Source organism: Billgrantia desiderata (assembly GCF_900108215.1).
In the GTDB taxonomy this organism is placed as follows: domain Bacteria; phylum Pseudomonadota; class Gammaproteobacteria; order Pseudomonadales; family Halomonadaceae; genus Halomonas; species Halomonas desiderata.
The window spans coordinates 54,184-109,001 of the sequence record NZ_FNVC01000013.1; the positions used below are offsets into that span (position 1 = coordinate 54,184).

56 protein-coding genes and 2 pseudogenes (2 of these 58 only partly in view) are annotated in these 54,818 nt (G+C 64.3%); 23 read left to right on the forward strand and 35 right to left on the reverse strand.

The window, feature by feature from the left end; translation table 11 throughout:
* The 4 genes from C4S71_RS12900 to C4S71_RS12915 form a co-directional block, all read left to right on the forward strand.
* A protein-coding gene (locus C4S71_RS12900; protein ID WP_010629922.1) for a DUF3008 family protein crosses the window boundary here: on the forward strand, positions 1–91 show its end. 98 nt of this gene lie to the left of the window's left edge; 91 of the gene's 189 nt are visible here — the last part of the coding sequence; its start codon lies beyond the left edge, outside the window; the stop codon is at positions 89–91.
* A 76-nt stretch (positions 92–167) separates the two neighbouring features.
* A complete protein-coding gene (locus C4S71_RS12905; RefSeq protein WP_103969398.1) occupies positions 168–1,631 on the forward strand; it encodes a dihydrolipoyl dehydrogenase in 1,464 nt (487 codons plus the stop codon).
* Positions 1,632–1,825: 194 nt separating this feature from the next.
* The gene (locus tag C4S71_RS12910) at positions 1,826–2,773 is read left to right on the forward strand and encodes a patatin-like phospholipase family protein (protein ID WP_200825291.1); all 948 of its coding nucleotides are present in this window, start codon (positions 1,826–1,828) and stop codon (positions 2,771–2,773) included.
* A 32-nt stretch (positions 2,774–2,805) separates the two neighbouring features.
* Entirely contained in the window at positions 2,806–3,147 is a 342-nt protein-coding gene (locus C4S71_RS12915) for a hypothetical protein (RefSeq protein ID WP_086511260.1), read from the forward strand.
* Positions 3,148–3,157: 10 nt separating this feature from the next.
* Here C4S71_RS12915 and C4S71_RS12920 read toward each other — a convergent pair whose 3' ends face one another.
* Positions 3,158–6,439 (reverse strand): AsmA family protein, encoded by a 3,282-nt coding sequence (locus C4S71_RS12920; RefSeq protein WP_160113389.1) that lies wholly within the window; start codon positions 6,437–6,439, stop codon positions 3,158–3,160.
* Positions 6,440–6,669: 230 nt separating this feature from the next.
* Here C4S71_RS12920 and C4S71_RS12925 point away from each other — a divergent pair, with 230 nt between their 5' ends.
* Positions 6,670–6,984 (forward strand): hypothetical protein, encoded by a 315-nt coding sequence (locus C4S71_RS12925; RefSeq protein ID WP_086511258.1) that lies wholly within the window; start codon positions 6,670–6,672, stop codon positions 6,982–6,984.
* A gap of 224 nt (positions 6,985–7,208) precedes the next feature.
* Positions 7,209–8,198, forward strand: a complete 990-nt coding sequence (locus tag C4S71_RS12930; protein ID WP_086511257.1) for a glycosyltransferase family 2 protein — start codon at positions 7,209–7,211, stop codon at positions 8,196–8,198.
* Between the two features lie 5 nt (positions 8,199–8,203).
* Here the strand turns inward: C4S71_RS12930 and C4S71_RS12935 are convergent, their stop codons facing one another.
* Positions 8,204–10,093, reverse strand: a complete 1,890-nt coding sequence (locus tag C4S71_RS12935; RefSeq protein ID WP_103969401.1) for a beta-N-acetylhexosaminidase — start codon at positions 10,091–10,093, stop codon at positions 8,204–8,206.
* A gap of 157 nt (positions 10,094–10,250) precedes the next feature.
* On the opposite strand from C4S71_RS12935, the gene nagB reads away from it, so the two are divergent.
* The 8 genes from nagB to C4S71_RS12970 all read left to right on the forward strand — a co-directional run bounded on the left by nagB (position 10,251) and on the right by C4S71_RS12970 (position 16,938).
* Positions 10,251–11,027, forward strand: a complete 777-nt coding sequence (gene nagB / locus C4S71_RS12940; protein WP_086511255.1) for a glucosamine-6-phosphate deaminase — start codon at positions 10,251–10,253, stop codon at positions 11,025–11,027.
* A complete protein-coding gene (locus tag C4S71_RS12945; RefSeq protein WP_103969402.1) occupies positions 11,024–11,938 on the forward strand; it encodes a glucosamine kinase nucleotide-binding domain-containing protein in 915 nt (304 codons plus the stop codon). Before nagB ends, C4S71_RS12945 begins: the two co-directional genes overlap by 4 nt.
* Positions 11,935–13,080 (forward strand): N-acetylglucosamine-6-phosphate deacetylase, encoded by a 1,146-nt coding sequence (gene nagA / locus C4S71_RS12950; RefSeq protein WP_234238685.1) that lies wholly within the window; start codon positions 11,935–11,937, stop codon positions 13,078–13,080. Before C4S71_RS12945 ends, nagA begins: the two co-directional genes overlap by 4 nt.
* A gap of 231 nt (positions 13,081–13,311) precedes the next feature.
* Positions 13,312–13,623 carry a hypothetical protein gene (locus C4S71_RS12955; protein ID WP_086511252.1) on the forward strand — a complete coding sequence of 104 codons (312 nt, stop codon included), beginning with the start codon at positions 13,312–13,314 and terminating at the stop codon, positions 13,621–13,623.
* A 173-nt stretch (positions 13,624–13,796) separates the two neighbouring features.
* Positions 13,797–13,949 (forward strand): hypothetical protein, encoded by a 153-nt coding sequence (locus tag C4S71_RS22500; protein WP_160113390.1) that lies wholly within the window; start codon positions 13,797–13,799, stop codon positions 13,947–13,949.
* A gap of 154 nt (positions 13,950–14,103) precedes the next feature.
* Positions 14,104–14,856, forward strand: coding sequence for an AraC family transcriptional regulator (locus C4S71_RS12960; protein ID WP_103969403.1), 753 nt, complete (start codon positions 14,104–14,106; stop codon positions 14,854–14,856).
* A 73-nt stretch (positions 14,857–14,929) separates the two neighbouring features.
* A complete protein-coding gene (locus C4S71_RS12965) occupies positions 14,930–15,538 on the forward strand; it encodes a LysE family translocator (protein ID WP_103969404.1) in 609 nt (202 codons plus the stop codon).
* A gap of 86 nt (positions 15,539–15,624) precedes the next feature.
* Positions 15,625–16,938 carry a glycerophosphodiester phosphodiesterase family protein gene (locus tag C4S71_RS12970; protein ID WP_103969405.1) on the forward strand — a complete coding sequence of 438 codons (1,314 nt, stop codon included), beginning with the start codon at positions 15,625–15,627 and terminating at the stop codon, positions 16,936–16,938.
* 54 nt (positions 16,939–16,992) lie between these two features.
* Here the strand turns inward: C4S71_RS12970 and C4S71_RS12975 are convergent, their stop codons facing one another.
* Both C4S71_RS12975 and C4S71_RS12980 read right to left on the reverse strand, forming a co-directional pair.
* A complete protein-coding gene (locus C4S71_RS12975; protein ID WP_160113391.1) occupies positions 16,993–17,376 on the reverse strand; it encodes a nuclear transport factor 2 family protein in 384 nt (127 codons plus the stop codon).
* A 168-nt stretch (positions 17,377–17,544) separates the two neighbouring features.
* The gene (locus tag C4S71_RS12980; protein WP_103969407.1) at positions 17,545–17,937 is read right to left on the reverse strand and encodes an HIT family protein; all 393 of its coding nucleotides are present in this window, start codon (positions 17,935–17,937) and stop codon (positions 17,545–17,547) included.
* Positions 17,938–18,602: 665 nt separating this feature from the next.
* Here C4S71_RS12980 and C4S71_RS12985 point away from each other — a divergent pair.
* The 3 genes from C4S71_RS12985 (at position 18,603) to C4S71_RS12995 (ending at position 20,482) form a co-directional block, all read left to right on the forward strand.
* Complete coding sequence (locus C4S71_RS12985; protein ID WP_103969408.1) at positions 18,603–19,499, forward strand: diguanylate cyclase; 897 nt, start codon at positions 18,603–18,605, stop codon at positions 19,497–19,499.
* Between the two features lie 198 nt (positions 19,500–19,697).
* A complete protein-coding gene (locus C4S71_RS12990) occupies positions 19,698–20,078 on the forward strand; it encodes a septal ring lytic transglycosylase RlpA family protein (protein ID WP_176342918.1) in 381 nt (126 codons plus the stop codon).
* 164 nt (positions 20,079–20,242) lie between these two features.
* The gene (locus C4S71_RS12995) at positions 20,243–20,482 is read left to right on the forward strand and encodes a hypothetical protein (protein ID WP_103969409.1); all 240 of its coding nucleotides are present in this window, start codon (positions 20,243–20,245) and stop codon (positions 20,480–20,482) included.
* A 325-nt stretch (positions 20,483–20,807) separates the two neighbouring features.
* On the opposite strand, the gene C4S71_RS13005 is transcribed toward C4S71_RS12995, so the two are convergent.
* Positions 20,808–21,857 (reverse strand): AraC family transcriptional regulator, encoded by a 1,050-nt coding sequence (locus C4S71_RS13005; RefSeq protein ID WP_235014365.1) that lies wholly within the window; start codon positions 21,855–21,857, stop codon positions 20,808–20,810.
* 56 nt (positions 21,858–21,913) lie between these two features.
* Between C4S71_RS13005 and C4S71_RS13010 the strand changes: the two genes are divergently transcribed.
* A complete protein-coding gene (locus C4S71_RS13010; protein WP_235014367.1) occupies positions 21,914–23,257 on the forward strand; it encodes a tetratricopeptide repeat protein in 1,344 nt (447 codons plus the stop codon).
* A 36-nt stretch (positions 23,258–23,293) separates the two neighbouring features.
* Here C4S71_RS13010 and C4S71_RS13015 read toward each other — a convergent pair whose 3' ends face one another.
* The 9 genes from C4S71_RS13015 to C4S71_RS13055 form a co-directional block, all read right to left on the reverse strand.
* Positions 23,294–24,319, reverse strand: coding sequence for an MBL fold metallo-hydrolase (locus C4S71_RS13015; protein ID WP_103969412.1), 1,026 nt, complete (start codon positions 24,317–24,319; stop codon positions 23,294–23,296).
* Positions 24,316–25,362 (reverse strand): ABC transporter ATP-binding protein, encoded by a 1,047-nt coding sequence (locus C4S71_RS13020; RefSeq protein ID WP_103969413.1) that lies wholly within the window; start codon positions 25,360–25,362, stop codon positions 24,316–24,318. The genes C4S71_RS13015 and C4S71_RS13020 overlap by 4 nt, the downstream gene beginning before the upstream one ends.
* Positions 25,350–27,050: an ABC transporter permease gene (locus C4S71_RS13025; RefSeq protein WP_103969414.1), complete on the reverse strand. Its 1,701-nt coding sequence runs from the start codon at positions 27,048–27,050 to the stop codon at positions 25,350–25,352. The genes C4S71_RS13020 and C4S71_RS13025 overlap by 13 nt, the downstream gene beginning before the upstream one ends.
* A gap of 2 nt (positions 27,051–27,052) precedes the next feature.
* Positions 27,053–28,039 carry an ABC transporter substrate-binding protein gene (locus C4S71_RS13030; RefSeq protein ID WP_086511240.1) on the reverse strand — a complete coding sequence of 329 codons (987 nt, stop codon included), beginning with the start codon at positions 28,037–28,039 and terminating at the stop codon, positions 27,053–27,055.
* Between the two features lie 82 nt (positions 28,040–28,121).
* Entirely contained in the window at positions 28,122–28,463 is a 342-nt protein-coding gene (locus C4S71_RS13035; protein ID WP_103969415.1) for a zinc ribbon domain-containing protein YjdM, read from the reverse strand.
* A gap of 69 nt (positions 28,464–28,532) precedes the next feature.
* The gene (locus C4S71_RS13040) at positions 28,533–29,102 is read right to left on the reverse strand and encodes a GNAT family N-acetyltransferase (RefSeq protein WP_103969416.1); all 570 of its coding nucleotides are present in this window, start codon (positions 29,100–29,102) and stop codon (positions 28,533–28,535) included.
* 6 nt (positions 29,103–29,108) lie between these two features.
* Positions 29,109–29,558, reverse strand: coding sequence for a GNAT family N-acetyltransferase (locus tag C4S71_RS13045; protein WP_086511237.1), 450 nt, complete (start codon positions 29,556–29,558; stop codon positions 29,109–29,111).
* Between the two features lie 36 nt (positions 29,559–29,594).
* Positions 29,595–30,458 carry a glutathione-dependent disulfide-bond oxidoreductase gene (gene yghU / locus C4S71_RS13050; RefSeq protein WP_103969417.1) on the reverse strand — a complete coding sequence of 288 codons (864 nt, stop codon included), beginning with the start codon at positions 30,456–30,458 and terminating at the stop codon, positions 29,595–29,597.
* Between the two features lie 85 nt (positions 30,459–30,543).
* Complete coding sequence (locus C4S71_RS13055; RefSeq protein ID WP_103969418.1) at positions 30,544–32,517, reverse strand: sigma-54-dependent Fis family transcriptional regulator; 1,974 nt, start codon at positions 32,515–32,517, stop codon at positions 30,544–30,546.
* A 342-nt stretch (positions 32,518–32,859) separates the two neighbouring features.
* Here C4S71_RS13055 and C4S71_RS13060 point away from each other — a divergent pair, with 342 nt between their 5' ends.
* Positions 32,860–34,656 (forward strand): NAD(P)/FAD-dependent oxidoreductase, encoded by a 1,797-nt coding sequence (locus C4S71_RS13060; protein ID WP_103969419.1) that lies wholly within the window; start codon positions 32,860–32,862, stop codon positions 34,654–34,656.
* Positions 34,657–34,716: 60 nt separating this feature from the next.
* Here C4S71_RS13060 and C4S71_RS13065 read toward each other — a convergent pair whose 3' ends face one another.
* The 10 genes and pseudogenes from C4S71_RS13065 to C4S71_RS13110 form a co-directional block, all read right to left on the reverse strand.
* Positions 34,717–35,361, reverse strand: a complete 645-nt coding sequence (locus C4S71_RS13065; protein WP_103969420.1) for a Vat family streptogramin A O-acetyltransferase — start codon at positions 35,359–35,361, stop codon at positions 34,717–34,719.
* A gap of 52 nt (positions 35,362–35,413) precedes the next feature.
* Positions 35,414–36,169, reverse strand: coding sequence for a potassium channel family protein (locus C4S71_RS13070; RefSeq protein ID WP_103969421.1), 756 nt, complete (start codon positions 36,167–36,169; stop codon positions 35,414–35,416).
* Positions 36,170–36,180: 11 nt separating this feature from the next.
* On the reverse strand, positions 36,181–36,717 hold the full coding sequence (locus C4S71_RS13075; protein ID WP_103969422.1) for a GDYXXLXY domain-containing protein: 537 nt from the start codon (positions 36,715–36,717) through the stop codon (positions 36,181–36,183).
* Positions 36,714–37,808, reverse strand: coding sequence for a DUF4401 domain-containing protein (locus C4S71_RS13080; RefSeq protein WP_103969423.1), 1,095 nt, complete (start codon positions 37,806–37,808; stop codon positions 36,714–36,716). Before C4S71_RS13080 ends, C4S71_RS13075 begins: the two co-directional genes overlap by 4 nt.
* A complete protein-coding gene (locus C4S71_RS13085) occupies positions 37,805–38,785 on the reverse strand; it encodes a DUF2157 domain-containing protein (protein WP_103969424.1) in 981 nt (326 codons plus the stop codon). The genes C4S71_RS13080 and C4S71_RS13085 overlap by 4 nt, the downstream gene beginning before the upstream one ends.
* 37 nt (positions 38,786–38,822) lie before the next feature.
* Positions 38,823–39,518, reverse strand: coding sequence for an RsiV family protein (locus tag C4S71_RS13090; protein ID WP_235014369.1), 696 nt, complete (start codon positions 39,516–39,518; stop codon positions 38,823–38,825).
* Between the two features lie 108 nt (positions 39,519–39,626).
* Entirely contained in the window at positions 39,627–41,408 is a 1,782-nt protein-coding gene (locus C4S71_RS13095) for a mechanosensitive ion channel family protein (RefSeq protein WP_103969426.1), read from the reverse strand.
* A 161-nt stretch (positions 41,409–41,569) separates the two neighbouring features.
* Positions 41,570–42,094, reverse strand: a complete 525-nt coding sequence (gene luxS / locus C4S71_RS13100) for an S-ribosylhomocysteine lyase (protein ID WP_086511227.1) — start codon at positions 42,092–42,094, stop codon at positions 41,570–41,572.
* 90 nt (positions 42,095–42,184) lie between these two features.
* A pseudogene (locus C4S71_RS13105) lies at positions 42,185–42,331 on the reverse strand (GTP cyclohydrolase, FolE2/MptA family); the annotation flags it as partial.
* A gap of 12 nt (positions 42,332–42,343) precedes the next feature.
* Complete coding sequence (locus tag C4S71_RS13110) at positions 42,344–43,426, reverse strand: CobW family GTP-binding protein (RefSeq protein ID WP_103969427.1); 1,083 nt, start codon at positions 43,424–43,426, stop codon at positions 42,344–42,346.
* A gap of 362 nt (positions 43,427–43,788) precedes the next feature.
* Between C4S71_RS13110 and C4S71_RS13115 the strand changes: the two genes are divergently transcribed.
* Complete coding sequence (locus C4S71_RS13115; RefSeq protein ID WP_086511223.1) at positions 43,789–43,995, forward strand: cold-shock protein; 207 nt, start codon at positions 43,789–43,791, stop codon at positions 43,993–43,995.
* Between the two features lie 93 nt (positions 43,996–44,088).
* On the opposite strand, the gene C4S71_RS13120 is transcribed toward C4S71_RS13115, so the two are convergent.
* A complete protein-coding gene (locus C4S71_RS13120) occupies positions 44,089–44,700 on the reverse strand; it encodes an NAD(P)-dependent oxidoreductase (protein ID WP_103969428.1) in 612 nt (203 codons plus the stop codon).
* A 148-nt stretch (positions 44,701–44,848) separates the two neighbouring features.
* Between C4S71_RS13120 and C4S71_RS13125 the strand changes: the two genes are divergently transcribed.
* Positions 44,849–45,220, forward strand: a complete 372-nt coding sequence (locus C4S71_RS13125; RefSeq protein ID WP_086511221.1) for a winged helix-turn-helix transcriptional regulator — start codon at positions 44,849–44,851, stop codon at positions 45,218–45,220.
* Here C4S71_RS13125 and C4S71_RS13130 read toward each other — a convergent pair.
* From C4S71_RS13130 to C4S71_RS13155, 6 genes are all read right to left on the reverse strand, one after another.
* Entirely contained in the window at positions 45,217–45,645 is a 429-nt protein-coding gene (locus tag C4S71_RS13130; RefSeq protein WP_103969429.1) for a hypothetical protein, read from the reverse strand. The genes C4S71_RS13125 and C4S71_RS13130 overlap by 4 nt on opposite strands.
* Before the next feature lie 63 nt (positions 45,646–45,708).
* Positions 45,709–46,347, reverse strand: a complete 639-nt coding sequence (locus C4S71_RS13135) for a LysE family translocator (protein WP_103969430.1) — start codon at positions 46,345–46,347, stop codon at positions 45,709–45,711.
* A gap of 70 nt (positions 46,348–46,417) precedes the next feature.
* Complete coding sequence (locus tag C4S71_RS13140; RefSeq protein ID WP_103969431.1) at positions 46,418–47,779, reverse strand: sensor histidine kinase; 1,362 nt, start codon at positions 47,777–47,779, stop codon at positions 46,418–46,420.
* A 113-nt stretch (positions 47,780–47,892) separates the two neighbouring features.
* Positions 47,893–49,047: an alpha/beta hydrolase gene (locus C4S71_RS13145; RefSeq protein ID WP_103969432.1), complete on the reverse strand. Its 1,155-nt coding sequence runs from the start codon at positions 49,045–49,047 to the stop codon at positions 47,893–47,895.
* Between the two features lie 71 nt (positions 49,048–49,118).
* Positions 49,119–49,805 carry a response regulator transcription factor gene (locus C4S71_RS13150; protein ID WP_103969433.1) on the reverse strand — a complete coding sequence of 229 codons (687 nt, stop codon included), beginning with the start codon at positions 49,803–49,805 and terminating at the stop codon, positions 49,119–49,121.
* Positions 49,805–50,626 carry a MipA/OmpV family protein gene (locus tag C4S71_RS13155; protein WP_103969434.1) on the reverse strand — a complete coding sequence of 274 codons (822 nt, stop codon included), beginning with the start codon at positions 50,624–50,626 and terminating at the stop codon, positions 49,805–49,807. Before C4S71_RS13155 ends, C4S71_RS13150 begins: the two co-directional genes overlap by 1 nt.
* 317 nt (positions 50,627–50,943) lie before the next feature.
* Here C4S71_RS13155 and C4S71_RS22725 point away from each other — a divergent pair.
* Positions 50,944–51,024, forward strand: a pseudogene (locus tag C4S71_RS22725) (AraC family transcriptional regulator); the annotation flags it as partial.
* Positions 51,025–51,043: 19 nt separating this feature from the next.
* Here the strand turns inward: C4S71_RS22725 and C4S71_RS13165 are convergent.
* From C4S71_RS13165 to C4S71_RS13175, 3 genes are all read right to left on the reverse strand, one after another.
* A complete protein-coding gene (locus C4S71_RS13165) occupies positions 51,044–51,607 on the reverse strand; it encodes an alpha/beta hydrolase family protein (protein WP_235014372.1) in 564 nt (187 codons plus the stop codon).
* Between the two features lie 229 nt (positions 51,608–51,836).
* Positions 51,837–52,520, reverse strand: coding sequence for a type 1 glutamine amidotransferase domain-containing protein (locus C4S71_RS13170; protein WP_103969435.1), 684 nt, complete (start codon positions 52,518–52,520; stop codon positions 51,837–51,839).
* 104 nt (positions 52,521–52,624) lie between these two features.
* Positions 52,625–53,227 (reverse strand): TetR/AcrR family transcriptional regulator, encoded by a 603-nt coding sequence (locus C4S71_RS13175; protein ID WP_086511213.1) that lies wholly within the window; start codon positions 53,225–53,227, stop codon positions 52,625–52,627.
* 226 nt (positions 53,228–53,453) lie between these two features.
* Here C4S71_RS13175 and C4S71_RS13180 point away from each other — a divergent pair, with 226 nt between their 5' ends.
* The gene (locus C4S71_RS13180; RefSeq protein ID WP_103969436.1) at positions 53,454–54,023 is read left to right on the forward strand and encodes a tetratricopeptide repeat protein; all 570 of its coding nucleotides are present in this window, start codon (positions 53,454–53,456) and stop codon (positions 54,021–54,023) included.
* A gap of 18 nt (positions 54,024–54,041) precedes the next feature.
* Here C4S71_RS13180 and C4S71_RS13185 read toward each other — a convergent pair whose 3' ends face one another.
* A protein-coding gene (locus C4S71_RS13185) for a LysR family transcriptional regulator (RefSeq protein ID WP_103969437.1) crosses the window boundary here: on the reverse strand, positions 54,042–54,818 show its 3' portion. The gene runs 111 nt beyond the window's last position; the window shows 777 of its 888 coding nt (coding positions 112–888); its start codon lies off the right edge, out of view — the gene reads right to left on this strand; its stop codon occupies positions 54,042–54,044.

Consider the following 54,818-nt stretch of genomic DNA (forward strand, 5'->3'; position numbering starts at 1 on the left):
GCAGATGTACGAGTCCATGGACGAGGCGGAACTCGAGAAAATGGCTTCAACCAGTCAGAAGAACAAGCCCAGCCATAACCGCAAATCCTGAAAGCTCGAGCTGCATTGACCCTTGCCGGCACTCAGCGACTAGGCTTTGAGGTAGCCAGTGCCAGGGAGAAAAGGTCATGCAGGAGCGCAACGTCGAGGTTGCCATCATCGGAGCCGGCACCGCCGGCCTGAGCGCGTGGCAAGCCGCCCGTCAGTATCACGACGAGGTGGTGCTGATCGAAGACGGTAAGCCCGGCACCACTTGTGCCCGAGTGGGCTGCATGCCGTCGAAGCTGCTCATCGCGGCGGCGGAGAGCGCGCATCAGGTGGAGGACGCAGCCGGCTTCGGTATCCGGGTCGGCCGCGCCGATATCGACGACCGTGCCGTCATGGCGCGGGTCAGACGCGAGCGCGACGCCTTCGTCGACAGCGTGCTCAAGTCCATGCAACAAATCGAACCCGCCAACCTGCTCGCGGGAAGGGCCCGCTTCGAGGACGCTCACACGCTACGTGTCGGAGAGGAGCTGCTGCTGCGGGCGCGCACCGTCATCATCGCGACCGGCTCACGTCCCCAGGCCCCGCGTGCCTTCGCGCCGGCCGGCGACCGTCTGATCGACAGCGATGCGGTGTTCGAGTGGCAGACGCTGCCCGATTCGCTCGCCGTGTTCGGCGCCGGCATCGTCGGGCTGGAGCTGGGTCAGGCGCTGAGCCGCCTGGGCGTGCGGCTGCGCCTGTTCGGCAAGAGCGGCTCGCTCGGCCCCTTCCAGGACCCGGCCGTACGCGACTACGCCGAGCACACCTTCAATGCAGCGTTCTATCTCGACCCGGCGGCCGACGTCGACACCATCGAGCGCGACGGAGAGCAGGTGGCGATCACCTTCCGCGAGCGTGGCAGCGGCAAGCGCCTGACCGAAAGCTTCGACTACTTGCTGGCGGCCACCGGGCGGCGCCCCAACCTCGACACCCTCGCGTTGGAGAAGGCCGGGCTGGCGCTCAACGACGAGGGCGTGCCCCTCTACAACCGCTTCACCATGCAGTGCCAACGCGCCGACGGCGAGGCCAGCCATGTGTTCATCGCCGGTGACGCCAGCCAGGAGCTGCCGCTGCTGCACGAGGCCAATCAGCAGGGACGAATCGCCGGCCACAATGCCGGGCGCTATCCCGAGCGGCGCGCGGGCCGGCGCAGCACTCCCCTGTCGATCGCCTTCACCGACCCCCAGATGGCCACGGTGGGCCTGAGCCTTGAAGAGGCGCGGCAGCGCTTCGGCTGTGAGGGTATCGCCGAGGGCGGCGCCTCCTTCGAGGACCAGGGGCGAGCCGTGGTGATGCGCCAGAACCGCGGCCTGATGCGCCTGTACGCCGAGCACGGCTCGGGGCAGTTCCTCGGTGCCGAGCTGTTCGGCCCGCGCGTGGAGCATCTTGCCCATCTGCTCGCCTGGGCGCTGGAGCAGAAGATGGGGGTCGAGCGCATGCTCGAAATGCCCTATTACCATCCGGTGCTGGAGGAGGGGCTGCGCAGCGCGCTGCGTGATCTCAACAGGGCGCTGTTGCAAGGGCCGGCGATGGGGGAACGGTGTCTGGAGTACGGCCCCGGCGGCTAACGAATGGCTGCGCGGGTGAATCGCTGCGTGGCGCGGGTGAGTTCGTCGGCCCAACATGTCATATCGGCAAGTCCGGGTTATGCTGAAGAAACAGCACACCGACGCAGGTGATTCCGATGGTGGCTATGGCCTCACGACGGAGAGCGGTAACGGGCAGTATCGGGCCTCAGCGTCTGTTCGGATTTTCCGCCTGGATGGCACTGGCCGCCCTCCTGTTGCTGACGCTCCTGGCGGCATCTCCCGAACGGGCCACTGCCGAGCCAATTCCGCCCCCAGACGAAGCAAGCCGTCCGACCATCGGCCTGGCACTGGGTTCGGGTGGTGCCAATGGTTTGGCGCATATTGCCATGCTGCAGGTGTTCGATGAGCTCGGCATCGTGCCGGACCGGATTGCCGGCACCAGTATCGGCGCGATCATCGGCGGCCTCTATGCCGCAGGCTTGAGTGCTGATGAGATCCTCGACCTTTTCGATGACGTTGCCGGCTCACCGCTGGACGCCCTGACGGGGCTGACCAGTTCGGATCTAGACCTGGTCGACCTGCTGCAGATCGGCATCGGGGATGGCGGCTTGTTCAGTTCCATGGGGTTTCTCCGCTACCTGGCGCTGCATACCGAGGCGCGTGACTTCAGCGAGCTGCGCATCCCAATGCAGGTGGTGGCGACCGACTACTGGACGGGCGACAGCGTGGTGCTGGAGGAGGGCCCACTGTTCCCCGCCCTTGAAGGCAGCATGGCCGTCCCGGGACTGTTCGCCCCCGTGCCTCATCTCGACATGCTGCTGATTGATGGCGGCACCTCCAATCCCCTGCCATTCGATCTGCTGCAGGACGAGGTGGACATGGTGATTGCCGTCGATGTGTCGGGCAATCGGGACCCTTTTACCGGTCACTCACCGGGCCTGACCGAGATGCTCCTCCAGAGCTTCAAAATCATGCAGCAGTCCATTGCGCGACAACGGCTGAATCATCGCCCGCCGGACCTTTACCTCAAGCCTGAATCGCACGGCATCCGACTACTGCACTTCAACCGTATTCACGAGATCCTTCAGCAGGCCGAGCCGACCGCCACAGAGCTCCGCCAGCAGTTGATGACTTGGCAGGCGTCGCATGTCATATCGGCAAGTCCGGGTTATGCTGATTGAACAGGAACTGAATCGCGACGCAGGAGAGCCCAATGGCCGACATCGCACCACGCCTGACCGCCTTGAAGAGAGGCATCGAACGCTTGGCCGAGCTGGCCGCGCCTGCGCAGGCGGAAGAGGCTCAGCGCCTGGCGAAGACCCTGTACGCGGAGCTCGACGGCTTGCGCGATGCAGGCGCTCCGTCAGCGGAGCAGGCGCCGGACGACCTGCCCCGCCGTCTGCGCTACGAGGAGATCCGCTGCCCGGTCTGCTCGCTGCGCTCGTTCACCTACCAGAAAGGCACGCTGCGCCGCTCGGCAGATACCCGCAGCGGCTTCGAAGCGCTCTTCCACTGCCTGAGCTGCGGTCATGAGGCCTGGCACGAGGCGCAGTGAGGCGGCGGCTTCACTCATCGAACTCCGCCAGCGCCCGTTCACAGCCCATCCCGACCTGCTCGCCGCCGCCGGGGTCGACCCATGGCAGGATCGCCAGGGGGGGTGCCACCACGGCGCCCAGCAGCGACAGCGCCCCGCGGGCAATCAGCTCCTGGGTGATCACGTTCACTTCCGGATCGCGCAGCGCCCCCTGCAGCTCTACCGGTGAGTTGCCGGTGAACAGGGTGGGATCGATGTTGTGCCCCTGAAAGGCCAGATCCATGCGCTCCGTCTCCAGGTTGATGGCCCCCGCCCCTTCGAAGTGAGCGATCTCGGTGGCCATGAAGAATTCGTCCAGGTCGGCCAGGCCGCGGTCGACGACGAAGCTCACGTAGGTGCACTCCAGCTGCACCTGATCTTCGCCCGTCAGCGCCGCCACCAACGCATTGGCCACGTTGAGCGGCAGCAGCTCGGCGGCAATGATGTCGAGCCAGCCCTGGGACATGGCCAGCTCGAGTTCACCATCGAGCCCGGCCATGGCTTCGTGCATGGAGCGCCCGCGGTAGCGGAAATCGCCCCGCCCGCCGATCACGCCCAAGGTGTCGCGGGCCACTTCGGGCAGACCGGCTTCGTCCAACAGGGCACTCAGGTTGACCTGATCCAGTGCCAGTTGCAGGTTTCCCTCGATGGCGGCCTGACGCGCATCCAGCACCCAGGAAGCGCTGACCTGCCCGCCGCCAAGCCCGAACCGCAGCGGCTCGACCGTCATCACACCCTGCTCCAGCTCGAGTGCCAGGGCCAGGTACTCGAACGGCACGTGCTCCGCCTGCACGTCGACCGCCTCGTAGTCGAGCACGATATCGGTGTTGCGCAGCGCCTCCAGGTCCCACTCACGATCGGGAAACACCATCTCGGCGCGCTCCTCTTCCGCCGCCCACTGCTCCTGCTCTGGCGAGGCCGTCTCTTCCGGCCCCGTTTCCGGCGAGATACCCAGCATCGGCAGCAGATCGTCCGCCTCCAGCCGCTGGGAGACCAGCGTAGCCCACAACTGGGGGCGTTCGCCGAAGCGCAGGCGCACGTCGCCGGTCACGTCGCTGTCACCGAAGCCGCCATCGAGGCCATCGATATTGAGCAGATCGTCCTGATAACGCACGTAGCCGGACACCCGATAAGGTGGCAGCTCAGGCAGGTTGATGCCGGTGAGATCGGTGAGCTCCGCCGGGCTCGGCCCTTCCAGCCGGGCACTGCCCTCTACCGATGCCAGCGCGAAGGGCTGCACGGCACTGCCATCGATCCACAGCCGGGTGTCGCCGCTGGCCAGCTCGCCGGCAACGGGATAGGGCGTACCGGGGTCGGTGAGATCCAGCAGCGGCCCGATCAGCAGATCGAAGGCAAAGGGCTCCTCTTCGTAGCTGCCCTCGCCGACCAGATGCACCCGCTGCCCCTCGACCCCTTCCGTGCGGGTGTCGGCGCGAAACGAGAGCGCCAGCCCCCACTGCGGGGCCTGATAATCCAGGGCGGTGTTCTCGAGCAGCAGCCCGCCGTCGACGACCCGGGTGTTGAGGTTCCCGTCGAGCGTGCCCACCTCGCCGATACCGAACGGGGCAAGCGCCGCGGTCAGGTCGATTTGCTCCAGTTGGGCCTGTAGATCCGCCACCAGACGCTGCTCGTCGGCCTCGAGCCATCCCTGCACGTTGAGCGAGCGCGGCTGCCCGTCGCCAAGCTGTTGCTGCGTCTGCAGCCGGGCAATGGTGAGCCGCCCGTCTTCCAGCGCCACCTCGGCGGCCAGATCGTGCAGGGTCTGGCCGGCGTAGTGAAGCTGCCCGAGAGCCAGATCGAGTTCGGCTTCGAATTCGTCCAGCCCCGCCAAAGCCCGGGCGATTCCCTGGTCCCACTCGCCTTCTGTCGGCGGCGACGTCTCCTGAGGCGCCTCCTCCGGCGAGCGCTGCTCGAACAGACCCCAGCGATCCAGATCGAGCGCATCGCCTTCCAGTTCGGCCATCAGCCAGGGCGTCTCGCGCCCCACATCGAAGGCCAGGCTCCCCTCCAGGCGGCTCTCGGCGATGTTCGCTTCGAGGCCTTCGACCCCGCCGCGCAGCGCTTCGACGTCGAGGTACAGCAAGCCCGCGAAATCCACCGGGTCCTCCTGCAGCCGGCCTTCGCCGCGAACCTGGAGGCGCTGCCCTTCGCCGGGCTCATCGGGCGCCTCGAAAATCGCTTCCAGATCGACCTGCTGAGCCGTGTCCCGGTAATAGAGACGCCCTCGCTCCAGCAGCGCGGCCTGGGCATCGTCTTGCGCCTGCACCCGGCCTTGCAGTGCCAGCCGTCGTTCGTTGCCATCCCCCAGCGGTTCCATCGCCTGCAGCCGCTCGATGGCGAGTCGGCCATCCCGCAGCGCAGCTTCGAATGCGACGTCATGAAAACTACGCTCGGCGATCTGCAACCTGCCGATGGCCAGGTCGACCTCGGCCTCGAACGAGCGCAACACCTCCAGGCGCTGGGCAAGCGGCCGCCTCTGCTCGGTCGCCTCTCGCTCCGGGGGCCCTGCGTCAGCGTCCAATGCCTCGCTCCAGCGGTTCAGATCGAGCGTATCGGCCTCCAGATCAACCATCAGGCGCGGCACGTCACGACCCATATCCAGCGCCAGGGCACCGCGCAGACGACTGTCGCCGAGGCGGCCCTGGAACGCTTCAAGGCCGCCGCGGCGCTCCTCCAGTTCGAGATGCAGCAAGCCCTGGAAAAGGGCCGCCTCGCCCTGCACCCTACCTTCGCCGCGAACGTCCACGCTCAGGTGCTCGATGCTCTCACCGGGCGTATCGAACGCAACGTCGAGATCGATCCGCTGGCTCTCATCGCGATAGACCAAGCGGCCCTGGTCGATGCTGAACGTCTCGGGCCAGAGCGCAATTTCCTGCTCCTCGGTCGGCTCGTCTATCAGATCGTCGATGTTGGTGGTGCCATCTTCGCGACGCAGCAGCCGTACCTCGGGCCGTACCACGGCGAGCCGCTCCAGCACGATCTCGCCGCCCAGCAGGGCGCCCACGTCGAGGGTTACCGACAGCTCATCGAGGCTTGCCATGGGGGCCTCGGCCCAAGGTGCATTGGCCACGCGCACGTCATCGAGCCGCAGGGTCAGCGGCAACCCCCAGTCGATGCCATGGCCACCGATTTCCACATCGCGTCCCAGCTGTTCACTGGCCTGACTCTCCAGCCAGCCACGAAACCAGGCGGATTCGAGATACAGGACTGCCCCCAACAGCACCAGCAGCACAGCCCCTGTCGTAATGACGACACGCCGAGCTAACTTGTTCACGTTTCCATCCATGAAGTGTGAATTGGCCGATACTCTAACCATGGACAGAGAGACGCCATTGGTCCAATGCCCCTCCACAGCCTGGCTTGACGAGCCGATGCCCGTTCACACACTCGCTTACCTGCCCCAAGCGGATATAGCTTCTATGCTGAAGGTACGGGCGTCCCGACCGTCACGGACGGAAACAGGGAGAAACAGCGGGATGTTCCCAGCCGGAACGGGAGGTTCTCATGAAAATCTACAAACCGGAGTGGCACTGCAACTTCACCGTGAACGAAGCGCCTGGCGCGGCCTCGAGCTGGCGCGAGCGGCTTGCCTGGCGCATACGGCGCTGGGCCGACAGGCTCGACGGCAAGGGGCGTACAGTGACGATCGAATGCCATATCGAGCCTGAAGTGACGGCCGAGGAGATCGACACCTGCCTGGTCAAGGGTTTCGAGGTCACCCACTCCCTGCTCAATCAGCTGGCCCAGCAGGCCGCCTGCGAGAACGTCATGCGAGATGCCAAGGCCGAGCTGTTCGACGGCGCTCGCCACCAGCGCTGAGCGGTCAAGCCAACGCCCGCCACGTACGGCAAGCGTTTCGTCGGGTATTGAAATCCTCCACCCCAGCCATATCTAGTATGGCTGCTGGCGAGCCCTTATTCCTTCCCTGGCCCGCCAGCCCGTCCCTATGGCCTTGATTGGCAGGCTCCGCTTCGCCGGGTTCCTGCTCGCCCCTCGTCGGGGCCTGGACCGGCCGCCGCCTGCATATAGCATAGGAGGTAGCCATGCAAGAAAGATGCGTCTCAGTGGTCATCGCCACCCATAACCGGGCCCATCTACTGGAACAGGCACTTGCCTGCCTGGCCGACCAGGAGCATCGCCCGCTGGAGGTGGTCGTGGTGGATGACGGTTCCTGTGACGACACTCGCCAGCGCGTATCGTGCCTGTCTCGCCAGTGGCGGCACGATTCCGCCCTTGCGCTGCACTATCGGTACCAGCGCAACGAAGGACCCGCGGTGGCACGCAATCGCGGCATGCACCAGGCACAAGGTGACTGCATTCTATTTATGGACGACGATGACCTGATGGCCGGCGATGCCATTTCGCAGCTGGTACGCGCCCTGGACGGCCGACATGACGCCGCGATCAGCTACGCCGGCTATGCCGATACCGACGCCGACGGCCGAACCGACGCTCAGCTTCACCTGCCGGCCCCGATTCGCTCGCCACATGCACTGCTCGAAAGCATGATCGGCGGCAGCTGGTTCGTCCCCATCCACGGCAACCTCTTCACCAGACGTGCGCTCGAGCGCATCGGGCCGTGGAACAGGCAACTCTCATCCCAGGAAGACGACGAATTCATCCTGCGTGCCATCATGCAGGATGTCGGCTTCGTGCCCGCCCCCGGCGCTCGCGTCTATTATCGTCAGCACGTCGGAACCCGGCGCAGCCAGCCGGGCAAGCCTGGAGAATGGGACGAGCCGGGGCAGATCCGACGGCTTAACGACGATGTGACAATCCGTCGCCTGGCCCATAGGACCCTGGTCGAGCGCGGCACGTTGCTGACCTACCGCGGCGCCTTTGGCGAATGGTATCGTCGCCTGCAGTCACGCTATGGGCCGTTATTGGCCTCGCAAGGCCTGATGACGGACCCCCTGGTACAATGGGCACGAACAGCGGCCGAGGAAGCGCCGGGCTCGTCCAGCACACGCCGCAAGGCAGCACGCCATGAGCCGCAGGCGGCCTGGCCAGATCAGAATGCGCTGACGGCCTAAGCACGCTATGGCCGGCGATAATTGACGCCGAGACGATCCAGGTGCGGCAGGTAGGCAGCCAGTCGCGCCTGATAATCTTCGAAATCGGGCTGTCCACCCGCGTGCCAGGCCACTTCGGCAAACGCCGTCAGCCGCGGGAAAAGCATATAGTCCATGCGCTCGCGGCTGGCGATCAGCTCGGTCCACAGGGCTGCCTGAACGCCCAGCAATCGTTGTCGCGCCGCCGCTTCGGTGGGCAGGTCGGCCCAGGGGTCGTAGCGATGAACCTGGGCCAGCGGCACCTCCCCGGCCCAGTTGAGCCCGGGGTCCTGGAAGTCGCCGCTCTGAGCCAGGTCGAAATAGGAGAATTCGCTGGGCTGCAGCACCAATTGGACGTCGCGCGACAGCATGGCCGGCACCACCCGCTGGCTGGTCCAGGCGAAGGCGATCAGACCGGGATCCAGATCGGGGCCGTGCAGCACCTCCTCCCACCCCATCATGCGCTTGCCTCTTGCCGCCAGGAAGCGCTGCACATGGCGCAGGAAATGCGAGCCGAGTTCCTCTGCCCGGGTATACCCCTCACGCTCCATTAATGCCCGGCAACGCGGGCTGCCAAGCCAGACCCCGCGGGGCACCTCGTCGCCACCAACGTGCACCCAGGGGCCGGGGAACAATTCGCAGACCTCTTCGAGCACGCCCTCGACGAAGGTATAGGTGCCCTCCAGCGCTGGGGAAAGCACGTTGTCGGAATAGCGCTGGTCGGAGAGATAGACGGAGCGATCCTCAGGGTCACGCAGCAGTTCGGGCAGGGCCAGGATCGCCGCTCGACTGTGAGCCGGCATGTCGATTTCCGGCACTATCACGATACCGAGTCGCTGGGCGTGAGCGACGACTCGCCTGACATCGTCCTGGCTATAGTAGCCGCCACTACGCTCGGGGCCGGTGAGATATTGCGGCTCGAGGCGTTCGCCATGCCCGCGCCACGCGCCGATTTCGGTGAGCTGGGGAAAGGCACGGATCTCGAGACGCCAGCCCTCGTCATCGGTCAGGTGCCAGTGGAAGACGTTGAGCTTGAGTCTCGCCATCAGGTCGAGCAGACGCAGGATGCGTTGAACCGGGTGAAAATGCCGCGCACAGTCGAGCATGAGACCGCGATAGCCGAAACGCGGGGCATCGCTGATGCGCACGCTGGGCAGGCACCAGGCGGCGTCGCGATCATTCACCGGATGCGCCGGCAGCAGCTGCATCAGCGTAGCCGCCGCATGCAGAAAACCGGCCTCATCGCCGGCCTCGAGTCTGGCGCCCTCCGGGGTTACCGAGAGTTCGTAGGCTTCCGGCTCGAGGGTCTCACGCAAACGAAAGCAAAGCGGGGCCGGCGCCCCCAGGCTCACGTCACTGCGACAGTGCTCGACGAGGCCCTGACGCAGCCACTCGGCAGCCGCCCGGGCCTGGAGCGGCCCGCAGTCGATCGCGATCACGTCGCTCAGCGCCAGGTGACCGGGCAACCTCTCCACGTAATGCGGCCAGGGTATCAACCCCGGCACGCCACCGGTGCGGCCAGCGGGGGATCCAACCTCTGCCCCAGGCCAGCGCACCATTATCGGCAGGGGGTCGAGACGATCCGGCGATATCGCGTAGGCCGCCAGGGGCAGCTTGCTCACGCGCGCCACCGCCACTTCCAGCTCCAGCACGCAATGCAGCGTTTCACCGGGGGCCAGAGGCTGCGCCATTTCGAGCAGACAGTGGCTGCCGGTCTGTTTCAGATGGCGCACCGGCCCCTCGACCACACGGCGTACACCGCGCACCAGATTGAGGTGCAACCGCCAGTTGCCGCTCAGCGCATCGACATGGTGATTTTCCAGCCGCAGCCGCAGGTGGCCTTCGTTAGCTTCGGGTGTGCAGTGAAGTGTCAGCATCGTCCTTTGCCTTCAGGGCTTGTCACACGAGACCGAGACCCTATATAGATGCCATGATGCTTGGCGTTGCGACAAGCGCTCGCGACCCACGCCTGCCTGATGGTCACCCCGGTCGCTGCGCAAGAGCGGCCGCTGGGGGTCGCATGGAGAACCTGTCATGGACCTGATCATTGTGCACAACGTCGAGCGCATGGCGCAGCTCGGCGCGAACATCATTCAACAGCAGCTGAGCGCAAAACCCGACAGCGTACTCGGCCTTGCCACCGGTGCCACGCCACTGGCTCTCTATCGGGAGCTGGTTGTCCGCCACCAGGCGACACGACTCACACTCGACCAGCTCACCACCTTCAACCTTGACGAATACCTCGGCCTGGGGCCGGACCACCCCGCAAGTTATGCCCATTACATGCGCCGACATCTGTTCGGCCCGCTGCAACTCGATCCGCAGCGCACCCACCTGCCCGACGGCCTGGCACCCGACCCGCAGGCCGAAGCGCGGCGCTACGAAGCACAACTGCAAGCCGCAGGCGGAGTCGACCTGCAGCTGCTCGGCATAGGCCTGAACGGCCACATCGGCTTCAACGAGCCCGGCTCGCCCTTGGATTCACGCACTCGTGTAGTACGCCTGAGCGCCACCACCCTGGCCGCCAACCGACGCCACTTTCCGGCAGACGCTGAGATGCCGACCCATGCCATCACACTCGGCATCGGCAACATTCTCGAAGCGCGCCATCTGCTGCTGCTGGCCACCGGCCGGGCCAAGGCGCGCGCGGTGGCCGAAGCCCTGGAAGGCCCTGTCACGGCCACGTTGCCGGCATCGGTATTGCAACGGCATCCAAACGTCAGTGTGATTCTCGACGCCGCAGCCGCCGCAGCTCTCTCGCCCGCCCTCACGCGTCAGGCGCGCCGCCTGGATACGGAGCCGGCATCATGAAGGACAAGCGCTCCCTACCCGTGCGACAGGACACCTGGTATCTCGGCGTGGACGGTGGCGGTACGCATTGCCGGGCCCGCCTTTGCGATGCTGAAGGCCGCCCCATGGGCGAGGGCCAAGCCGCCAGTGCCAGCCTGCGCTTCGGCATCGATCACGTCTGGCAGCAGATCCTCGAGGCCGCACGCGCAGCCCTGCGCGAAGCCGGCCTTAACGAGACATCATTAACCCGCGTGCATGCCGGCCTTGGGCTTGCCGGGGCGATCAATGCCCGCACCTGGCATGACGTGGCGGCGCACCCCCATCCTTTTGCCTCCGTCCAGGTACGCAGCGACGCCCATGCCGCCGTGCTCGGCGCCTTCGATGGGGGCGACGGGGGAATCCTGATCATCGGTACCGGCTCCTGCGGCATGGTCCATCTACAGGGTCACTTCCGCAGCCTGGGCGGCTGGGGGTTCCCCCTCTCCGATCATGCCAGCGGCGCCTGGCTCGGCCTGAGAGCCCTGCGTGAGGCCCTGCTGTGTCATGAAGGGTTGCGTCCCCCGTCGCTACTGGCCGAATGCCTCATGAGCGACTTCGGACACGATCCTGCCCGGTTGGCCGAATGGCAGACCAACGCTTACCCACGAGACTTCGCTCGCTTCGCACCGACCGTCTTCTCCACTGCCGAGGCGGGCGACGAACTGGCCCTGACCCTGCGCCGGCAGGCCGTGGATGAGGCCGTATTGCTTGCCAACGGCGTGCTCGAACTGGGCGCCCCCCGGCTTTGCCTGTTCGGCGGCGTGGGGCAGGCACTCGCTCCCTACCTGCCCACCTGGCTGCGCCGGCGGCTCGTCAGCCCCGCTGGGGATGCCATGCAAGGCGCCTGGAGAATGGCACGCCACTCCCATCTCATCAGGGGGGAAGCAACGTGAAAATCTTGATGAACGGCCGCGTCTTCGACGGCGAGCGCTTGCGTGACGACGTTCACGTGGCGATCGAAGGGGAAACCATCCAGGCGCTGCTGCCTGCCGACGAGACACCGCCGGCGGGGGCCGAACGCTGCAATCTGGAAGGACGCCTGCTGGCGCCGGGCTTCATCGACCTGCAGGTGAACGGGGGCGGCGGCCACCTGTTCAACGAAGCCCCCAGTGTCGAGACGATCCAGGCCATCATGACAAGCCACCGGCGCCACGGCACCACCGGCCTGTTGGTCACGCTGATCTCCGATCGCCGCGAGGTGATGCAGGCTGCGCTGAATGCAGCCAGGCAGGCACTTGAGCAACGCTTGCCCGGCCTGCTGGGGCTGCATCTGGAGGGTCCCTATCTCAATCCCGCACGCAAGGGCATCCACCCCGCCGCCGCGATTCGCCCACCGGAGCCGGACGCCCTGGCGCTGCTGACGGGGCTCGGCGATGTCGGCGTAACACTGGTCACCCTCGCCCCGGAGTGTGTCCCCGAGGGCTTCATCCGCTCACTGGTGGAGCGCGGCGTACAGGTCGCGGCGGGGCATACCGACGCCGACCTCGCCACCTTGCAGCGCGCCCTCGACGAGGGGCTGCATGGCTTCACGCATCTCTTCAATGCGATGTCACCACTGGGCAGCCGCGAGCCGGGCACGGTGGGGACGGCCTTGGCCGACACTGCCTCTTGGTGCAGCGTGATAGTGGACGGTCACCACGTCCACCCCGCCAGCCTGCGTATCGCGCTCGCCGCCAAGCCACGCGGGCGCCTTCTGCTGGTGACCGATGCCATGCCCAGCGCCGGCAGCGATCAGGACCGCTTCACCCTGTTCGGCGAGATGATAGAACGACGCAACGGCCGCCTGGTCAATTCTGCAGGCACCCTGGCGGGTGCCGATCTCACCATGGAGCGTGCCGTAGCCAATACGCACCAGATGCTCGGGGTGCCGCTGGAAGAGGCACTGCGCATGGCTTCACGCTACCCGGCCGAGTGCCTGGGCCTCGGCTGGCAACTGGGCTGGATCCGCCCTGGCTATCGAGCGGACCTGGTCTTGCTCGATGAAGCGCTGCGGGTATGCATGACCTGGGTCGGCGGCCACCCGGAAGTCGCATGAGATTTTCTCAAGTTTTCCCTTTTGGTACCGATATCTTTGAATGACGCTATTCCCGAGCCGGCCCGGCCCCGCCATTTCGGCGCTAATCGGACACTCGAATGACGTAGCGGAACGGCACAGTCCGTGAAAGCCCGGTACAAGTTTGATATGCTGTGGGAGTAGTTTTCGTAAAAGAAGCGGAGCGAACATCACGATCGATCATTCCTAATCAAGCCAGTACAGGAGATGCTCATGCGAGTCTACAAACCTGAATGGCAGTGCACGTTCAGCGTAAATGAAGGAGCGGCGGAAACCACCGGCTGGCGCGAGCGTCTCGCCTGGTTCATTCGCCATCTCGCCGACAAGCTGGACGGTAGCGGTAGAACGATCAAGATCGAGTATGACGTCACTCCAGCAGTCAGCCGCGAAGATGTGGATACCTGTCTGGGCAAAGGGTTTGCGGTGACCCAGAGCCTGCTCACCCAACTTGCCCATCAGGCCGCATGCGAGAACGTCATGCGCGAGGCCAAGGCCGAACTGTTCGAGGAAAACACCCAGCGCTGACGCTCGTTGTCAGGCAATCAACTCACCTCATTCGGCCGGCCCGGATGGGGTGCTTTGTATTTCACGGGGCACGAATTTTCGACATGCAGCAAGCTCGGTTACAATATTAATGCTGCAATGCAGCAAGAACCGACTATGCTGGAGGTGTGGGAAGCCATAGGGAGGACCCCCGCATGCAGCACATCACCCACTCCCCCACCCCGTACGACCCCGAAGTCCTGCGCGCCTGGGCCGAGCAGGCCGCTTACGTCATAGCGGCTGGCGACGCACTGTGGCATTACCTCGACGATCACCCCACAATACCAAGCACGAGCGAAGAGCACTGACGCCCAGTAACGGGCACGGAAAGCATCTCGTCGCTCCGACTTCCGACGGTTTTGTATCGCAGCCCGACCTCATACCCGAGGTCCAGGAGGAGGCGTGGCCGAGGGGCAACATCGAGTGACCGCGTACGTCACGGGGCTTGCCGGGCTTGTGGCAATGAGCCTTGCCTCGTGCCGCGCTTTTCCGCGTCACTCTCACGACCAGTACGGTATCGGGCTCATCGTCTCTGGCGGTCATCGCTCCTGGAGCGGTGTCGGCCGGGTCGATGCCCTGGCTGGCGATGTCATTACGGTGAATCCGGGCGAAATGCATGACGGCGTGCCTATCGACGGCACGTGTCGGGGTTGGCACATGCTCTACTTCGATCCGGCACTGGTTCACCAAGCAGTCGGTGACACCCTTGCAGGTGCCGAGCTGACGCGACCTGCGCTGAACGACCCTTTGCTGCGTCGGCTCATGAACGAGCTGTTCGATCAGCTCACGGCCTCTCCAGAAGAGACGCTGGCCGTGGAGGAGCGAAGCTGCAAACTGCTTGGCGCCGCCTTTTCCCGCCATGGTTCTCGTACCCTCGGCCACGTGCCGGGCATTCCCGCCACTATCGCCAAAGTACGTCAGCGTCTCGACGATGCCCCACAGCTGGCTGTCAGTCTTGGTGAACTGGCCGATATGGCAGGCCTGAGCCGTTACCAACTGCTGCGCAGCTTCGCGCGCGCTCTGGGCATCACCCCGCATGCCTACCTGGTGCAACGCCGGGTGCAGATCGCCAGGCGCCTGATCGCCGGCGGCCACTCCCTGAGCCAGGCAGCCCTGGCAGCAGGTTTTTCCGACCAGAGCCACATGAGCCGGGCCTTCAATCGCCAGCTCGGGCTCACTCCGGGCCGTTACCGGCGCGCCATGCAGCCATCCTGAGCTGCAATTTCGTGCAAGACTCCCTTGGGAGTTCAACGCCATGGTGACGAGGTTTCATCATCGGAGCCTGCCCATGAACCCGGAATTTCTCCTGACCTCGCTCGTCGTCGTCGCCTCCCCCGGCACCGGCGTGCTCTACACCCTTTCCACTGGTCTGACACACGGCGCACGAGCCGGCACCATCGCCGCCTTCGGCTGTACGCTCGGCATCGTGCCGCATATCGCCGCTGCCATCACCGGGCTGGCCTCGCTGCTGCATGCCAGCGCGACGGCCTTTCAAGCGCTCAAGCTGATGGGCATCGCCTATCTGCTATATGTCGCCTGGAGCGTGCTACGAGCCAAGGATGAGCCGCTTGCCGCGACAGCTCTGCCCGCCTTGCCGGCCAGGCAGTTGATCGGCACCGGCGTGCTGCTCAACCTGCTCAATCCCAAGCTCACGCTGTTCTTCCTGGCCTTCCTGCCCCAGTTCGTCGCTGCCGACGAGGCGGCTCTGACCCAGATGCTCGAACTCAGCGTGCTGTTCATGCTGATGACATTTGCCGTCTTTACCCTGTATGGCGCCAGTGCCGCCGCCGCGCGGCGGCAGGTCATCACACGCCCGAGCGTGCTCATATGGCTGCGACGGGGTTTCGCCGCGGGCTTTCTCGCGCTGGCGGCTCGCCTGGCATTCACCGAGCGCTAGCGGGCTGCGTTGCGCCTGGCTACGCTCAATACTGGCCGCGGCGCCTGCCGTGGCCCACGCCAACAAGGAAGATAGCGAGATACGTCATGCACAAGACACTCCCCACCCTGGCTTGCCTGGGCCTGCTGGCTGCCGTTCCGGCGATGGCCCAGAACACCGACGAAAACGTTCCCGAATGGAGCGATGCGCTACTGGAAGCCGCCAGCCAGGTGACGCTCGGCCCACGGCCGCTGTTCCTGGTCAATGACATGAGCGAGGAGACCGAACGCGAGCGCGAGCTCAAGGCCGAACTGCTGGAGTGCGCCGCACGGCACACCGACTGGCAGCCGGACGATCTGGTCATCTCCCATCGCGGCGCACCGCTACAGTTTCCCGAACACACCCTCGAATCCTACCTGGCCGGCGTTCAGGGCGGTGCCGGTATCGTGGAATGCGACGTAACCTTCACCGGCGACAACGAACTCGTGTGCCGCCACGCCCAGTGCGACCTGCACTACACCACCAACATCGTCGAGACGGAGCTGGCCGAGCAGTGCAGCGTCCCGCCGGAGATCGACCCCGGCAGCGGCGAACTGACCAATGCCGCCGAGATTCGCTGCTGTACCAGCGACATCACCCTGGCCGAGTTCCGCACCCTGCGTGGCACCATGGAAGGGGCCAACCGGGAAGCGCGCAGCATCGAGGAGTATCTGGCCGGCACGCCCGCCTGGCGCACCGATCTCTACGCCACGCGCGGCACCCTGATGAGCCACGCCGATACCGTCGCGCTGTTCAAGGATCTGGGTGTGAAGATGACCCCGGAGCTCAAGGAGCCCGAGGTGGAGATGCCCTTCAACGGCATGAGCCAGGAGGACTACGCCCAGAAGCTGATCGACGAGTACAAGGCGGCGGACGTGCCGCCAGGCGACGTCTTCGCCCAGTCCTTCAATCTCGACGATGTGCTCTACTGGATCGAGCACGAGCCCGAGTTCGGCGAGCAGGCGGTCTACCTGGACGGCCGCTATGGCGATGAAGACTTCGACCATACCGACCCCGATACCTGGTCGCCGAGCATGGAGGAGCTGGCCGAACGGGGCGTTCGCATCCTCGCACCGCCGACCTGGATGCTGCTGGCGACCAACCCGGAATTCACCGAGAACGAGAGCCGCATCGTGCCCTCAACGTATGCCGAGCAAGCCCAGGAGGCGGGGCTGCAGCTGATCACCTGGACGCTGGAGCGCTCCGGCCCGCTGGCGGAAGGTGGGCAGTGGTATCACCAGACCACGGAAGAGGTCATCCGGCGCGAAGGCGACAAACTGATCACCCTCGACACCCTGGTGCAGGATGTCGGAGTGATCGGCATCTTCACCGATTGGCCCGCCACCGTGAGCTTTTATGCCAATTGCATACGGCAGGATTGAACGTGGGAATACGCCGGCGGCCAGGCCGTCGGCGTTGTCGTGTCCGGGTGGTGCTCAGAGCGGCTGCGCAGCGGCACGCGTGAAGTGCAATGACAGCACGCGCCACTGCCCATCCAGCTTTTGCCATAGCTCGCTGAAAAAGAGGTTCGGCCGGGTTCGCGCATCGCCCACGACTCGGCCCTGCCCGTAGACGGACACCAGTTCGCCGAAGGACATCAACTTGACGATGTCATCCTCGGCGCGACTACCGCGTGCGAACCACTTGCCCCCCGCCACCGCCTCGGCAATGCTGCCGAGCTGATCCAGCTTTCCCAGCAGTCCCGCCTCACTGATCAACACGAAGTCGTCGCTCTCGATATGATCCAGCACACCGACGTTGCCATCGATGTAGGCGGCGTACCACTGGCGACGGGTCTCCAGCAGCTGTCTCTCTTGCACTCTGTCCTCCATAAGCCTGGCTCTTGGACCGGCAAAGACCCACCGCAAGCACGGCGGGCTTAGGCAAAAGCTTCATGATAGTGCAGTGGACAGGGAGCGGTATCAGAGATTGACGCGGCTGCGTGTAAGCCAACGCTTACACGCAGTTTGCAAAACGAGAAATCCCTCTCAGGCCAGAGCCCCGCGAATCCGATCGGCATTCTCGGCCAGCTGCTCGGGACTTGCCTGCGGCAGGCCTTCGACCCGGATATCCTGCATGGTATCGATAGGCACCAAATGCAGATGCACATGGGGCACCTCGAGGCCGACGATCATCATGCCCACTCGCTCGCAAGGAAAGGCCCGCTTCAGCGCCTTGGCCAACTTCTGCGAAACCGCCATGAGATGAGCGCTCAAGTCTATCGGCATGTCATCCCAGTGATCGATCTCCTCGCGTGGAATGACCAGCAGATGGCCTGGTTTCATGGGGTTGAGGGTCATGATCGCCACGCAGCGCTCGTCGGACCAGACGAACTCCGCCGGCAGTTCACCGTGAATGATGCGGGAAAAGACACTCGCCATTTCGCTACTCCCTGTTCGAAAACCTCAAGATGCCACAAGCTCGAAGGCCCGTCTCCTGCGCACGGTGCCGGCATTTCTCGCCACCGTGTCCGGCACCTTCATCGGTCCATTCATCGGTCTATGACGCCGTCCACCGCCCCGAGACCCGGGCGACTCTCGTCGTTGCAGCCTACACCGCCCCAACCGTCTCTAAAAGGAGACACTCAAGCCATTGTTTTCATTGGATTTAAATGGAACAGGCCAGTTTGTGTCGCCATATACCTACACTCCAGCGCCGATATCGACCCAGCAAGTCAGAACGGCCCGCTCACCCATCTGCAGAACAAAGCCACAACACACTGTTTTAAATAGATAATAAAAATCATGGCACTATTTTCGCTAGTACACTGGCAGAGCGATACGACGGCCCGAATGGCAATCCAGGCCACGTATCCGGAGGCTCCCTGCCAGGGAATGGCATGATGCGGAAAGGAATCCGCCGAGTCTCTTTCGTTTCCACCGGTCGAAGGCACGCTTTGCGATTGAGTTAGCACTATCCTTTAGTTCCCTGCGTACTTGGGCCGCTCTGCGGCCCTTTTTTTTCGCAGCTAAGCAGTAACGGAGCCCTGTTCACAGATACCTTCGATACACAGCTACCTTCATCAGCAGTCAGGGATGAGACGAACATGCGCACGAAGCCACAGTCTCCGCTGATCAATACCCCCAGCCTGGCCGGCTTGGCCTTGGCGGTCGCTCTACTGTTCGATGCTGCACTCTCCATTCAGGGCCTGGTACCGGAGCAAGCCAGCCTTTTCCCCGCGCTTGCTCATTTCCTCGACACCCAGATCGCTGAGAGACTCCACACCGGCACGGCACTCATTGCCTTCACCAGCGGCATCATGCTGGCCATATCGCTGATCCTGATTCCCATGCAGCGGGTCTATCGCGCCCGTGAAGCTCAGCTTCTACGCGAGCGCGAACGCCTTGAGGCCTACAACGCCGAGCTCGCCCAACAGGCGGCCAGCGACGGACTGCTGGGCATTGCCAATCGTCGCGAATTCGAGCGGGTGCTCAAGCTGGAGTGGCGCCGGGCGGCACGTGAGCGCCAGCCACTCGCCCTGCTGATGATCGACATCGACTGCTTCAAGCGCTTCAACGACAGCTACGGCCACCAGCATGGGGACGCCTGCCTGCGTGCCGTGGCTGACGTACTGAAGACCGCCGCCGCTCGGCCTGGCGATCTGGTGGCCCGCTATGGTGGCGAAGAGATGGTCGTACTGATGCCCCATACCTCGCTCGAAGGTGCCAACCGCATGGCCGAGCGCATCCACACCATGCTGGCGGAGCGCGCTCTGTCTTTCCCCGACTCCCCCGTGGCAGCAAACGTCACGGTCAGCATCGGCGTCTCTTCACTGCTGCCCGTACGCGATGCCAAGCGCGCCACCCTCGTCAAACTGGCCGACGAGGGGCTCTACCTGGCCAAGGAAGCAGGGCGCAACCGAACGGCCAGCGTTCCCCATCTGCGCCTCCTCCACTCGGCAGATGACTCGGAAACCTGGGCCAGCCGGGAACACAGAGCCTGAGCGGCGCAAGCCGGCTACTGTCTCTTACAGCCAACATCGCCAAACAACGCCCATCACGCAGCCTTCTTCTGCAAACATGCAGCAGTGTGAAATTGGTGGGTTGCCTCATGCAGCAACGGCGGGTACTATCCATAACGCTCACCAGCACCTCATCGATGGAAGCGATAACCGCCAACACGATCAACCCGAGGTAAAATCATGGGAGCTCGACCAAAGAAGTTGCTCGCTTGTGGCCTGGCAGGGATGCTCGCGGTGTTCGCCGCCCATGCTTCTGCCCACGAGCCTGACGCCCAGGAGGAAGGCATCGCCTCCTTCTACAGCGACCGCTTCCAGGGCGCCACCACGGCCAGCGGCGAACCCTTCGACCAGCAAGCGCTGACCGCCGCCCACCCCAGCCTTCCCCTCGGTACCAAGGTGATCGTCACCCGGGCCGACACTGGGCAAGAGGTGGAGGTCCTGATCAATGATCGCGGCCCCTTCGTCGAAGGGCGGATCATCGACCTCTCCAAACGCGCGGCACGCGAACTCGGTATGTTGAACCGCGGCGTGGCGCCGGTCATGGTCACCACCATTCAGTAATCCTGCCAGCCCCTTTCATTCCTGCCGGGCCTGTCGGTCCGGTGGCTGCCGTGCATGCGTGCCGAGACTACAGTTTTTCCGAATTTGGACGATATTCATATCAAGCGACGACCGGCCGTAAGAGCCTAAGCGCTTTTTTGCTATCGCATGGCGTAGGGAAAAACATGAACAGTCTCAATGCACAGATCGAGCTGTCGAATGAGCGGGCACAGGCGTCAAGCAATGCAGCCCTTTGCAAGCGTCTGGTCCTGGCCAAGATTCAGCTCGACCGACTCGAGCAGGACGGCACCTGCAAAGACCTGAGTGCACTCAGCGCAGCACGCGTGGAGTTCGCTCTCGCCTCACGGGCACTGGCTGATGCGCTGATCGCTCAGGAAGCACTGGACGCCCCCAGTCACACCTGATCGGCCACGATAAAAAAGCGGAGCCGAGAATCCCCGGCTCCGCTTCGCCACGCTTTCGCTTGCTGGTCGGCTCAATGCCTAACCAATACCCGCCGTGCGCTGCCAACGCCAGGCCGGCCGTTCCCTCTCGGCCTCGACGCCGGGGCACCTTCCTGGGTCGACGCTTCACTCAATCGGGAGTGTCCGCTTCGACCAGCTTCGCCAACAGCGTAAGCGATTCCTGCCAGCCGAGATGACACGCCTCAGCGGGGATGACTCCGGCACTCGCTCCTGAACCAGGCGCAACTCGGTGCCGCTGGAGAGCGCCTCGAAGGTGACGCGAGATTTACGCTTCACCGCCCCGTCGCCACGTGGCCGGCGGGGCGCCGAAGACTCGCTTGAACGCCTTGGAGAAGGAGGCTTCCGACTCGTAACCTACCTGCTCGGCAATCACCACGATGGGGTCGCACGATTCCCTCAGCCGCCGCGCGGCCACCTGCATGCGCAGCCCCGCCAGGTAACGCATGGGCGGTGCACCCACCAGCTCGGTGAAGTGTTCGGCAAAGGCGGAACGCGAAAGTCCCACTTCCCGCGCCAGCGCCTCGGTGGTCCAATGGTGTGATGGCCGATCGTGCAGCAGGGTCAGAGCGCGGCTGACGAAAGGATTGCGCAGCCCACCCAACCAACCGAGCCGCTCCGGCGGCAGGCTGGCCAAGTAGCAGTGCACGGCTTCGATGAACAGCAGCTCCGCCAGCCGAGAGAGCAGCGCCGGGGAGCGCACCTCACCGGTGGCAAGCTCATGGGTTGCCAAACGGAAGGAGCTCTCGATCCAGGCTCCCGCAGCGCCTTGCGTCACGTCGAGTGTCATCACGCTCGGCAGCAGGCCGACCAAGGGATCGGTCGTCGTGTCGCTGAGCAGGAAACCGCACCAGATGCGGGTCGTTTCCCCCTGCCCACCGTAGACGATCCGTGCGATGCCGCTCTCGACGGTCGCCTGCATCAACCCTTCGGCACTCACCGGCGGGCAATCCAGATGGCTGCCGAGCACGTGCGGATCGTTGCGTGGCAGCACCACCAGGTGCCCCGCCGGCACTTCCAGCGGCAGCCCGTCGCCCACGCGCAGCAGCAGCCGCCCGGCACTGACGTAGTGGTAAGCAATGATGCCCTTGGGCAGAGGCGTGAACGGGTGGCAGTCTTCGGGGGAAACCTGGGCGGCCACGCACCAGGGTGCCGTGAACTCGGCATCGAGGAAGATGCCTCCGGTCAGGTGGATCGTGCGCAGCACATCGAGGGAAGCCTCCATCGGCCAGCGCTCCCGTGATGGCGGCGGCTCGAACAATAAGTCCGGCGTCTCGCCCATTATCGCCCGCCGCGCCTCCTCGTAGTTTAGCAGCATGGCACCAGGCATAGCCGACGCCATGCCCCGACGAAACGACGACATATGGAGCGACAATGACAATGCTGACCGACCGTCAAGGCAATACCCTCTCAGGTGCCAACGCTGAAGCCCTGGATCTCTATTCGCGCGCGGTAGAGGCCTTCAATCTCTACCGCGGCGACCCCGTGGCACTGCTGGACCAAGCCATCGAGGCGGCTCCCGATTTCGCCATGGCACGCATCTTGCGCGCCTACCTGTTCGCGCTTGCCACCGAGCCCGAGGCCGCACGAGCGGCCAGGGACGACGTCGCGGCGGTGAGGGCCTTTCGCCTGAATGAGCGAGAGGCCTCCCATGTCGCCGCCCTCGACCAGCTGCTGGCCGGGGAGTGGAGTGCGGCAGCGCTTACCCTGGACCGACACAACATGCGCTATCGCCACGACCTGCTGGCACTACAGGTCGGCCACCTGGCCGACTTCTACCGCGCCAACGCCCGCGACCTGCGAGACCGTATTGCCCGGGTGCTGCCCAAGTGGTCGGCCGATATCCCGGGCTACTCGATCGTCCTTGGCTTCTACGCTTTCGGCCTAGAGGAAACGGGCGCCTATGCCCAGGCCGAGGCGACCGGTCGCGACGCCCTGGACAGAGAGCCGCTGGACTGCTGGGCGCACCACGCCGTTGCCCACGTCATGGAGATGCAGGGCCGCGCCGAGGATGGCATCGGCTGGATGATCGCCCGCGAACCGCACTGGTCGGGCGACGGCAACTTCTTCCAGGTGCACAACTGGTGGCACCGTGCGCTGTGCCACCTCGACCTGGGCCAGACCGAAGCGGCGCTGGCGCTCTACGACGGCCCGATCCGCCAGGGCACCAGTGCCATGGCGCTGGACATGGTCGACGCCTCCGCCCTGCTCTGGCGGTTACAGCTCACTGGCCAGGACGTCGGCAACCGCTGGCAGGAACTGGCGCGTGCCTGGGACAGCCATGCTGACGGCAGGCTCTACCCGTTCAACGACTGGCATGCCGTCATGGCCTATCTGGGAGCGGGTCGCGGCGATCAGGTGGAGCGCCTGCTGGCCACACTGCGAAGCGGCGAGGCAAGCCGCGAGGCAAGCGTCTGGGCCAAGCAGATCGGCCTGCCGCTGGTGGAGGGGTTCCAGGCCTTCTGGCAGGGCGACTACGGCACGACCGTCGAGCGTCTCCATCCGGCACGCTTCATCGCCAACGCCTTCGGCGGCAGCCACGCCCAGCGCGACATCATCGACTGGACCCTGACCGAGGCTGCTCTGCGCGGCGGCTATCGCGACCTGGCAGAGGGCTTGGCCCATGAACGCCTGGCCTCCAAACCGCACAGCCCGGTCAACCGCGCGTTCCTCAAGCGCGCTAACTCCCTTGGCGACAGGCCGCGGCAGGTCGCATGAGCTCACCGGGCGCCCCCTCTGGAAGGGTGCCCGGTCTCATACCGTTGCCTGGATCAACCCGCTGGATGTCATCAACAGCTCGTTTACCTCACTGACTTCGGTGGTGAACAGGGGTATCGCCTGCCTGGCCCCGAGCTGACGCACCAGGGCCCGCAGATGCGACAACCGCAGGTGGACGTTCCAACGCTGCCAGTCGACCTCGCCGGCCACACGCTGGCGCTGGCGCCGGGGCGTGAGGTAACCCGTGTGCAGCAGGCGATGCGCCGGCCAGTCGTGCGGATCGTCGTCGCGGTCCGCCACCAGCCATAGCGAGGGGGACGTCGGGCGAGGCGCGTCGAGCAGCTGGCGAATGGCCGCATCGCCCCCCACCCGGCGCAGCGAGCGTGGCAGTTCCAGCAGCGCCTCTAGTCCCTTCCGGCAGACGGAATCCAGATCCCACGTAATGCCGAGACGCGGCGCCAGGGTATCGAGCCACAGTGCCATCTCCAGCGCGCGGCCCGAAGCCGGTACCGGCAGCACTCGCGGCTCGCTCAAACGCCGGGCAATGGCCTCACGGCACTGCGCCTGAGGAACATCGTAGATCCCGTAGGAGGCATCCAGCAGCGCAACGCGCGCCGGCGGCGGTTCGTCGAAGGGGAGCAGCAGCGATTCGAGACAGGCATCGCCACTGTAGAACACTCCGCCCGCCACGCCGAGATGCAACCACACGCCGCCCAGCGAATGGCCCGCCTGACCGGTCGTGACCGGTATACCGACAATCCGGCATTCGCCGCGCTCGGGCAACGGGCGCCAGTCGCGCCCGGGCGGCAGCGCGGCCGCCACCGGCGACGTGCAGTAGAGCGGCAGCTCGCCTGGCAGCGCCGTCACGCCGCCGATGTGATCGATATGGTCGTGAGTGATCAGCACCGCGTCGACATCGAGCCCTGCCGCCCATTCGTTCGATTGACCCGGGTGCAGCGCGCCGCCGGCATCGAGCAGCAGCCGCTTGCCCTCGGCCTCGACCAGGATGGCGGCGGGCGCCTTCCCGCCCAGGCCGCTGAGCACCTCGATGCGCAGGCTCATCGATCGGGTTCCAGGCACCAGCCCTCGCGCAGCAGCAGCGCTACATCATGTCCTTCGACCAGCGCGGCGTGATGATAGGCCAGCAGCGCCTCGCCGCTTTCGAGGCGCAGGTGCAGTTCGTAGCGCTCGCCGCGGAAGGTCGCACTCTCCACCCGTGCCCGCAGCCCCCGCTGAGAAGACAACTCGGGCAGTAGCATGACGTGCTCCGGACGCACCAGCACCGGCTGGGTGCGCTCGGCGGCAACAGCGGCGAGCCCGCGCATTAAGGTGTCCTCCTCCAGTCGCTGGCCCGGCCGTCCCGCTGCCACCTGGAGCAGGCTGCCCTGGCCGATGAAGCCGGCCACCCAGGCACTGCGCGGCTGGCGATAGAGGGCCTCCGGCGTAGCCCACTGCTCCAGCCGACCGTCGCGCATCACCGCAATGCGGTCCGCCAGCGACATCGCCTCGCTCTGGTCGTGGGTGACGTAGATCATGGTCGCCCCGGTGCGGCGGTGAAAGTCGCGAAAGCTCTGCTCCATGGCCGCGCGCAGGTGGCGGTCGAGATTGGCCAGGGGCTCGTCGAGCAGCACCACATCCGGATCGGCGACCAGGCAGCGGGCCAGCGCCACACGCTGACGCTGGCCGCCGCTGAGCTCCTGCGGCGAACGCTCGGCGTAGGCGGCAAGATCCACCAGGTCCAGTGCCTGGGCCACCCGGCGCCGATAGGCATCGCCTTCCAGGCGGCGCAGCTTTAGCGGGTAGCCGACGTTGTCGGCCACGCTCATGTGCGGCCACAGCGCATAGGACTGGAACACCATCGCCATGTTGCGCCGCTCGGGCGGCACGTGCTGCTCGCGGCTGGCCAGGGTACGCCCTCCCAGGCGAATCTCGCCCTCGCTGAGTGGCTCGAAGCCAGCCAGCATGCGCAGCATGGTGGTCTTGCCGCAGCCGCTGGGGCCGAGCAGTGCGACGAACTGGCCCGGCGCGACATCCAGCGACAGCGCATCGACGGCGACCTGCTCGCCGAAGCGCTTGGTCACCCGATCGATCATCAACCCTGCCATGGCACGACTCCCTTGGGCAGATAGGGCGCCAGCAGGCTCAGGCACAGCATCAGCGCGGCAACCAGCGCCACCACCAGCACCGACACCGCGGCGGCCAGCACGCTCTCGCCACCCTCGGCGAGGTTGAAAATCAAGACGCCCAGGGTCTCGTTGCCGGCGCTCCACAGCAGCGCCGAGACGGTCAGCTCGTTCACCGCCAGCAGGAACACAAGAAGCCCCCCGGCGAACAGCGCCGGCGCCACCAGCGGCAGCACGATGCCACCCAGCCGCCGCCAGGGGCCGGCACCCGCCAGCTGGGCGGCTTCCTCCAGCGAGGGGTCGAGTTGGGCCAGGCCGGCCGCCACCGGCTTGAGACACACCACCAGGAAGCGCATCAGATAGGCGACGAAGATCAGCCCCAGGGTGCCGTAGAGCGCCACGTTCACCAGCGGTATGGGACGCACGAAAAGCAGGATGCAAGCCACCGCCAGCACCACGCCGGGCAGCGCATAGGGCAGTTCGATAGCGCCGAGCGCCAGACTCTGCCAGCGCTGCGGCAGACGCAGCAGGCGATAGGCCAGCGGCAGGCTGCAAAGCACCAACATCAGTGCGGCGCCGCCCGCCAGCCACAGGCTGTTGCGCACCGCGCGCCAGGTCGCCCCCTGGCGGCCGATCACCTCGTGGTAGGCCGCCAGGGTGGCGCTCTCCAGGGTGAGCGGCACGCCCACGGCGGGCACCAGCGAGCTCACCACCAGCGCCGCCAGGGGGGCGACGAGGATCGCCAGCAGCACCGCCACCAGCACTGCGGTCACCCCGCCGCGCCAGCGGCCCAGCGAGAAATCGTGGGCGCGACCGCTGTGGCCCATCAGGCCGAAGCGGCTGCGCTTCATCCACGCCTGCTGCAGCGCCACGCCGGCCAACGCCAGCACGCCGATCAGCAGCGACAGCGAGGCCATCTCGGCCAGCATGCCGGTACCGAAGCTGGCCATGCGCTGGTAGATCAGGGTCGGCAGCACGTAATAGCCGGCGGGAATGCCCAGCATGGCCGGGATGCCGAAGTTGCCCAGGCTGGAGATGAAGGCCATGGCCCCGCCGGCAATCAGGCCGCCGCGGGTCACCGGCAGGATGATCTGCCCCCATACCTGGGCCTGGCGGGCACCGCTGATGCGGGCTGCCTCGACCAGCTCGCGGGGCAACGACAGCAGCGAGGTGCGCAGCGCCAGGAACACCAGCGGCGCGCTCTGGATGCCCAGCAGCAGGGCGATACCCTCGGCGGAGTGGAGCGGCTGTGGGCTGCCCAGCGGCGGCGCCATGCCGATGCTCTTCAGCAGCGGGCTGGCCGGGCCGAAGAGCTGCAGCCAGCTCAACGCCGTGACCTGGGGCGGGATCATCATCGGCAGCATGAAGCAGAACACCAGCCAGGCCTTGCCACGGATGTCCGTCAGGGTGATCACGAAGGCGAACAGGCTGCCCAGCACCAGGGCGATCAGCATGCCCAGCCCCGAGGTGTAGAGGCTGCGCCACAGCGCCCGCCAGGTGCTCTCGGCCTGCAGCACGCGCCACAGCGGCGCCTCGCTGCCCTGGGCCAGGTCGCCCAGCGCCTCCATCAGCAGGCGCAGGCTGGGCACGAGGCTGAGCGCCACGATAACGAGCATGAGCAGGGTGAGCAACCAGCGTTGCTGGCTGCCTTCAGTGAGGCTAGGTGCCATGATCAGCTACCGAACAGCTCGCCGAAGCGCTGCTTGAGCTCGGCCTCCCTGGCCAGGGCGCTCTGGGTATCCAGCGGCATCAGGACGATACCGTCACGGGCAGGAAAGCCCTCGGGCGGAGCCACCTCGGGGTGTGCCGGGAGATAGCCCTGCTCGCTGACCAAAGCCTGGCCTTCAAGCGAAAGGACGAAATCGACGAACTTCTGCGCCGCCTCCAGGTTTCTTGCACCCTGCATGATGGCAACCGGCTCGGTCACGGCGCTCACCCCCTCCTCGGGGAACACGAACGCCACCGGCGAGCCCTTGGCCGCTTCACGGATCGGCAGGAAGTCGACCACGATGCCGTAAGGCTTGCTGCCAGCCGCCACGGCGTTGAATACGCCGCCATTGCCGCCCTGAGCCTCGGTGCGGTTGGCCTGCAGCGCCTCGTAATAGCCCTCGCCCAGTTCGGGGTGAGCCTCGATGGCCGCCATGTGGATCAGCGCGGCACCGGAGTAGAGCGGGCTCGGCATGGTCACCTGGCCGGCGTATTCGGGCTGGGTGAGCTCCTGCCAGCTCTGCGGCTGACGCTCGGCGCCGGTGTTGTAGACGATGCCGGTGGTGATCAGCTTGGTGCCGTAGTAGTAGCCTTGCGGGTCGTAGAGCTCGGCGGCGTAGGCTTCGCGCTCGGGGCTGAGGTAGGCCTGCAGGTGACCCTCCCGCTTGAGCGATTCCATGGTCATGCTGTCTGCGATCAGCAGCACGTCGGGGTTGCTGACCCCGGCGGAGAGCTCGGAGCGCAACCGGGTCATCAGTTGCGTGGTGCCGTCGCGCACCCATTCCACTTCGACATCGGGATGGGCGGCCCGGAAGGCATCGACGGTCTGCTGGGCGTCGCTGTTGGGCTGGCTGGTGTAGAGAACCAGCTTCTCGCTGGCGAGCGCCGGCAGAGCCAGGCCGGCAAGCACCACGGAGATGGAAAGGACGGTAGCCAGGGGGCGCTGCTGCATGGGGAAAACCTCCGATGAGTGGGCTCATCGAAAGTACTGCCGTTGGTTTACAGCGCCGTGACAGTTGGTTTTCCCGGAAGGCTCACGCCTTCTTGACGAACTCCGACTTCAGCTTCATCGGCCCGAAGCCGTCGATCTTGCAGTCGATGTCGTGGTCGCCCTCCACCAGGCGAATGCCCTTCACCTTGGTGCCCACCTTGACCACCGACGAGGTTCCCTTGACCTTGAGATCCTTGATCACGGTGACGCTGTCGCCATCCTGCAGCTCATTGCCGTTGGCATCGCGCACCACCTTGCCGTCGCCAGCCTCCCCCGCATCCGTCAGGCTCGACCACTCATGACCGCACTCGGGACAGGCGTACATGCCGGCCACTTCGTAGGTGTACTCGGAGTGACAGGCGGGGCAGTTGGGCAAGGCGCTCATGGCGATCTCTCAGCAGGATTGGAAAGCCACGCAGCATGCCAGAAGCCACCAGGGGAAGCCAATGCCTCCTCAGGCAAGAAGCGCCTCGCGCGGCGTGATGGCGAGTCGCTCTTCCCATACCGTGGCCCCACCAAGCGTGAACGATTGGCGGGATCCCGGTTCGAGCTGAAACCCCATCGCACGATAGAAGCGCATGGCGTTGTCATTGCCGACGATCAACCACAGCGTGACGCAGGTGAACCCCTCGGCGAAAAGCGTCGCCAAGGCTTCCCTGCACAGCCTGCGCCCCACGCCAAGCCGCTGAGCGTCTGGCCGGACATAGAGCACCCAGATCTCGCCTATCTGCGACCCGGCGCCTTCATCGCGTGAGGCGTCGAAGCCTATGAAGCCCTGAACCCGATCGCCCGAGCGAGCCACCAGCAGCCGTGGGCTGCCCGCTGCCAGGGAGCGGCGCCACATGGCTTCGTGCTCCGCCACCGAGAGGCCAGCCAGGTATTCGGCCGGGACGATGTCGCGGTAGGCATGCCGCCAAGCCTCGACGTGCACCTCGGCAATGCCGCGGCAGGCAGCAAGATCGGCCGGCTCGAGCTCAAGGCTCGCCCGTTCTCGCTGCCGACCCTGGGCTTCGTCCCGATCCATATGCGTTCAGTCTCCCCTCAAGCCCTTGGCATAGAAGGCCATCCCTTCGCTGCAGCGAAAGCCGAGCTGCTGATAGAAGCGGGCCGCGGGGATGTCCCGCCCCGTGGCCAGGTACACCGCACGCACATCGCTGGTGGCCAACTCTTCCTCGAGCACCTCATAGAGCTGCGAGCCGATACCTTGCCCCTGGCGATGCGTGGCCACGCACATCTCCCGCAGGTAGAACAGCTTCCCATCCAGATACGGTTCGAGGTTGCCCAGCAGAAACCCCTCGAGCTCCTCACCCTCACCCAGCCCCACCACCCCCACGGCACCTGGCGATTCGAAGAAGTGCTCGAGCCGCGCCAGTGCGCCATCGGCATGCCAGGGCTCGTTCCAGGGGACCGAGGAGAACACCTGGGCGAAGAGCGCCGCGCAGGCTTGCAGGTTGCACCGTTCCAGGCGTCTTGGTTGCATGGTTTGCTCGATAGATAGGAAGGAAAAAGACCGCGGCTAGCGCTTGTCCTGGGTATTGGTCTCGAAATCGCTGGCATCGTGGCGCTCGTGCAGCTGCTGTTCAAGCGGGCCGAAGGTGCGATTGACCATGCGCCCACGCTTCACCGCCGGCCGGGCATCGATCTCCCTGGCCCAGCGCTGTACGTGCTCGTAATCCTGCACCTGCAGGAACTCGCCAGCGTCGTAGACGCGGTCGAGCGCAAGCTGCCCGTACCAGGCCCAGTTGGCGATGTCGGCGATGGTGTAGTCATCGCCGCCGAGATAGCGACTCTCGGCCAGGCGTCGGTCCAGCACGTCGAGTTGGCGTTTGGCCTCCATGGCGAAACGGTCGATGGCGTACTCGATCTTGGTCGGCGCGTAGGCATAGAAGTGGCCGAAGCCGCCACCCAGGTAGGGCGCGCTGCCCATCTGCCAGAACAGCCAGTTCAGCGTCTCGGTACGCCCGGCATGGTCGCGGGGTAAAAACTCACCGAACTTCTCGGCCAGGTAGAGCAGGATCGAGCCCGACTCGAACACCCGGGTGGGCGGCGTGGTGCCATGATCCCTCAGCGCCGGGATCTTGGAGTTGGGGTTGACCTCGACGAAGCCGCTGCCGAACTGCTCTCCCTCGCCGATGCGAATCGGCCAGGCGTCGTACTCTGCACCTGCGTGGCCGCGTGCCAGCAACTCCTCGAGCATGATCGTGACCTTCACCCCGTTGGGTGTGGCCAGCGAGTAGAGCTGCAGCGGATGCTTGCCCACCGGCAGTGCCTTGTCGTGGGTGGGGCCGGCGATGGGCCGGTTGATGTTGGCGAACTCGCCGCCGCTGGCCTTTTCCCATTTCCAGACCTTCGGCGGCACATACTCGTGTTCCTGGCTCATGAGGACTCCTGTCGGGGGAATATATGGCACGCCACTCCGCTACACGGCGGAATGCACCCATGCCAGTCCGACAAAAGATAGCCTGTTAAGGTTCGGGGTTCGAGCCAGCCTCACGCCAGTTGGGCGGCACCAGGCCATGGCGGCGCATGCGTCGGTAGATGGTGGGTCGTGAAACACCGAGTCGCCGCGCGGCGAGACTGACGTTCCAGCCTGTTGCACGCAGCAGTTCATGCAGCGCCTCGCCCTCGCCCGCCCCCTTTTCCTGCTCCATAGCAAGTGTCTGCGGTGCGGCGCCGAGGTGGCCCTGGCACTCTTCCGGCAGGTCGTGAAGCGTGATCTCGTCGCCCTCGGCCGTGGCCAGGGCGAAGGCCAGGGCATTCTTGAGCTGACGGATATTGCCCGGCCAGGCGTGAGCCAGTAGCGCACTCATGGCATCGGCGCGCAGGCGCACCTCCCGCTCGCGCTCGGCAAGCAGTGCCTGGTAGACGCTGCGAATCACATAGTGCTTGTCGGCCCGCTCGCGTAGCGCCGGCAGCCGCAGCTGAGCACCGTTCAGGCGGTAATAGAGATCTTCCCGGAAGCCGCCCCGGGCGATCAGCTCGCTCATGTCACGATGGGTGGCGGTAATCACGCGAATATCGATACGCAGCGCCTTTTCGGCCCCCAGCGGCATCACCTCGCGCTCGGCCAGCACGCGCAGTAGCCGGGTCTGCAGCGTCAGCGGCATGTCGCCGATCTCATCCAGGAACAGGGTGCCGCCGTCGGCCTGCTGGATCAGCCCGCGCATGCCCTTGCTGCGCCCACCGGTGAAGGCGCCGGGCAGGTAGCCGAACAGTTCGCTTTCGATCAGCGATTCGGGAATCGCTGCGCAGTTCACCGCCACGAAAGGCCCCTTGGCACGCGTACCGCTGTCGTGCAGCGCACGAGCCAGCACCTCCTTGCCGGTACCGGTCTCGCCGGTGATCAACACACTGACCTCCTCGTTGCGCAGCCTCCGGGCCAGCTTGAGCACCCGATGCATGGCGGGATCGTCCGAGGCGAGCCGGTCCAGCGCCGGCACCGGCGCAGGCGAAGGCGGCAAGGCACGGGGGGCCGGGCGTCGACCGCGCGGCTCGAGCAGAGTGACGAAACAGGTGGTGTCGTTGGCGCGCGCCCGGAAGGCGCGAATGCCGTCGTCGCTGGCGGTCGGGATGCCCAGCAGTTCACCGAGCTCGCCGTCGAACAGCTGGGTGACCGAAGGCTGCCAGCCCGGCGACCAAGGCGGCCAGCGGTGCAGATGGGCATCGATCAGCGCTCGACCGGCACCATTGGCAGCGATCACGCTGCCGTCCTCCTCGATGGCGATCAGCCCGCGGCCATTGAGATGTACGAACTCGCGGGCAGTATCGAAGCGCAGCATCAGGCAGTGGCGATAGCGGTGCAGGAAATAGGCATCCTCGATCATCCGCGCATAGAGCGTGACCAGCGGCAGGCCGAAGTTCTGGCTCTCCTGGGCGCGCGGCGACTGCAGCGCGGAGATGTCAAGCACCGCGATGACCTGCCCCTGTGGGTCGGTGATCGGCGCCGCCGTGCAGGTCAGGCTGATGTGGGTGGCATCGAAGTGCTCGCTCTGGTGGCAGGTAATGGCTTGGGCATCGTGAACGCAGGTACCGACCGCACAGGTTCCCGCATAGCGTTCGTCCCAGTCGGCGCCCAGGTAGAGACCCGCCCGGCGCAGCTCCGGCTCCCGCTCGCGCTGGCCGCGGAAGTCGACGGTGATGCCCTGCCGGTCGGTGAGCAGCAGCACATAGCCCAGCGGGGCGATCTGGGTGAAGAGTTGATCGACGCCGGCCCGCGCGACGTGCAGCAGTTCGTCGACCGGCTCGCGGTGCTCCTTGAGCGCCTGTTGAGTCAGCACCCGCACGGGGCGGGGGCGGCCGGGGTCGAGCCGGTACTCGCCGACGCAGCGCTCCCAGGAGCGCCGAATCACTTCCCGGCAGCCGTCCAGGTCGGCCGGCTGGCCTTCGCTGAGTCGGATCAGGGTCTCGATGTGCTGGCGTTGCTCGTTACGCAATGGCATCGCTGCCTCCGGTGCCGCCGTGACGCTTTCCGGCGGTGGTGGCCTTGTTGTTGTGTAGCAGGCCTGCTTCCAGCGTATGCCGTGCCGAGCAGGAGTCAATCGGCTTCTCCTGCGCCCTTGGTCGGGGGGGTTACAGGTGTAACGCCCGCATTGCTCCCGTCACGTGTCAGCTGTCACGTGCGTTACAGGCCGAAGGGGCGCACCTTCACGCTGCTGCCGCTCAATCCCGCTCGGAAAACCAAATTTTTCAATCGTCTGGAAGCGTTTCTCGCACACCCTTCGCGGCTGGCACGGTTTCTGCCAGGACATAGGGCGTCCCCACACAACAAGCGGAGAACAACGATGACGACCCCCACGCCGACTCAACACGCCCAGCAATGGCTGTGCGACTTCGAGAGCGCACTGGAGCAACGCGACATTCAACGGGTCATGGCCCTGTTCAATGACGATTGCTACTGGCGCGACCTGGTCGCCTTCACCTGGAATCTCAAGACGCTGGAAGGCAAGGACGCCATCCAGTCGATGCTCAACGCCACCCTGGGCGAAGCGCGCCCCGCGAACTGGCAGCTCGATGGTGAGGCCACCGAGGCCAACGGCGTGACCGAAGCCTGGTTCACCTTCGAGACCGGCGTCGCCCTTGGCAAGGGCTACCTGCGCCTGAAAAACGGCAAATGCTGGACCCTGCTCACCACCATGCAGGAGCTCAAGGACCACCCCGAGCCACGCGGTGCCAGGCGGCCCCTGGGGGCCGAGCACGGCGCCAGCAAGACCCGCGAGACCTGGCTCGAAGCGCGCCAGCGGGAAGCACGGGAGCTCGGCTACACACGCCAACCCTACTGCGTGATCATCGGCGGCGGACAGGGCGGCATCGGGCTCGCCGCGCGGCTGCGCCAGCTCAACGTGCCCACCATCGTACTCGACAAGCATCCTCGCCCCGGCGACGCCTGGCGCAACCGCTACAAGTCGCTGTGCCTGCACGACCCGGTATGGTACGACCACCTGCCCTACATACCCTTCCCCGAGAACTGGCCGGTGTTCGCGCCCAAGGACAAGATCGGCGACTGGCTGGAGATGTACACCAAGGTGATGGAACTCAACTACTGGAGTTCCACCGAGTGCGAGGGCGCCAGCTACGACGAGGCCAGCGGCGAGTGGACGGTGCGCGTCAACCGCGACGGCGAGCAAGTCACGCTCAAGCCCAAGCAGTTGATCCTGGCCACCGGCATGTCGGGCGTGCCCAACGTGCCGCACTTCCCCGGCGCCGAGACCTTCGAGGGCGAGCTGCAGCACTCCAGCCAACACCCGGGGCCGGATGCCTATCGCGGCAAGAAGGTGGTCGTGGTGGGTTCCAACAACTCGGCCCACGACATCTGCGCGGCGCTGTGGGAAAACGATGCCGACGTGACCATGATCCAGCGTTCCTCGACCCATATCGTGAAATCCGACTCGCTGATGGAGCACGCCCTCGGCCCGCTCTATTCCGAAGAAGCGGTAAAGAACGGCATCACCCACGACAAGGCCGACCTGATCTTCGCCTCGATCCCCTACAGACTGCTGCCCGACTTCCAGCGCCCCGCCTTCGACCGGATCCGCGAACGCGATGCCGAGTTCTACAGGAAGCTGGAGGATGCCGGCTTCCTGCTCGACTTCGGCGACGACGACTCCGGGTTGTTCCTCAAGTACCTGCGCCGCGGCTCCGGCTACTACATCGACGTGGGTGCCTGCGACTTGGTAGCCAACGGCGACATCAAGCTGCGCAGCGGCGTGGGCATCGAACGCATCAACCCGCGCTCGGTGAAGCTCAGCGACGGCTCCGAACTGCCCGCCGACCTGATCGTCTACGCCACCGGCTATGGCTCCATGAACGGCTGGGCGGCGCGCATCATCTCCCAGGAGGTGGCCGACAAGGTCGGCAAGTGCTGGGGGCTCGGCTCCGACACGACCAAGGACCCCGGCCCCTGGGAGGGCGAGCTGCGCAACATGTGGAAGCCCACCCAGCAGCAGGCGCTGTGGTTCCACGGCGGCAACCTGCACCAGTCGCGCCACTACTCCCACTACCTGGCGCTGCAGCTCAAGGCGCGCATGGAAGGTATTCCCACGCCGGTATACGGCCAGCAGGAAGTGCATCATCTGTCCTGACACCACTTGGCCTGACACCACCTGACATCACGGGCCGGCGCGAGACGCCGGCCCGCCTGCTCAACGACAAGGGGCAAATGAAGAACGCAAGGCCTCGACATCCCCCGCCACGATGAGAGGCAGATGCCGGGTGATCACTTCCACCGGCCAGTCCCACCAGGCAATGGTCTGCAAGGTTTCGACCTGCTCCGGCGTAAAGCGCTGCTTGATCGGGCGTGCAGGGTTGCCGCCCACCACCGTATAAGGCGGCACATCGCTCACCACCACCGAACGAGATGAGACGATGGCACCGTTGCCGATCTGTACGCCGGGCATGATGAGCGCGTCATAGCCGATCCACACGTCATGGCCGATGACCGTATCGCCCTTGTAGGGCAGCTCGCTCGGTTCCGGCATCACCTTCTCCCAGCCATTGCCGAAAATCTGGAACGGATAGGTGGAGACACCGGAGAGCTTGTGGTTTGCCCCGTTCATGATGAACTTGACGCCTCGGGCGATGGCGCAGAACTTGCCGATGACGAGTTTGTCGCCAATGAACGGATAGTGATAAAGCACGTTGCGTTCGAAGTTCTCCGAGTCTTCCGGGTCGTCGTAATAGGTGTAGTCGCCGACGATGATATTCGGACTCTTCACCACGTTCTTGATGAAGCACACCTGAGGAAACCCCTCCATGGGGTGCGGGTTCGCGGGGTCCGGGCCGTGCATGCTTACCCTCCTTCGCTGGGATTTTCATTCGAGACGGTGCGGCTCGCCCGCATCACTCTTCAGGCGCATCCTTCTTCTGGAAAGCGTCGCTGAACGCCGCGGCAAGAATGCCGGTGGGCATGGCAATGAGGCCGATCCCGGCGACTGCGGTAATGCCGGCAAACAATTTTCCCAGTGCCGTGATGGGAGTGACGTCACCGTAGCCTACCGTCGTCAGCGTGGCGATGCTCCACCACAATGCGCGCGGTACGCTGCCGAACTCCTCAGGCTGCGCAGCGGCTTCGACCGCATAGAGAAAAGCCGAGGAGAGCAGTAGCAGCAAGCCGGCCACCCCCACGCTCAACAGCAGCTCGTACATTCGGGCGCTCAGCGCTTCGGCCAAGGCGGACCAAGCACGGCTGAAGCGTCCCAAGCGTGAGAGCCGCAACAAGCGACACACCTTGAGCAGCCGTATCATGAAGGTGTTGTGGGTAATGAAGCCGAGGAAGAACGGCAGAATGGCGATCAAGTCGACGAGCGCCCACCAGGTGAACACATAGCGAACCCGACCCTGCCAGCCGCGGTAGCGGGGGTCCTCGCCTGCCGCGTATAGCCTGGCCAGGTACTCTACGGAAAACAGCGCCACGAACAGCACTTCCAAGCCACTGAAGGCCCAGGGCAGGGAGTCGCGTATGCTGTCTTCGGTTTCGAGAATGGCAACGAACGACGCCACCAGAATCAACACGCAGACCAGCTTGTTGACCGGCGACAAGCCATACGCCTGCCAGCCCTCCGGAGCCAATTGACGATACAGAGTCTGTCGCAGCAAGCAGGACCCTCCTATCTTTCCATAGCTCCCAACAGCTCCAGCTCGGCGCCGTGCAGTGAAACCAGCAGCGGTTCGCCGCGCTCGTTCACACGGAACTGACCGTAGCGGGCGGGCTCGTAGCGTTCGGCATGGCCTTCCTGAAAGAAGAAGGCGTCGGTGGCAAAGCGCACCTGGCCGTTGCGCAGCCGATAGCGCAGGCGCCGCTCGTCGGCATTCAACGTCTCCTCCGCCGACCCCAAGCGCTGAAAGTGAGCCACGCCACGGTCGTCGAGACGCACGATGACGTAGCCGTCGGCGGCATGCTGCTCGTCCACCTCGGAGCGCCGCTGGTACAGCGCTTCGCGGATACGGTTGGCGATCTCGAAGTTGAGCGCCATGTAGTCGCCCTGCATCAACGAGCGTGGGTCCACCGGCGCCAGCTCGAGAAATACCGCCTCGCCCTGCGCCAGATGGCGCTCCTTGCCCCAAATGGCCAGGTTGACCACGGCCAGGCTCAAGGCCATGGCGGCAATCACCACGATCAGGTTGCGTCTGGTAGCCGGCTTCATGGCTCCACGCCTCCCTCCTCTGCCGCGACACCTGCCCCGGCGTGCCAGCGGCGTTGCAGCGCCCAGCGTATCGCCAGCAGCAGCAGGCCGAGCGCGAACAGCGTCATGGCTTTGGCCAGCAGGGTGACGTCGAGCCAGTAGTAATAGCTGGTGATGGAGAGCAACAGCAGCAGCCCACCGAACCCCATGACCCCGCGATGGCCGATGGCAAAGCCCAGCGCGACCACCACGGCACCATGACTCAGGCCACGCGCCTGCAGCGACAGCAGCGCCAACAGCAGCACGGCGGCATAAGCGGCAACGCGCATGCCCGGTTGGACCCCATGGACATGACGCCGAAAGAGATGCCGAAGCAGCAGCAATAGCGCCAGCAGGCCCAGAGCATCTCCGGCCCAGGGTTCCAGCCAGTCAAGCCCGCTTCCAACGAAGTAGCGCCCGAGCAATAGCGACTGGCCGAAGTAGCCGACTGACTGAATCACCAACAACCCCAACAGCAGGCCATAGCCCAGCGCCTCTAACTGGCGCACATGGGCCGGCCAACGAAACTCGTTCAGCCACAGGACGGTCAGCCCCAGCAGCACCAGTCCACCTGCCATCGTAGGAGCGGAAGCGGTTTCGACCATGGCCAGATAGAACGCCACGCACGCGGCGAAAGCGGAAAAGGTACGGTGAGTGAGGCTCGGCATGACCAGGGCCAGCACGACCTGTAGTACCAGCAGCGCCCACCACAGCCCGGCGCTATCCCACCCCAGCGTAGCGCCCAGCACTGAGGCCAGCGCCCAGGCCACCAGCATCTGCCCCGCCAGGCTCGCGGCCAGGGCCAGGTGTTCGAGAAAGTCGCTGTGCGCTTGTCGCAGCAGCGCATAGGCGCCGCCGATCAGTACCAGGCCCAGCGTGGCCGAGGCGACGCTGCTATCGAGCAAGAACACCGCGCCCATGCCGATGAAGCCGAGCAGGAACAGTGCGGCCAACCAACCCGAGAACGCCTGAATGGCACGCACGAACCAGGGCGTTTCGATTGGCGCTGCGCCGTCGGCCTGGGAGATGGCAATCCCGCTCTCGATGAGCTTTTGCTCGAGCGAACGGCTCATGACGACATCTCCCGGTGCAGCCGCTTGAGCCAGAACACTGCCGCGGCTCCCATCGCCAGTACCGCCATAGAGAGCACCAGAAAGCTCTCCGCCCCACCCTGCCACAGCAGATGCCGGCCAAGCAGCAGCGTGACCACGACGATGACCGACAGGCAGCCGCCCGCCAGCATGAACAAATCAGGCCGCCAGTGGCGATAGACGACGTAGAGCGCCACCAGCCACAGCAAATACACCGGCAGCACCGGAGAAAACTCCAAACGCTCAGCGAAGATCTGGCTCATCATCAACAGCGTGAGCGGAACGCCGCCGCCCAACGCCAGCAGTTGCGCGGGCCACCCCAGCGACAGCCAACGCCAGCGTCGTGCGCCCAGCTCCCATACCGCGAGCGCCGCCGTGTTGAGAATGAAAAGCCCCCACAGGGCGCCCGTATCGCCGCCGAACAGGCCAAAGAGCCCGCCCCAGGTGCGGAAATAGAGCGCAAGCGAGAGGTTGAGCAGCCCCAGCCACAGGATCCACAGCGCATCGAAACGCGCCACCAGCGCCCAGGGCAACATCAAAACGGCCCAGACGAAGAACAGCTGCCAGGGATCGGCGCCGGTCTGGTACACCTGACCGACCAGCGCCAGCAGCACCCCCAGCAGCAGCGCAGCCGCCATCAGCGCGACCCGAGGCACCAGGTCGCTGGCGGCACCGCGCACCTCGGCCCACACGTACACCGCGATGGCCACCAACAGCGCCGCCTGCACCAGCCCGAAGCGCATCAAACGGCCCATCTCGGCCCAGTTGTACGCCACCAGGAACAGCACGCCAAAGACCAGTGCCAGTGCACCCAGCCACAGCAGCAGCCGGTCCAGGAACACCCCCCAGGCCCGCCCGGAAGGGTGCAGCCCCGAAAGCGCAACTGCCCTCACCACCTGCTCACGCGGTATCGCGCCGCGCTCGATCAACGCCACCAGCTCACGGCGAATGGAGGCCATGTCGTTTCCCTGCGATGTTTTCGTATCCTGCCGAGCCCTATTCTTGTCCCAAATAGCGCGGCTTGGCGATACCTTCGAGTTCAACTAAGGGAATGCTCAGTTCCGGCTGACCAAGGGCGTAGGGGGTAATCTCGTAGACGTTGTATCTCACCACCCAGGCGGTTTCGAGCGGGGCTACGTTCTGGCTTGGGTAAAATGGCCAGCCGGCGGCGAATTCCTCGTCCAGTCCCTGATCTCTCAGCCAACGCTCATGGGCCCGGGCGAGAGCCTCCTGGAAGGCCGGAGCCTGGCCGTCGAGCAGCATGTCGTCGAGCGTAACCTCGCTGCCCAAACGCTCATCGACGACCATGAACTCGGTCAGCGGCATACCGTGGGCCTGCCCGGCGTGGTAGACATAGCTGCCGAGTTCGATGACCAGCAGATCGTGATGCAGGGCCAGCACCTTCGCTTCAAGCGAGGCCTGACTGGAAGCGTGTGGCGGAGCATAGCGGCGGTCCTCTCCGGCCAGCGCGAAGAAAGCCTCGGCATAGGCTTCCCATGAGTCCCGCGGCCACTCGGTCTCGCCATCGGTAATGCCCTGCCCCATCGCCAGCAGCCGTGTGCGCAGCGTTTCACTCAGCTCAGGCGAATCGGGAAAGTGCAGTGCCCTCACCTCGACCTCGGCGCACTGCGCCGCCGGGCAGTCGCTCTCCACGAAATGCGCCTCGACGGGTTCATACGTCATCCCGGCCATATCGGCCGGCTCCTGCGGGGCCTGACAACCGGCCAGGACGACTCCCCCTACGACCAGCATCGTGAAATAGCGATGTATCATCTACGCCACCCTGTCGATCGAGTCACTTTAATCGGTGTTTTTATCTCGACTCCCGCCTCCAGCCGACACCCGGACGCGCGGCTTCTCATGCTTTTCTTCCGTTGCGATGTCGTGCTGGCTGAGTACCACGATATCCCGCGGCCACCATTCTGGATGATAAGTGCGGATGAAGTTCATCAACCGCTCGCGGATCTGCATCTCCGCCACCCAGCCGGCGAAAGGATCGGAGGCCATCAGGTAGCAGGCAACGGTCTGCGACTTCTCGGTTTGTCCCGTGACGTAGCAGCACAGCTTGTGATGCTCGACGACGTTATCCTCTTCCTCGGCGAATTCCAGAAACTTCTCACGGATGAGCTGGACGTCGGCGCTCAGGTGCAATATCAGCTCCAGCTTACGATACATCTTGGCGTTCTTGATCGAGAGATTCTCGAACGGCTGGGAGACGAAATAGGTCACCGGCACGATCAGCCTGCGCTCGTCCCACGAGCGCAGGCGGATGAAGGTGTAGAAGATGCCCTCCACGTAGCACCACTGCCCTTCGAACATCACCAGGTCGCCGATGCGAACGGGCTTGGCCAGCGAGACCTGAAACGAGGAGAGGATGTTGCCCAGCACCGCCTGGCCGGCGATACCCACCAGCACCGCCAGCACGCTGGCCGAGGCCAGCAGCGACAGGCCCAGCGTCTCGAACAGTTCGATCTGGCTCAGCACATAGACGGATACGGCAATGACCGCGATCAGGATGATGACCCGGCGCAGCGCATAGAGGGAAGTGAGCAGTTGGCGCTCGTCCTTGGGCTTGGTGTCGTCGATCTCCCCCACGAAGCGCCGTGTCACCTTGAGCAAGACGGTATCCACCAGGCGCAGCGCTATCGTGCCCACCCCCCAGGCAATCAGGATGATCAGCAGGGTGCGGATAAAGGTGGTAGCCACGGCGGTGAAGGAGACCACGTAGTCGAGCAGCATCTGCGCGACGAAGGCCATGACCAGCAGCGCCATGGGCACACCGATACGACCGGCGAAGATACTGGGCACGCCGTGGGGAAACCAGCGCGCCAGCAGGCCAACCAGGGCGTAGACGCCCCACCCCACCAGGCCGGTCAGCAGCAGGAAGAGCGGAATGGCGATCCACTCCCAGACCTGCAGCATCCCGAAGCTCGTCTTGAGGCGCTCCGGTATGTAGGCCTCGATCGGCGACGGCCCAAACTCTTCGTAGAGCCGCGGAATGACGGAAACGCTCTCCGCGGAGATCAGCCATACCGGCTGCTCGTCGTCCACCCGGTAGCGCTCCAGGCGCACCTCGTAGTCTTCGCCGTCGACCGTCATCGAGGCCAGCTCGAGACTTCGGCGCGGCTCGCCCACCAGCGGGTGCTGACCGGAAGGGTCCTCGATGGCGGCGTCCTGGCGGCTGGGCAGGTTGGAGACGTTGAACCACTCACCGCGTCTGAGCACCGAGGCCAGCTGTCGGGCCAGCTCAGGCCCCTGTTGCTGCTGCTCCGCCTCGTCCAGCTCGGAAAGATTGAGCAGATGGGCCGCGGCGGCGTACTCGTCGTTCTCGGTGAGTTCCACGAAACTACGGAGCGCACCTTGAGGGGTCAGCCGCTCGACTTCGTCGGGAGGTTCGCCGAGGCCGGCGTTGAGCGAGTCGAGGGGAAACCACTCCCGCTCCTCGCTCTCGTCATCCTCACGCTCGCTGCCGTTCTCGCCTACTCCCTCGGGCAGCTGCGCCGCACTGGGCGCGGCAACGAAGAGCGCCACGGCCAACAAGACCAACAGTGCCGGCAGCCGCCATGCGTCGATTCCTTTCATACGCGTGTTCCTGATCGAAGCGGATCCGCTGTCCCTCCTTCAGACAGCGCAGTTCGAATCGGTCCAGCCTGAGGCAGTAGACCCGACGGACCGATGGCTGCTTGCAGTACAGCTCACCGGTCACCGCTTCGTCCAGACGATGGCCAACTTCATCGGCCCGCTCAGGCGTCGGGATTGCCCAGCGCTCTCAGCCGCTCGGCGCTCAGCGCGAGATCGGCGTTCTTGTTGACCCCGATGCCGCGCTCGATGATGCTCCGCGCGATCTCCTGGGCTTCTTCCAGGGAGTGCATCACGAAGGTACCGCACTGGTACTCGTTGAGTTCGGGGATGTCTTCCATCCGCTTGACGTTGAGGACGTCCTGCATCGCCGCCAGCCAAGCCTCGCTGACACGCTCCTCGCTGGGGCTGCCGAGCAGGCTCATGTAGAAGCCGGTGCGACAGCCCATCGGAGAGATGTCGATGATCTCGACGTCCTTGCCGTTCAGGTGGTTGCGCATGAACCCCGCGAACAGGTGCTCCAGGGTGTGGATGCCCTTCTCACCCATCATGTCTTCGTTCGGCTTGTTGAAGCGCAGATCGAACACCGTGATGGTATCGCCGGACGGCGACTGCATGGTCTTGGCGACGCGAACGGCCGGGGCGGCCATGATCGTGTGGTCAACGGTAAAGCTATCGAGTAAAGGCATGCTCAATCCTTCTTGCCGGTCAGGTTCGCCGAAACCCCCATAGTAGCATGGGATGCCCACCGGCCCGGAATCGACGTTGACCGCCTCCCGTCAGGAGCATGACGCAGCGCCCCAGTTCCACTCGCTGCACGCCACGGCGTCGTGGGCATGCAGGCTTTCGGCATGCACCACGCGCAGCCGGAACCCGCCGATGCCGGGCTGCTCGCGCAGGGCGTGGTGCAGGCGACGCGCAGCGTCCCCCTAGTCGTTTCACGTCGCCTGGGCAGGCTGAAAGTACTCGAACAGCCAGGTGACCGCCTCGGGCTCGACGCCGTTGGTGATGAACACGAAGCGCGAGATACCGTCGCGGCACGCCTCCACCGGCAGCGGCTCCGGCGGGTGGAAAATGTGCTGCACGCCGTGCAGTGCCAGCGGCTGCTCGCGCCCGGCCACGTTCACGATGGCCTTCACTCGCAGGATCTTCTCACCCAGCAGCGACATTAGCAGATCGAGCCAGTCCTCCAACAGCTCCGCGGCGATGGGTTGTTCGACGGTGAAGCAGAAGGAGCGAATCTGCTCGCCGTGGCGGGTCAGTGAAGGGTTGGATGCCGGTGCCACCATCGAGACCAGGCTGCCGACATTCGCCGGTGCCGCACCGCCGGCGGGCGTAATCTGCGCATAGGAAGCGGCGCTCAGCCACTGCTCCGCACGGCGCTGCTGAACGGGCAGGCTGCCGCCCGTCAATTGCTCGACCGCCACCTCGCCGTGGCGTACCTGCAGCTGTTCGGCAGCCGGGTTGATCCGAGCGAGATGTTCGCCAAGCCGGGTCAGCCGCTCCTCGTCGACCAGATCCCCCTTGGTGATCAGCAGCCGGTCGGCAACGGCGGCCTGACGCTGCGACTCCCGGTGGGCATTGAGCGTCGAGATACCGCTGGCGGCATCCACCAGGCAGATCACACCATCCAGCACCAGGCGATGGGCCAGCCAGTAGTCGGTCATCAGGGTGTGCAGAATGGGCGCCGGATCGGCAAGCCCGGTGGTTTCGATGATCACCCGCGAGAAAGGCTCGCCGCCCGCCCGTTCGATGGCATCGAAAGTCTTCTGTACGGTGCGGCTCAAGTCGCCGCGGATGGTGCAGCACAGGCAGCCGCTGCTCATTTCCACCACGCTGTTTTCATCGCTCTGGGCGACCAGACGGTGGTCCAGGCCGATATCGCCGAACTCGTTGATCACCACCAGCGCATTGCTCATCGCCGGCTGACGCACCAGACGGTTGAGCAGCGTCGTCTTGCCGCTGCCGAGAAAACCGGTCAGCACGGTAACGGGAATCGGATCCTGGGTATCGAAGCTCATGGAATGCACCGTAACGGGGAATACGCCGCAGCAGGAAGCGCTGCGCCAACGCCTATTTTGTTATGTTATAACAACCCTGGGAATACACAAGCCCAGCCGATCCTGACAGCACCCTTCACTGCGGTTTTTTATTAACTTCAACGAAAACATGCCCTTCACGTGAATACCGAAAAACAATCGAGAAAGGCTTTGACCCAGGCAAACAAGCATGACACCGTGGGTTCAGTTGGTAGGCAAGCAACAAAGTTTCAGTAGCGTTCGGATTCGTTCGGCAGCCCTGTGATTTCATCTTGTTTTACCCACTACTCATCTGGGTAACACCAGAAATATTGCAAGGCGCCTAGCGCAAAAGGAATTCGATTATGACGACTGGAACAGTCAAGTGGTTCAACGACTCCAAAGGCTTCGGCTTCATTACTCCGGCCGATGGCGGTGATGACGTTTTTGCCCACTTCTCCGAAATCCAGGAAGAAGGCTTCAAATCCCTGCAGGAAGGTCAAACCGTCTCCTTCGACGTGACCCAGGGAAAGAAAGGCCTCCAAGCCTCGAATATCAAGCAAGTCGCATAACCTAACGGTTAAACGATTTGTCGAACCTCTGGGTTCGATGACAAGGCCCGCCTAGGCGGGCCTTGTTGCGTTATGTACATGAACCGGTATTTATCAATACCCCACGGTGAAGCGCTGGCGCACATGGGCAGGGCGCTCGAGCTCATCGACCAGGGCAATGGCGTAATCCTCGAACGAGATGCTGGAGCCGTTTTCATTGGCCAGCAGCGCATCCTTGCCCAGGCGGAAGATGCCGGTGCGCTCTCCCGGTACGAACAGTGCCGAGGGCGAGAGAAAGGTCCAGTCGAGATCCTTTACGCCTTTCAGATATTCCAGAAAAGCCACGCCGGCACTTGCCTCCTCGAAGTACTCGGCCGGAAAGCTCGGCTGATCGATCAGGCGCTGACCCGGCGCGACCTCCAGGCTGCCGGCCCCACCCACGACCAGATAGCGTTTCACCCCGGAGTCGCGCACCGCACCGATCAGCGTATCGGCATCGCTGGTGGCGAAATGCACCGAGCTGATCACCGCATCGTGCCCACGCAGCATTTCGGCCAGCCCGGCGCGGTCGTGGACATCCCCCGGCTGAGTCATCACGCCCGACAGGCGCTCGATGCGTTCGGGATGACGGGCGATGGCCGTCACCAGGTGGCTCCGGTCGGAGAGTTCCGCGAGGATACGGGAGCCGGCATTGCCGGAAGCACCGATGAGAGCGACGTTGGCCATGACTAAGATTCCTTTGGTTTGCTTTATGCACCTGGTCTACCTTGTAGACCTAAATGGCAAACTATGGTACTTCTCAGCCATTCGCAAGAAGTCACCGCCGTGCGACCCGGTCATACCGTCATGACCCTTGGGCACTACAGGAGCTTCCATGCCACTCCAAGAGCTGAAAAAATTCGAGCCCGACACCCCCTGCCCCATCCGTGACGTACTCGACCGCATCGGCGATCAGTGGAGCGTGCTCGTGCTGCTCACCCTGCGGCCCGGCACCCGCCGCTTCAACGAACTGATGCGCGAGATCGGCGACATCTCCAAGCAGATGCTCTCGCGCACCCTCAAGCGCCTGGAGCAGGACGGCTTCATCACCCGCACGGTCTATCCCGAAGTGCCCCCGCGGGTGGAGTACAGCCTCACCGAACTCGGCCACTCCTTCCTCGAACCGATGCGTGCACTGGTCGCATGGGCCGACCAGAACCACCACGCCATCGCCGAGGCGAGAGAGCGCTATCGGGGTGGGAATTAAGGAAGCCGCGCGGCGCGCTGCGGATGGCACAGATAGCGAAGGTGAAGAAAGGGGATGAGCAGCGGGCTGGCGAAGATGCCCAAGGCAACGATGATCACCCACTCTTCCGGCTCCCAGCCCAGCGCCAGCAGCCCGACCAGCACCAGCGAGACGAGCGTCAACCCCGCCCCGGCGCAGGCCGCCCGCCACCACCACATGGAGCGCTCGCGCCTAAGCAGGAATGCGACCGCCACGCACCACAAGCCAGCGATGCCCAGGGTACCGACGAACACGAAGAGGATGATCGCCACCTCCTGCATGCCCCAGGGAAAGCCCACCGTAAGCAGCAGCCCCAGGCCGAACACGAGGCAGAACGCACTGACCGGTAGCGCCAGCAGGAGCATCTCGGCCACCACGAGGCCACGGTGTAGGCGATCTCTGTTCATACGGCCTCTGACCGACGGCTCAGCGAGACGCTACGTGCTGGCCCCGGGCTCGGCGCCACCGCCTCACTTGCTCGCACTGGTGGCAATCAGCGTGCCCCCGGCGCCCAGAAAGAGCCCGCCCGTGGTGCGATGAAACGCCCGCAACCTGCCGGGGCTGTCGAACCAGCGTCCCAGCCCCGCGCCGGCGGTGGCATAGAGCGTCATCAGCGTGGTGTCGATGACCAGCCAGGTCAGCGCCAGAATGGCGAACTGCAGCACCTGCGGCTCACCGATGGTGATGAAGTTGGGAAACAGCGCCGCAAAGAACAGCAGATCCTTGGGATTGCCGATGCCCACCAGAAACCCCTGACGGAACAAGCCGCTGGCAGGGCGCACGCTGGCCGGCGCCGGCTCGCTGACCGCAGCAACCGGTGAACTGGGCGCGGCGAGCCAGGCCTGGAGCCCCAGATAGGCCAGATACGCCCCGCCCAGCAGCTTCAGCACGAAGAAGGCCGTCTCCGAGGTGGCAAGCACCGCCCCGAGGCCCAGCGCGGAGAGCGTCATCAACACCAGCGAAGCCACGCCGCCACCGAGCACGGTGGCAAAGGCTCGGTGGCGGCCGAAGCGCAGGCCATGGGTGGTGCACAACAGCGCCACCGGTCCCGGGAAGATGATCAGGGCCGTGATCACGCCCACGTAGGTTATCCAGGTCCACCACTCCATCACCAAGCCTCCTTGGCTCGTTCATTTGTTCGCCGCGCCGACGGTATATCAGCTTATCCTATCGATTGGCTCAAGGACGATTCAAAAGACGAAATCGCAGCCCCGGCTCGGCCGGCTCCGCCGTGAGTTGCCAGCCATGCGTCATGGCGATCTCCTGACAAATGGCCAGGCCTAAGCCTGCTCCATGGTCGCGCCGATGCGCAGCGCGCCAGAAGCGTTCGAACAGCAAAGGGAGTTGTTCTGCATCCACGCCGGGGCCCCTGTCCCGCACGGTCACCGTATCGCCCTGAATCTCCACGCTAACAGAGGTCTGCGCGGGCGCATGCTGGATGGCGTTCTCCAGCAAGTTCTTCAGCAAGGTGAAGCAGGCCGCGCGGTCCGCTCTCCATTTCACGTCGCCGACAGCACGCACCGCCAAGTGCACGTCGGCGATTTCCGCCATGCGCTGCAAGTAGGAAGCGGCATCTTGGGCGACCTCCTGCATCCTGACGGTGGTGAAGTGGTAATTGTTCGCCTCGCTGGCTTCCGCCAAGAGCAGAAGTTGCTGCACTTGGCGCGTCATGTATTCGACGTCGCTCAATAGCGAGTCGTTGTCGTTCTTGCCATCCTCTCTCAATTCTATTTGAGCGCGGATCAAGGCCAGTGGCGTCTTGAGCTCGTGTGCCGCATTGCCGAGAAACTCCTGCTGCACGCGATAGCCCCGCTCGAGACGTTCCAGAGCTCGGTTGAAGCTATCCACGAGAGGCGCAATCTCCGACGGCACCGCCGCGGTCCTCAACCTAGCGTTGAGGGAGCGCGGAGAGATGGCGGCAGCGGTTTCCGAAACGTCACGCAGCGGCTTGAGGGTATAGCGCAAGGTGATGAAGGCACACAGGCCGAAGGCCATGAAAAAGACGATGCCAAATACCGTGATGCCAACGATCATTCGCGGCAAGGCAACCTTGTCGAGGATGCTCATGAACCGCGCACTGGCGGCAAACTGCAGAAACCACCGGCGCCCCTCATGCTGCAGGGGCTGCGTGGCGCCGTAGAAGGTATTGCCCTCATGCTCGAAGGTAAAATGTCTGCTCGTCATGCGGAGCAGATCATCGCCGGGTGGCCAGAACGCCTCGCTGGCGCTCGAGGAAACCGCCACGTTTCCGGCGTCATCCAGGATCCGATAGGCCGTTTCACGTTGCGGACCCTCGTATAGCCAGGCGCGGTCGTCCAGGCGCGAGTCGAAGCCGATGGGGCTGCCATCGCGGTCGAAGACGACGTTATCCTTCAGCGCCTCCACGGCATTGACCATATCCATTCGGGCCAGGAGGTTGGTTTGGAGCACCACCACCGCAGCGACCACCAGCAGTGCCATGCTGAGCGCCATGCCCGCCACATAAGCCAGCAGAATTTTGAGGCTCAGGCTATTCAGCGCCATCGGCTTCATGAAGCGCATAGCCCAGCCCCCTGACGCTAATGACGATCACACGCAGTGCTGCACCCCGGGGGAGTCGTGGTCGACGGAGGCGGTGTGGCATAGGAGGCGCCTCGAGTTGAGTAGCAGTCGGATTAACTATCACCGGTCACCTCCCGGATACTGTCTAGGAGATCGAGAAAATAGGGGTTCCAGGTCAGGCGGGCATGGTATTTTTCCGCTGCAACCTGACCCCATGCCCCGAACCACAAGGTGTCGGTATTCTCGGGGATGGGAATGCCATCTTGGCCATTATCAAATATGATGTGGCTGCCCATTTCACCGTAATAGAAGTTCTCGGGAGCAAATAGCACGTTCATATGGGAAAAGGTGCTGATGCGCCGGTCGGGCAAGCTGCTGGCCAGGACGGTGACACGTGGATCGTCAACGTGCTGTGGGGTGTCGCCGTACCAGACGAAGCGTGATTTTTGGTTGGAAAAGCGGTCTTGAAAGGTAGCGAGTGTCGCATTGGGATCAAGAACGCTGTCATGCTGGCTCATCGTGATCAGAACGGGCTTGTCAAAACGAGCGGTCTTGAGATCTTTTTGCACGGTTTTGACTGAACGGTAATAAAGTGCGGCCCCACGAGTAGGAAGGGACTGGTAAGTGGCGATATTGTTCTCGTCATCGATATCGATCCAGTCCCACAGATAGGAAATGACTGGGGCGATGAATAAATAACCGTTATCGGGATAAAATCCAGGGGAAAACAGTAGCAGCCCGGCGACATTCTCGTCTCTTAGCGCATGGGAGGTGACCAGGTTTCCGCCAGTAGAGAAGCCGCCCAACCAAAGCTCTTCTACCTCAGCTGCCAATAGACTGGCATGATGGGCAACTACGTTTTGCCAATCATCAAAGTCGGGCAGCATCAGATCGGCGGGACGGCTACCGTGTCCGGGAAGCAGGATAGAGCGAACAAGCCAGCCATCATTCGCCAAGGCATCGGCCATGTCAGTGAAGTACCACGGGCTTGCACCCAGCCCGTGAACGAACAGAATGCCTCGTTTTGCCGGCTCATCGGGCCGTCGTTCGAAAGGCGTATTGAACTCTATCTCAAGGTTGCGATCTTCATGAAGAAAGACGCGGTTATCGGCAATCCATGCGCGAGTATCGCTCACATACTGTTCGAAGCTTTCCTGATCGTAGGACGACAAGCTCTCTGAAGGCTGAAAAAGAGGGGAGTCCGGCGGCAACGCGCAGGATGCCAGAACCACAAGGGGAAATAGCAGAAAACAAAGACGAGGCAGCATAATCCCTCCATCAAAGGGTAATTATCATCTTAGAGAATGCCGCCTAGGTCAGCAGAATCTTGAGGCTCGGGCTATTCAACTCCGCCATCCTCCCGAAGCGCATAGCCCAGCCCCCTGACGTTGACAATGCGCTGGCGCGAGCCGATGGCCAGTAGCTTGCGGCGCAGCCGGTGCAGGGCCACGTCCAGGGCGTTGGGGGTCACCGCTTCGCTGAGCCCCCACGCAGCCGCTTCCAGCGCGCTACGCCGCACGACCTCTTTCGGCTTGTTCAATAGCAGCTGCATGATGTGTCGCTCCGCCTGGGAGAGCGCTACGCTTCCATCGCCGCTGCACAGCACGCCGCTTTCGGAACTCAGGGTCAGATCTCCATGGCAGGCGTCGAGCGAGCGGAACTCCACGGGACGGCGCAGCAGTGCCCGAACACGCGCCACCATCTCATCCATGGCGAACGGCTTGGGCAGGTAGTCGTCGGCGCCGGCTTCGAGACCCTGTACGCGGTCGTGAAGCGCATCGCGTGCCGTCAATACGAGGCACGGTACGCCAAGACCGGCCTTGCGCAGCCTATGCAGCAAGCTGAGGCCATCGCCATCCGGCAACCCCCGATCGAGAACCAGGGCCTGGTAGGAGATCTGCTGAATCGCCGTCCAGGCGCTGTCGATGCGGCCGGCCACGTCCACGGCAATGCCAGCGGCCTCCAGCCCCTGGCACATCAGCCGGGCCAGGCGGTCGTGGTCCTCGACCAGGAGTATGCGACTCATCAGAAGCGGTACATGTAGCCAAGGTAGATACTGTTGACGGTCGAGCGATCCACCAGCGGGCTGTCCTTTATCTCATCCGCCAAGCTCGTTACACCGCCACCCACGAGCACGGAGTGGTGCTTGTCGAACATGTAGACGCCACGCACCCCCGCCTCGATGTTGACGCCCGCTTCCCCTACATAGGCAGGGCGGTCGAGACGGGCCTCGCTTTCACGCACCCCAAAATAGTAGTCGACCGTTTTCTCGTCCTGCCAGCTTGCCCCTACGTGTGGGGTGAATAGCACATGGTTGCCGAAACGCCAGGTTCTCTCCAGGCCGAGACTGGCGATCTGGCCGTTGCTGTTACCTGAAACGTCGGCCAACCACTCGGCACTGACATCGATGAAACTGGTGCTCCACTCCACTACGCCCCCCGCCCAGAAGCCGCCTCTGCGCTTTTCCATGCCATTGAGGATCGGGGCGTCGCCCTCTTCGTAACCGCTTCCGTCGTACTCGCCGACGATACCGAAGCTGAGCTGTTGGGAATCACCGATATCGAGACTCGGAAGTTTGAACTCGATCCGGGGCCCGAACAGATGCACGTACTGGTTCTCGAACTGGAGCAACGGTAGTGCCGTATTGTCGCGCCCGATACCGGCATAAGGCTCCTGCGCGCTCAAGACGCCGAGCCCCAACGCCCAGGTCATTGACGACTCGGCATCGCCCGGCGCTTGGGCCATCGCCGTTACCGGGCCCCCCAGGCCCATGGCAAGCAACGCAACGGCCGTCACCCGCACGGCAGAACCATGAGCGATCGAGACAAGCGGATACGATGAAGGCATGTAGGTTTCTCACGCAATGTGGAAGGAACGCCAGTTACTTTAACTCTCGCTGCTGTCTTCTTACTGAAAACTTACCGAAAGGCCTTATTCGTTCCGCTGCACCGGTAAGTGTTCTGAAAGATGCATAGGCGGAGAGGCTCGTCTCAGAAGAGACGAGGACACGGTATGCTCCCACTCATCGATGTCATTCTCGTTGACTTCATGTTCCGCCACCGTGCGGCAGGCCATCAGCCGTCATTGTTTCGGGGGGGCATGATGCCAGAAACACGCACATTCACGGCTGCTGCGGCCGGTTGAAATACCTGCTTGCCTGGCGCATGGCGTTAGCCAAGGATTTGCGGCGCAGAGAGAAGGACAGCATCACTGACGTCGCAGAGCGAGTTGGCTACAGCTCCGCAAGCACGTTCAGTGTTGCCTTCACACGCCATGTGGCTGTGCCACCCGCCCGCTATGCCCGGGATACTGAGCTCGACAGAGTGCCGCCGGCCGAAGCCAACCCATTAACGGCGGCCGAATCCATCGCTTGAGCCGAAGCTCATAGGTGACGCTGAAAGAAATCGACCAAGCATCGAAGCCACCGCACACCACGTCCGGCGGACTGTGCGCCGCCACGGCCTCGGGAATGCCGGGCATCTCATCCCTGGCCATCAAGGAGGTGAGCAACAAGGCATGCTCGGCGCCGCGTGAGACACCGTAGAGACCCCCGACGAAGGGAAAGTCGCGCAGCGCGGCCAACGCCTGGGCGGTGCGATCCAGCGGGCAGTCGACGATATGCCCCGCATTCCAGGCATTGCCACCGCTGGAGTAACCGAACGGAAAGGCCAGAAAGCCATGGGCCGCCAGAATCGCAGCGTTGCGGTGACTCCAGCCCGACCAAGCCCCTTCTGAGCCATGCAGCACCATGATGGCGGGAAAAGGACCGCCCCCGGGCGGCCCATAGGTGGTGCCCCACTCTGGCAGCGGAGTTGGGGCTCGTGGCACGGTGTGGAAGAGCTAGCGCAACAAGCAATCGCCGAGGGTCGGCTGATCCGCGTGCTGGCCGATTGGTCGCCCAGCTATCCGGGCTTCCACCTTTGCTACGCCGCTGGGGTTGCGCTAGCGCCGGCCGCTCGAGCGATTGTGGATGCCCTCAAGGCACAGGCCCGTCACGCGTAGCGGCAGGCTTGCTACGTTCGAGCATCCACAATCACTTTTTGCAGTTAGACGATTGTCATCCTTTGTTCAACTGCTCGAGCAGCAGCTCCGCAGTAGGAGCCGAAGACGCCGGGTTCTGGCCGGTGATCAGCAAGCCGTCGCTGACCACATACGCCGCCCAGTCATCGCCACGAGAGAAATTGCCGCCCTTGGCCTTGAGTTCGTCTTCGACCAGGAACGGCACCACCTCGGTGAGTTCGACAGCCGCTTCTTCGGTGTTGGTGAAGCCGGTGACTTTCTTGCCTTCCACCAGCGGGCGGCCATCGGGCTGCTTGACGTGACGCAATACGCCCGGCGCATGGCAGACCAGCGCCATCGGCTTGCGCGCGGCGAGGAAGGATTCGATCAGCGCGATCGAGTGCTTGTCCTCGGCCAGATCCCAGAGCGGGCCGTGGCCGCCCGGATAGAACACCGTATCGAAGTCGGCTTGATTCACGCTATCCAGGCGCACGGTCGCCGCCAGCTGCGCCATTGCCTGCGCATCGGCTTCGAAGCGGCGGGTGTCGTCGGTCTGGAAATCCGGCTCGTTGCTCTTGGGATCGAGCGGCGGTTGGCCTCCCTTGGGCGAAGCCAATACGATCTCGGCACCGGCATCCTTGAAGACGTAGTAAGGAGCGGCCAACTCCTCGAGCCAGAAGCCGGTCTTGCGGCCGGTGTTGCCGAGCTGGTCGTGCGAGGTCAGAACCATCAGAACTTTCATACTGTTTCTCCAAGTCGAGAGCAAAAAACCAATTAGACCGGTCGTCTAGAAAGTGAACATAAAAATGCACTTCCAGAGAAGTGCGGCTGCCTCTTCCCTTCCGGTCAGCGGGGAAGATGCAGTATCTGCCGAGTGGCGCGCATGGCCATCTCGAAAGGCTGGTCATTGCGGACGACTTTCACCATCACGCTAGCCCCTAGCCACAAATGGTAAAGGCTCTGTGCCGCGGCATCAGGCGTGTCATCGACGGACAACGAGCCTTCCGCCACGCCAGCTTCGATAGCACGCGCCAGTCGATCGATGATACCGGCCGTCCCTCGTTTGAGCGCCAGGCGCATGGTCTCCGACAGATCGGCGACTTCTGCCCCCAGCTTCACCGTCAGGCACTTACCCTGGCAGTCCAAGGCGGATTGCGTCTCCTGCCAGCTTTGCCAGTAGCCCATCAGGCGCTGGGCCATATTCAGGCCCGGCGTGCTCAACGTGGCATCCAGGTCGGCCAGATAGTTCTTGAAGTAGCTTTCGAGCAGAGCTTCCCCGAAGGCATCCTTCGAGCCGAAGTAGTGATAAAACGATCCCTTCGGGACGCCTGAGGCGGTCAAGATTTCGTTGATACCAACAGCGGAAAATCCCTTGCCGGCCATGATTCGCTGGCCATTGGCAAGAATGCTCTCGCGGACATCGTTGGTTTCGATAGTGGAAGTGGTCATGGGGCAATCATAGCCCCAATTAGACCAGTCGTCTAGTCATTCTAGCTTCTGCATTGCGCGAGTGAAGTCACGGACATGACACAGCAGCTCCCTTTTTGTAAGCCCAGGCTGAAATTTCTGTAAGCCATATCTCAACCCTGCCCTCACACGTGGCCAGCTGCACCAAGCGAGCAATAATCCTTTCATCACGTCATGGACAGGAAGCCAAGGGATCAGGATGAACCCAATGAAGATCGGCACTATCTCGCTCACCGCCCTGTTGCTTGCCGCCAGCTTACCGGCCAGCGGCGAGCCACCGGCGTACTACCAGGAACGTGCCAGCGCGGCGGTCATGGAAGCCCAAGGAGATGCGGAGCAGCTCGAAGAGGCGCTGGCGATCTACGATGAGGGGCTGGAACGACACCCCGACGACACCGAGCTTCGCAGCAGCCGAGCCAACCTGCTCGCCGGCATGGGCCGCTACGAAGAAGCCAAGCGCGACCTGGACGTGTTGCATGAAAAGGGATTGCACAAGGAAGGACTGCTGCTGCGCTGCATGCTGCAGGAGCGCATGGAAGGCGCCACGGATGACGCGCTGGCCTGCTATGCCGAGGTGGAAGCCGCCTACGTCATGGCCAGCGAGCCCGACTCACAGCCGGACGCCAACCATCTGCTGGCAGCCCGCCTGGCCGGTTCGCCCGAGGCGGAGTCACTCTTGTTGGAGTGGCAGGCCAGCGGCAATGCCGCGCAGGAGCCGATGCTGGCGGAGATCCTGGAGATGGAGCGGGGGGAGCTGATACGGCAACTACTGCCCTGAATACCAGACCAGCACCGACTATAACGACACTCCCTGCAAATGCTGCCTGGCGGCATCGATGAAGGCGCGCACGTTCGGATGGTCCCGGCGGCCGCTCTGGAACAGCAGTGAGATGGGCAGCGCGGGGGCAGTGTCGTCGCTCAGGATGGTCTCGAGCCGCCCTGCCTCGACATCCTCGGCGATCTGATAAGAGAGCGTGCGCACCACGCCGAGCCCGGCGACCGCAGCGGCAATGCCGGCGTCCACGTGGTTGACCGACAGCCTGGCAGGGCGCCCGGTACGCCGGCCTTCGTCCAAGCCCAGCCCGCGCTGCGACACGGCCTCATCCTCGATCAGAATCAGATCATGTTCGCGCAGATCGGCCAGCGAGGTCGGCCTGCCACGTTCAGCAAGATAGGCCGGGCTCGCGCTCAGCACCCGCCGCACCTGGCCGATCCTCAGCATGTGCAGCGAGCTGTCCGGCAGTTCGGCGATGCGCACGGCAACGTCGATGCCCTCCTCCACCAGACGCACCACCCGATCCAGCAGCAGCAGCCGGACCTGCAGCTCGGGGTACTGCCGCAGCAGCTCCACCACCACCGGCAATACGTGCAGCCGGCCGAACATGACCGGCGCCGTTACCGTCAGGGTGCCGCGGGGCGCCGAGCGATTGCCGCGCACACTGTCAAACGCCCCATCGATCTCGGCCAGCCCCGCCCGGCACCGCTCCAGGAACAGCGCCCCCTCCTCGGTCAGCCGGACGCTGCGCGTGGTACGCCTCAACAGCTGAACCCCAAGGCTCGCCTCCAGCGCCGC

Excerpts from the sequence above, each read along its gene's own strand:
- C4S71_RS12905 (WP_103969398.1), top strand. The coding sequence starts at position 168 with ATGCAGGAGCGCAACGTCGAGGTTGCCATCATCGGAGCCGGCACCGCC.
- C4S71_RS12910 (WP_200825291.1), top strand. The coding sequence starts at position 1,826 with ATGGCACTGGCCGCCCTCCTGTTGCTGACGCTCCTGGCGGCATCTCCC.
- C4S71_RS12915 (WP_086511260.1), top strand. The coding sequence starts at position 2,806 with ATGGCCGACATCGCACCACGCCTGACCGCCTTGAAGAGAGGCATCGAA.
- C4S71_RS12925 (WP_086511258.1), top strand. The coding sequence starts at position 6,670 with ATGAAAATCTACAAACCGGAGTGGCACTGCAACTTCACCGTGAACGAA.
- C4S71_RS12930 (WP_086511257.1), top strand. The coding sequence starts at position 7,209 with ATGCAAGAAAGATGCGTCTCAGTGGTCATCGCCACCCATAACCGGGCC.
- C4S71_RS12935 (WP_103969401.1), bottom strand. The coding sequence starts at position 10,093 with ATGCTGACACTTCACTGCACACCCGAAGCTAACGAAGGCCACCTGCGG.
- nagB (WP_086511255.1), top strand. The coding sequence starts at position 10,251 with ATGGACCTGATCATTGTGCACAACGTCGAGCGCATGGCGCAGCTCGGC.
- C4S71_RS12945 (WP_103969402.1), top strand. The coding sequence starts at position 11,024 with ATGAAGGACAAGCGCTCCCTACCCGTGCGACAGGACACCTGGTATCTC.
- C4S71_RS12955 (WP_086511252.1), top strand. The coding sequence starts at position 13,312 with ATGCGAGTCTACAAACCTGAATGGCAGTGCACGTTCAGCGTAAATGAA.
- C4S71_RS22500 (WP_160113390.1), top strand. The coding sequence starts at position 13,797 with ATGCAGCACATCACCCACTCCCCCACCCCGTACGACCCCGAAGTCCTG.
- C4S71_RS12960 (WP_103969403.1), top strand. The coding sequence starts at position 14,104 with ATGAGCCTTGCCTCGTGCCGCGCTTTTCCGCGTCACTCTCACGACCAG.
- C4S71_RS12965 (WP_103969404.1), top strand. The coding sequence starts at position 14,930 with ATGAACCCGGAATTTCTCCTGACCTCGCTCGTCGTCGTCGCCTCCCCC.
- C4S71_RS12970 (WP_103969405.1), top strand. The coding sequence starts at position 15,625 with ATGCACAAGACACTCCCCACCCTGGCTTGCCTGGGCCTGCTGGCTGCC.
- C4S71_RS12980 (WP_103969407.1), bottom strand. The coding sequence starts at position 17,937 with ATGGCGAGTGTCTTTTCCCGCATCATTCACGGTGAACTGCCGGCGGAG.
- C4S71_RS12985 (WP_103969408.1), top strand. The coding sequence starts at position 18,603 with ATGCGCACGAAGCCACAGTCTCCGCTGATCAATACCCCCAGCCTGGCC.
- C4S71_RS12990 (WP_176342918.1), top strand. The coding sequence starts at position 19,698 with ATGGGAGCTCGACCAAAGAAGTTGCTCGCTTGTGGCCTGGCAGGGATG.
- C4S71_RS12995 (WP_103969409.1), top strand. The coding sequence starts at position 20,243 with ATGAACAGTCTCAATGCACAGATCGAGCTGTCGAATGAGCGGGCACAG.
- C4S71_RS13005 (WP_235014365.1), bottom strand. The coding sequence starts at position 21,857 with ATGCTGCTAAACTACGAGGAGGCGCGGCGGGCGATAATGGGCGAGACG.
- C4S71_RS13010 (WP_235014367.1), top strand. The coding sequence starts at position 21,914 with ATGACAATGCTGACCGACCGTCAAGGCAATACCCTCTCAGGTGCCAAC.
- C4S71_RS13015 (WP_103969412.1), bottom strand. The coding sequence starts at position 24,319 with ATGAGCCTGCGCATCGAGGTGCTCAGCGGCCTGGGCGGGAAGGCGCCC.
- C4S71_RS13020 (WP_103969413.1), bottom strand. The coding sequence starts at position 25,362 with ATGGCAGGGTTGATGATCGATCGGGTGACCAAGCGCTTCGGCGAGCAG.
- C4S71_RS13025 (WP_103969414.1), bottom strand. The coding sequence starts at position 27,050 with ATGGCACCTAGCCTCACTGAAGGCAGCCAGCAACGCTGGTTGCTCACC.
- C4S71_RS13030 (WP_086511240.1), bottom strand. The coding sequence starts at position 28,039 with ATGCAGCAGCGCCCCCTGGCTACCGTCCTTTCCATCTCCGTGGTGCTT.
- C4S71_RS13035 (WP_103969415.1), bottom strand. The coding sequence starts at position 28,463 with ATGAGCGCCTTGCCCAACTGCCCCGCCTGTCACTCCGAGTACACCTAC.
- C4S71_RS13040 (WP_103969416.1), bottom strand. The coding sequence starts at position 29,102 with ATGGATCGGGACGAAGCCCAGGGTCGGCAGCGAGAACGGGCGAGCCTT.
- C4S71_RS13045 (WP_086511237.1), bottom strand. The coding sequence starts at position 29,558 with ATGCAACCAAGACGCCTGGAACGGTGCAACCTGCAAGCCTGCGCGGCG.
- yghU (WP_103969417.1), bottom strand. The coding sequence starts at position 30,458 with ATGAGCCAGGAACACGAGTATGTGCCGCCGAAGGTCTGGAAATGGGAA.
- C4S71_RS13055 (WP_103969418.1), bottom strand. The coding sequence starts at position 32,517 with ATGCCATTGCGTAACGAGCAACGCCAGCACATCGAGACCCTGATCCGA.
- C4S71_RS13060 (WP_103969419.1), top strand. The coding sequence starts at position 32,860 with ATGACGACCCCCACGCCGACTCAACACGCCCAGCAATGGCTGTGCGAC.
- C4S71_RS13065 (WP_103969420.1), bottom strand. The coding sequence starts at position 35,361 with ATGCACGGCCCGGACCCCGCGAACCCGCACCCCATGGAGGGGTTTCCT.
- C4S71_RS13075 (WP_103969422.1), bottom strand. The coding sequence starts at position 36,717 with ATGAAGCCGGCTACCAGACGCAACCTGATCGTGGTGATTGCCGCCATG.
- C4S71_RS13080 (WP_103969423.1), bottom strand. The coding sequence starts at position 37,808 with ATGAGCCGTTCGCTCGAGCAAAAGCTCATCGAGAGCGGGATTGCCATC.
- C4S71_RS13085 (WP_103969424.1), bottom strand. The coding sequence starts at position 38,785 with ATGGCCTCCATTCGCCGTGAGCTGGTGGCGTTGATCGAGCGCGGCGCG.
- C4S71_RS13090 (WP_235014369.1), bottom strand. The coding sequence starts at position 39,518 with ATGGCCGGGATGACGTATGAACCCGTCGAGGCGCATTTCGTGGAGAGC.
- C4S71_RS13095 (WP_103969426.1), bottom strand. The coding sequence starts at position 41,408 with ATGAAAGGAATCGACGCATGGCGGCTGCCGGCACTGTTGGTCTTGTTG.
- luxS (WP_086511227.1), bottom strand. The coding sequence starts at position 42,094 with ATGCCTTTACTCGATAGCTTTACCGTTGACCACACGATCATGGCCGCC.
- C4S71_RS13110 (WP_103969427.1), bottom strand. The coding sequence starts at position 43,426 with ATGAGCTTCGATACCCAGGATCCGATTCCCGTTACCGTGCTGACCGGT.
- C4S71_RS13115 (WP_086511223.1), top strand. The coding sequence starts at position 43,789 with ATGACGACTGGAACAGTCAAGTGGTTCAACGACTCCAAAGGCTTCGGC.
- C4S71_RS13120 (WP_103969428.1), bottom strand. The coding sequence starts at position 44,700 with ATGGCCAACGTCGCTCTCATCGGTGCTTCCGGCAATGCCGGCTCCCGT.
- C4S71_RS13125 (WP_086511221.1), top strand. The coding sequence starts at position 44,849 with ATGCCACTCCAAGAGCTGAAAAAATTCGAGCCCGACACCCCCTGCCCC.
- C4S71_RS13130 (WP_103969429.1), bottom strand. The coding sequence starts at position 45,645 with ATGAACAGAGATCGCCTACACCGTGGCCTCGTGGTGGCCGAGATGCTC.
- C4S71_RS13135 (WP_103969430.1), bottom strand. The coding sequence starts at position 46,347 with ATGGAGTGGTGGACCTGGATAACCTACGTGGGCGTGATCACGGCCCTG.
- C4S71_RS13140 (WP_103969431.1), bottom strand. The coding sequence starts at position 47,779 with ATGCGCTTCATGAAGCCGATGGCGCTGAATAGCCTGAGCCTCAAAATT.
- C4S71_RS13145 (WP_103969432.1), bottom strand. The coding sequence starts at position 49,047 with ATGCTGCCTCGTCTTTGTTTTCTGCTATTTCCCCTTGTGGTTCTGGCA.
- C4S71_RS13150 (WP_103969433.1), bottom strand. The coding sequence starts at position 49,805 with ATGAGTCGCATACTCCTGGTCGAGGACCACGACCGCCTGGCCCGGCTG.
- C4S71_RS13155 (WP_103969434.1), bottom strand. The coding sequence starts at position 50,626 with ATGCCTTCATCGTATCCGCTTGTCTCGATCGCTCATGGTTCTGCCGTG.
- C4S71_RS13170 (WP_103969435.1), bottom strand. The coding sequence starts at position 52,520 with ATGAAAGTTCTGATGGTTCTGACCTCGCACGACCAGCTCGGCAACACC.
- C4S71_RS13175 (WP_086511213.1), bottom strand. The coding sequence starts at position 53,227 with ATGACCACTTCCACTATCGAAACCAACGATGTCCGCGAGAGCATTCTT.
- C4S71_RS13180 (WP_103969436.1), top strand. The coding sequence starts at position 53,454 with ATGAAGATCGGCACTATCTCGCTCACCGCCCTGTTGCTTGCCGCCAGC.